The organism is Janthinobacterium sp. MP5059B (genome assembly GCF_001758645.1).
GTDB lineage: Bacteria > Pseudomonadota > Gammaproteobacteria > Burkholderiales > Burkholderiaceae_D > Janthinobacterium > Janthinobacterium lividum.
In genome coordinates, this window is sequence record NZ_LRHX01000009.1 from 1 (window position 1) to 57,671 (window position 57,671).

The 57,671-nt window shown below is 58.8% G+C and carries 50 protein-coding genes and 1 rRNA gene (1 of these 51 running past the window's edge); 28 read left to right on the forward strand and 23 right to left on the reverse strand.

Going from position 1 to position 57,671, the window contains the following annotated elements:
* From JAB1_RS11945 to JAB1_RS11970, 6 genes are all read right to left on the reverse strand, one after another.
* Positions 1-105: ribosomal RNA gene (locus JAB1_RS11945) — 16S ribosomal RNA — on the reverse strand; the annotation flags it as partial.
* Positions 106-507: 402 nt separating this feature from the next.
* Positions 508-1,236: a DUF2135 domain-containing protein gene (locus tag JAB1_RS11950; RefSeq protein ID WP_070253868.1), complete on the reverse strand. Its 729-nt coding sequence runs from the start codon at positions 1,234-1,236 to the stop codon at positions 508-510.
* Positions 1,237-1,265: 29 nt separating this feature from the next.
* Positions 1,266-2,969, reverse strand: a complete 1,704-nt coding sequence (locus JAB1_RS11955; RefSeq protein WP_071653341.1) for a DUF2300 domain-containing protein — start codon at positions 2,967-2,969, stop codon at positions 1,266-1,268.
* Complete coding sequence (locus tag JAB1_RS11960) at positions 2,969-7,519, reverse strand: alpha-2-macroglobulin (protein WP_083299696.1); 4,551 nt, start codon at positions 7,517-7,519, stop codon at positions 2,969-2,971. The genes JAB1_RS11955 and JAB1_RS11960 overlap by 1 nt, the downstream gene beginning before the upstream one ends.
* On the reverse strand, positions 7,516-8,187 hold the full coding sequence (locus JAB1_RS11965; RefSeq protein ID WP_070280080.1) for a DUF1175 family protein: 672 nt from the start codon (positions 8,185-8,187) through the stop codon (positions 7,516-7,518). The genes JAB1_RS11960 and JAB1_RS11965 overlap by 4 nt, the downstream gene beginning before the upstream one ends.
* The gene (locus JAB1_RS11970) at positions 8,184-9,785 is read right to left on the reverse strand and encodes a DUF2138 family protein (protein WP_175445053.1); all 1,602 of its coding nucleotides are present in this window, start codon (positions 9,783-9,785) and stop codon (positions 8,184-8,186) included. The genes JAB1_RS11965 and JAB1_RS11970 overlap by 4 nt, the downstream gene beginning before the upstream one ends.
* A 164-nt stretch (positions 9,786-9,949) precedes the next feature.
* Here JAB1_RS11970 and JAB1_RS11975 point away from each other — a divergent pair, with 164 nt between their 5' ends.
* From JAB1_RS11975 to JAB1_RS12015, 9 genes are all read left to right on the forward strand, one after another.
* A complete protein-coding gene (locus tag JAB1_RS11975) occupies positions 9,950-11,470 on the forward strand; it encodes a radical SAM protein (protein ID WP_070280082.1) in 1,521 nt (506 codons plus the stop codon).
* 57 nt (positions 11,471-11,527) lie between these two features.
* On the forward strand, positions 11,528-12,661 hold the full coding sequence (locus JAB1_RS11980) for an ABC transporter permease (protein WP_034781349.1): 1,134 nt from the start codon (positions 11,528-11,530) through the stop codon (positions 12,659-12,661).
* On the forward strand, positions 12,661-13,560 hold the full coding sequence (locus tag JAB1_RS11985; protein WP_070253863.1) for an ATP-binding cassette domain-containing protein: 900 nt from the start codon (positions 12,661-12,663) through the stop codon (positions 13,558-13,560). The genes JAB1_RS11980 and JAB1_RS11985 overlap by 1 nt, the downstream gene beginning before the upstream one ends.
* A complete protein-coding gene (locus JAB1_RS11990) occupies positions 13,560-14,519 on the forward strand; it encodes an MlaD family protein (RefSeq protein WP_034781344.1) in 960 nt (319 codons plus the stop codon). The genes JAB1_RS11985 and JAB1_RS11990 overlap by 1 nt, the downstream gene beginning before the upstream one ends.
* A 12-nt stretch (positions 14,520-14,531) precedes the next feature.
* Positions 14,532-15,146, forward strand: a complete 615-nt coding sequence (locus JAB1_RS11995; RefSeq protein ID WP_070280083.1) for an ABC-type transport auxiliary lipoprotein family protein — start codon at positions 14,532-14,534, stop codon at positions 15,144-15,146.
* Complete coding sequence (locus JAB1_RS12000; RefSeq protein WP_070280084.1) at positions 15,143-16,330, forward strand: VanZ family protein; 1,188 nt, start codon at positions 15,143-15,145, stop codon at positions 16,328-16,330. The genes JAB1_RS11995 and JAB1_RS12000 overlap by 4 nt, the downstream gene beginning before the upstream one ends.
* 40 nt (positions 16,331-16,370) lie before the next feature.
* A complete protein-coding gene (locus JAB1_RS12005; RefSeq protein WP_070280085.1) occupies positions 16,371-16,688 on the forward strand; it encodes a ferredoxin in 318 nt (105 codons plus the stop codon).
* Positions 16,689-16,723: 35 nt separating this feature from the next.
* A complete protein-coding gene (locus JAB1_RS12010; RefSeq protein ID WP_070280179.1) occupies positions 16,724-17,377 on the forward strand; it encodes an alpha/beta hydrolase in 654 nt (217 codons plus the stop codon).
* Between the two features lie 114 nt (positions 17,378-17,491).
* Positions 17,492-18,637: a D-alanyl-D-alanine carboxypeptidase family protein gene (locus JAB1_RS12015; RefSeq protein WP_034754313.1), complete on the forward strand. Its 1,146-nt coding sequence runs from the start codon at positions 17,492-17,494 to the stop codon at positions 18,635-18,637.
* A gap of 63 nt (positions 18,638-18,700) precedes the next feature.
* Here JAB1_RS12015 and JAB1_RS12020 read toward each other — a convergent pair whose 3' ends face one another.
* Genes JAB1_RS12020 through JAB1_RS12030 form a run of 3 tightly spaced genes read right to left on the reverse strand, consistent with a single transcriptional unit; the run spans position 18,701 to position 22,640 of the window.
* The gene (locus JAB1_RS12020; RefSeq protein ID WP_070280180.1) at positions 18,701-20,107 is read right to left on the reverse strand and encodes a cytochrome c; all 1,407 of its coding nucleotides are present in this window, start codon (positions 20,105-20,107) and stop codon (positions 18,701-18,703) included.
* Between the two features lie 14 nt (positions 20,108-20,121).
* Positions 20,122-21,909, reverse strand: a complete 1,788-nt coding sequence (locus JAB1_RS12025) for a GMC family oxidoreductase (protein ID WP_052140055.1) — start codon at positions 21,907-21,909, stop codon at positions 20,122-20,124.
* Positions 21,910-21,947: 38 nt separating this feature from the next.
* Positions 21,948-22,640, reverse strand: coding sequence for a gluconate 2-dehydrogenase subunit 3 family protein (locus JAB1_RS12030; protein WP_070258739.1), 693 nt, complete (start codon positions 22,638-22,640; stop codon positions 21,948-21,950).
* 251 nt (positions 22,641-22,891) lie between these two features.
* Between JAB1_RS12030 and JAB1_RS12035 the strand changes: the two genes are divergently transcribed.
* Complete coding sequence (locus tag JAB1_RS12035) at positions 22,892-23,434, forward strand: TetR/AcrR family transcriptional regulator (RefSeq protein ID WP_217494295.1); 543 nt, start codon at positions 22,892-22,894, stop codon at positions 23,432-23,434.
* 53 nt (positions 23,435-23,487) lie between these two features.
* A complete protein-coding gene (locus JAB1_RS12040; protein WP_034781323.1) occupies positions 23,488-24,414 on the forward strand; it encodes an aldo/keto reductase in 927 nt (308 codons plus the stop codon).
* Between the two features lie 3 nt (positions 24,415-24,417).
* On the opposite strand, the gene pssA is transcribed toward JAB1_RS12040, so the two are convergent.
* Complete coding sequence (pssA, locus tag JAB1_RS12045; protein ID WP_225243950.1) at positions 24,418-25,158, reverse strand: CDP-diacylglycerol--serine O-phosphatidyltransferase; 741 nt, start codon at positions 25,156-25,158, stop codon at positions 24,418-24,420.
* Positions 25,159-25,426: 268 nt separating this feature from the next.
* On the opposite strand from pssA, the gene JAB1_RS12050 reads away from it, so the two are divergent.
* Together JAB1_RS12050 and JAB1_RS12055 are read left to right on the forward strand one after the other, a co-directional pair.
* Complete coding sequence (locus JAB1_RS12050; protein WP_343215990.1) at positions 25,427-26,377, forward strand: CAP domain-containing protein; 951 nt, start codon at positions 25,427-25,429, stop codon at positions 26,375-26,377.
* 105 nt (positions 26,378-26,482) lie between these two features.
* The gene (locus tag JAB1_RS12055; RefSeq protein ID WP_034781319.1) at positions 26,483-27,118 is read left to right on the forward strand and encodes an Hpt domain-containing protein; all 636 of its coding nucleotides are present in this window, start codon (positions 26,483-26,485) and stop codon (positions 27,116-27,118) included.
* A 9-nt stretch (positions 27,119-27,127) separates the two neighbouring features.
* Here the strand turns inward: JAB1_RS12055 and JAB1_RS12060 are convergent, their stop codons facing one another.
* Positions 27,128-27,325: a hypothetical protein gene (locus tag JAB1_RS12060; RefSeq protein WP_034781317.1), complete on the reverse strand. Its 198-nt coding sequence runs from the start codon at positions 27,323-27,325 to the stop codon at positions 27,128-27,130.
* Between the two features lie 179 nt (positions 27,326-27,504).
* Here JAB1_RS12060 and JAB1_RS12065 point away from each other — a divergent pair, with 179 nt between their 5' ends.
* The gene (locus JAB1_RS12065; RefSeq protein ID WP_070280087.1) at positions 27,505-29,202 is read left to right on the forward strand and encodes a M1 family metallopeptidase; all 1,698 of its coding nucleotides are present in this window, start codon (positions 27,505-27,507) and stop codon (positions 29,200-29,202) included.
* A 23-nt stretch (positions 29,203-29,225) separates the two neighbouring features.
* Here JAB1_RS12065 and JAB1_RS12070 read toward each other — a convergent pair whose 3' ends face one another.
* The 6 genes from JAB1_RS12070 to rpmH form a co-directional block, all read right to left on the reverse strand.
* Positions 29,226-29,525, reverse strand: coding sequence for a hypothetical protein (locus tag JAB1_RS12070; RefSeq protein WP_070280088.1), 300 nt, complete (start codon positions 29,523-29,525; stop codon positions 29,226-29,228).
* A 9-nt stretch (positions 29,526-29,534) separates the two neighbouring features.
* Entirely contained in the window at positions 29,535-30,914 is a 1,380-nt protein-coding gene (gene mnmE, locus JAB1_RS12075) for a tRNA uridine-5-carboxymethylaminomethyl(34) synthesis GTPase MnmE (RefSeq protein ID WP_070280089.1), read from the reverse strand.
* 185 nt (positions 30,915-31,099) lie between these two features.
* A complete protein-coding gene (yidC, locus tag JAB1_RS12080) occupies positions 31,100-32,830 on the reverse strand; it encodes a membrane protein insertase YidC (RefSeq protein ID WP_070258727.1) in 1,731 nt (576 codons plus the stop codon).
* An 11-nt stretch (positions 32,831-32,841) separates the two neighbouring features.
* The gene (gene yidD, locus JAB1_RS12085) at positions 32,842-33,102 is read right to left on the reverse strand and encodes a membrane protein insertion efficiency factor YidD (protein ID WP_034754335.1); all 261 of its coding nucleotides are present in this window, start codon (positions 33,100-33,102) and stop codon (positions 32,842-32,844) included.
* Positions 33,099-33,536 (reverse strand): ribonuclease P protein component, encoded by a 438-nt coding sequence (rnpA, locus tag JAB1_RS12090; protein WP_071653349.1) that lies wholly within the window; start codon positions 33,534-33,536, stop codon positions 33,099-33,101. The genes yidD and rnpA overlap by 4 nt, the downstream gene beginning before the upstream one ends.
* Before the next feature lie 23 nt (positions 33,537-33,559).
* Positions 33,560-33,694, reverse strand: a complete 135-nt coding sequence (gene rpmH / locus JAB1_RS28760; RefSeq protein ID WP_010401996.1) for a 50S ribosomal protein L34 — start codon at positions 33,692-33,694, stop codon at positions 33,560-33,562.
* Positions 33,695-34,207: 513 nt separating this feature from the next.
* Between rpmH and dnaA the strand changes: the two genes are divergently transcribed.
* From dnaA to JAB1_RS12120, 6 genes are all read left to right on the forward strand, one after another.
* Complete coding sequence (dnaA, locus tag JAB1_RS12095) at positions 34,208-35,602, forward strand: chromosomal replication initiator protein DnaA (protein WP_034781304.1); 1,395 nt, start codon at positions 34,208-34,210, stop codon at positions 35,600-35,602.
* A 150-nt stretch (positions 35,603-35,752) separates the two neighbouring features.
* Complete coding sequence (gene dnaN / locus JAB1_RS12100) at positions 35,753-36,859, forward strand: DNA polymerase III subunit beta (RefSeq protein ID WP_034754341.1); 1,107 nt, start codon at positions 35,753-35,755, stop codon at positions 36,857-36,859.
* 153 nt (positions 36,860-37,012) lie between these two features.
* The gene (gene gyrB / locus JAB1_RS12105; RefSeq protein WP_070280090.1) at positions 37,013-39,511 is read left to right on the forward strand and encodes a DNA topoisomerase (ATP-hydrolyzing) subunit B; all 2,499 of its coding nucleotides are present in this window, start codon (positions 37,013-37,015) and stop codon (positions 39,509-39,511) included.
* 605 nt (positions 39,512-40,116) lie between these two features.
* Positions 40,117-41,163, forward strand: a complete 1,047-nt coding sequence (locus JAB1_RS12110) for an adenosine deaminase (RefSeq protein WP_254672069.1) — start codon at positions 40,117-40,119, stop codon at positions 41,161-41,163.
* Positions 41,160-41,720, forward strand: a complete 561-nt coding sequence (locus JAB1_RS12115) for a non-canonical purine NTP pyrophosphatase (RefSeq protein ID WP_070280091.1) — start codon at positions 41,160-41,162, stop codon at positions 41,718-41,720. Before JAB1_RS12110 ends, JAB1_RS12115 begins: the two co-directional genes overlap by 4 nt.
* Positions 41,717-42,511, forward strand: a complete 795-nt coding sequence (locus JAB1_RS12120; RefSeq protein ID WP_070280092.1) for an SIR2 family protein — start codon at positions 41,717-41,719, stop codon at positions 42,509-42,511. Before JAB1_RS12115 ends, JAB1_RS12120 begins: the two co-directional genes overlap by 4 nt.
* A 304-nt stretch (positions 42,512-42,815) precedes the next feature.
* Here the strand turns inward: JAB1_RS12120 and JAB1_RS29550 are convergent, their stop codons facing one another.
* The 4 genes from JAB1_RS29550 to JAB1_RS12135 form a co-directional block, all read right to left on the reverse strand.
* Positions 42,816-43,430: a hypothetical protein gene (locus tag JAB1_RS29550; RefSeq protein WP_139144533.1), complete on the reverse strand. Its 615-nt coding sequence runs from the start codon at positions 43,428-43,430 to the stop codon at positions 42,816-42,818.
* Positions 43,431-43,631: 201 nt separating this feature from the next.
* Positions 43,632-44,564, reverse strand: coding sequence for a 5'-nucleotidase (locus tag JAB1_RS12125; RefSeq protein ID WP_070280093.1), 933 nt, complete (start codon positions 44,562-44,564; stop codon positions 43,632-43,634).
* Positions 44,565-44,642: 78 nt separating this feature from the next.
* A complete protein-coding gene (locus tag JAB1_RS12130) occupies positions 44,643-45,506 on the reverse strand; it encodes an ImmA/IrrE family metallo-endopeptidase (protein ID WP_070280094.1) in 864 nt (287 codons plus the stop codon).
* Positions 45,503-45,823 (reverse strand): helix-turn-helix transcriptional regulator, encoded by a 321-nt coding sequence (locus JAB1_RS12135; protein ID WP_070280095.1) that lies wholly within the window; start codon positions 45,821-45,823, stop codon positions 45,503-45,505. Before JAB1_RS12135 ends, JAB1_RS12130 begins: the two co-directional genes overlap by 4 nt.
* 195 nt (positions 45,824-46,018) lie before the next feature.
* On the opposite strand from JAB1_RS12135, the gene JAB1_RS12140 reads away from it, so the two are divergent.
* From JAB1_RS12140 to JAB1_RS29555, 3 genes are all read left to right on the forward strand, one after another.
* Positions 46,019-46,270 (forward strand): multiubiquitin domain-containing protein, encoded by a 252-nt coding sequence (locus JAB1_RS12140; protein WP_070280096.1) that lies wholly within the window; start codon positions 46,019-46,021, stop codon positions 46,268-46,270.
* Entirely contained in the window at positions 46,245-47,444 is a 1,200-nt protein-coding gene (locus JAB1_RS12145) for a ThiF family adenylyltransferase (protein WP_070280097.1), read from the forward strand. The genes JAB1_RS12140 and JAB1_RS12145 overlap by 26 nt, the downstream gene beginning before the upstream one ends.
* Before the next feature lie 515 nt (positions 47,445-47,959).
* Entirely contained in the window at positions 47,960-48,859 is a 900-nt protein-coding gene (locus tag JAB1_RS29555) for a hypothetical protein (protein ID WP_139144534.1), read from the forward strand.
* Between the two features lie 566 nt (positions 48,860-49,425).
* Here JAB1_RS29555 and JAB1_RS28770 read toward each other — a convergent pair.
* Together JAB1_RS28770 and JAB1_RS28775 are read right to left on the reverse strand one after the other, a co-directional pair.
* Positions 49,426-50,022, reverse strand: a complete 597-nt coding sequence (locus JAB1_RS28770) for a 7-cyano-7-deazaguanine synthase (protein ID WP_071653343.1) — start codon at positions 50,020-50,022, stop codon at positions 49,426-49,428.
* Positions 50,019-51,233 carry a PfkB family carbohydrate kinase gene (locus tag JAB1_RS28775; protein ID WP_071653344.1) on the reverse strand — a complete coding sequence of 405 codons (1,215 nt, stop codon included), beginning with the start codon at positions 51,231-51,233 and terminating at the stop codon, positions 50,019-50,021. The genes JAB1_RS28770 and JAB1_RS28775 overlap by 4 nt, the downstream gene beginning before the upstream one ends.
* Before the next feature lie 472 nt (positions 51,234-51,705).
* Between JAB1_RS28775 and JAB1_RS12160 the strand changes: the two genes are divergently transcribed.
* The 5 genes from JAB1_RS12160 to JAB1_RS12180 all read left to right on the forward strand — a co-directional run.
* Positions 51,706-52,863, forward strand: a complete 1,158-nt coding sequence (locus JAB1_RS12160; RefSeq protein WP_139144535.1) for a hypothetical protein — start codon at positions 51,706-51,708, stop codon at positions 52,861-52,863.
* Between the two features lie 107 nt (positions 52,864-52,970).
* Positions 52,971-53,648 (forward strand): DNA adenine methylase, encoded by a 678-nt coding sequence (locus tag JAB1_RS12165; protein ID WP_070280101.1) that lies wholly within the window; start codon positions 52,971-52,973, stop codon positions 53,646-53,648.
* The gene (locus JAB1_RS12170; RefSeq protein WP_070280102.1) at positions 53,645-54,493 is read left to right on the forward strand and encodes an 8-oxoguanine DNA glycosylase; all 849 of its coding nucleotides are present in this window, start codon (positions 53,645-53,647) and stop codon (positions 54,491-54,493) included. The genes JAB1_RS12165 and JAB1_RS12170 overlap by 4 nt, the downstream gene beginning before the upstream one ends.
* A 1,533-nt stretch (positions 54,494-56,026) precedes the next feature.
* The gene (locus JAB1_RS12175; protein WP_070280103.1) at positions 56,027-56,947 is read left to right on the forward strand and encodes a helix-turn-helix domain-containing GNAT family N-acetyltransferase; all 921 of its coding nucleotides are present in this window, start codon (positions 56,027-56,029) and stop codon (positions 56,945-56,947) included.
* A gap of 201 nt (positions 56,948-57,148) precedes the next feature.
* A protein-coding gene (locus JAB1_RS12180; RefSeq protein WP_070280104.1) for a GGDEF domain-containing protein crosses the window boundary here: on the forward strand, positions 57,149-57,671 show its beginning. It continues 539 nt past the right edge of the window; only the first 523 of its 1,062 coding nucleotides appear in the window; its start codon is at positions 57,149-57,151; its stop codon lies off the right edge, out of view.

Consider the following 57,671-nt stretch of genomic DNA (forward strand, 5'->3'; position numbering starts at 1 on the left):
CGTTCGCCACTCGCCACCAGAGCAAGCTCCGTGCTGCCGTTCGACTTGCATGTGTAAGGCATGCCGCCAGCGTTCAATCTGAGCCAGGATCAAACTCTTCAGTTTAATCTCTGTTACTTTGCCCTTTTACAGGCACCATCATTTCTGATGGGTCGCTCACTCAAAAAACTGACAGGCTACTTCCGAAGAAGTATCCTATTTCATTATTTCTTGTGAACATTTGATATTTTAAGTTAGACGCCAATCCGAAGATTGACGCTGCACTTACATCAAATGCCCACACTTATCGACTGTTAATTGTTAAAGAACTGTATTCGGTTACTGCTTTCGCGCTATCGACAAAGCGTTGTGTTTGTCAGCTGCGAAGAAGGAAGAGTATGAAGCATTTCGCTAAATCCGTCAACTCCTTCTTTTTTCTCACTTTACGCTGCATTTGCATGCGTCGTTCAGCGAGGGGGCGAATTATAGCCATAGTGCTGCGGCTCCGCAAGAGCCATTTTCGACCAGTTATGGCAAGACGAACGATTTCACCAGGGTCAGCTCGCCAGCAGCCCGCATCGGTACCTGGAAGCTCTGCAGCTTTTCACGCGGCGTGCCTTCGTTGGTGATGACCGATATGCGGGCGACGGTCAGCATGGCGGTGTTTTCGCCGCTGCCGTAGTAATTGACATAGACGTGATAATTGCCCTTCAGGGGTGCCGCGCTGGAAAAGATCTCCGGACCATAGCCGGTGGTCACGTCCACATCCAGCGCGCCGCCATCTTTCAAGACGCGATTGCCGTACCAGGCGTGGCCACCGTCCGGCGTGACCACATGCATATCGAGGTCCGTGCCGGCGCTGTCCCAGGACAGCACGATACGCAGGCGCGCCTGCGTCTTGCCCTGGTAACTGTCGACAAACTGGGTGCGCGCGCGGCTCCTGCCATCCGGCGAACGCACTTCCACGCTGTTCGAGCCGCTGCCGAATCCATACGGACGGCCATAGCTGCCATCCTCGCCCACTTCCATCGGCATCGCCACGCCATTGACCACCAAAGTAGCGGGCTTGCCCTTGACGGCGCCCGCGATGCGTCCCCTTATCTGCGCCGTCTCGGCCTGGCCCGGCTGCAGGTTGACGGACGCGGCGGGGTAATTCACCGCTTGCGTATAGTCCTCGCGCGCGCCGGCCGAATTGCGCCAGCCGCCCTTCGGTGCATCGATGGTGACCTGGGCCTGCGCCCAGAGTGGCAATAGCATCAGGGGAATCGAGCAACGGATATAAAAACTCACAGGGCCTCCAGGTTAAGGTCGACGAGCCGGCGGGCCAGCCGCTCGACATATTCTTCGTCCTGGCCGCGCGGATGACGGCGCAGGCCAAGATGCAGGTATTCATGGGCCAGGGTGATGCGGTCTTCGCGCGTGGCCAGCGGCCGCATGAAGATACGGTTGCGCGACTGCTCCGAATACGGCGCGCCACTCTGCAAGGCGCAGACTAGCGGCGCTTGTGGTGGCGCCTCGTAGCCGGCCTCGCGCAGCAGCACGCGCTGCCAGCGCGGCACGGACCGCGCCAGCCAATCCTCGTTCTGCGCCAGGCGCTGGCAACGCGCGCCGGTATTGCCAAAGGTACTCAACGCGCCGCCGGGATAGGCTGCCGCCAGCAATTCATCATAGTGCTTGCCCTGTTTGGCCTGGCGCACCGCCTCGCTCCATGCCATGGTGCCCTCGGACGGCAAGTTCGTGTGATAGCGCACGGTGACGCCATCGACGATCAACTGGTCGGTCCAGCGCGCAATCGCCAGCGCCGCCGGCGTGGCGGGGCTGGGGCTGACGCGCTGGGTCGCACTGCTGTCGGCGATCTGCTGGCAGCCTGCCACGGTCACGGCGTTCTGCTGCAGATACGTGCGCGCGGCAATCGCCAGCGCCTTGGCCGCTTCCGGCTCGCCGGCATTCGCTTCGCGGTCGAGCACGCGCGCCACATATTCATTTACGCCGAAGCGGCCGCGCAATTGCAGGCGGCCGCCCTTCTCCTGCAGCAGCATCAACTCGCCGGTGCTGCGCAGGGCCAGGTTCTGGCCATTTTCGAATTGCACATGGTAGCGGCCATTGAGCGGGCCAGGTGCAGCCACGCCACGCTCGCCGCGCACGGCACGGATCGGATAGCGCTTGAAGTAATCGACCACCACGCAGCCGCCATCGTCGGCCGCGCCCACTGGCGGCAAGCTGGCGGCCAGTCTGGGCGCCCACTGTGCAAAGACATTGCTGCTGCCGCCCGCGCCGCCAAACCAGATCGGCGTGCCGTCGGCCAGCCAGCCGGCCGCGCCGCCGATACGCTCTTCTGCCCGGCGCTGCTCGTGCCAGGAATACGTCTTCACGCGCAGCTGGCTGCCGAACCAGCGCGCCGCACCAAAGCCGCGCCCATCGAGCACCACGCGCAGCAGCGCCGCTTCGGCATCCGCGCGGCTGGCAGCCGGGATGCTGCCCAGCGCGCGCAGCAGGCTGTCCAGGCGCACCATGCGCGCCGGCGCCAGCTGCGCGGGGTCGGACAGCCAGGCAAAATCGCCTGTGGGTGCGCTACCCAGGCGGCCCGTCCAGTACTGGCGCCATGAAGCCGGCGCGATCATCAGACGCCTTGGCGAGAAAAACAGGCCGCAGGACTGCGCCAGCGCCGCGTCGTGGCCGATGCTCTGGCCCGCATCGCAGCAATACACTTCTTCCGGATCGCGGCCGCCGCAGCGGTAGTCCGGCATCGCCACCTTGTTATCGGCCGCGTATACATAGACAAACAGCTTCCACAGGCTGGCCAGCGGCACTTGCCGCGCGCCGTCGAAGGGCGGCGAAGGCGGCAGCGTGGCACCGCCCTGGCGCAGCTGCCGCACTTCGATCTTGCCATCGCGCCACCAGGCCACATCCAGCGATTTTGCCGATGGCTGCGCCCAGGCAGGAGCGGCCAGCAGCAGGGTCGCCATCAATGCAGGAATTACCACACGCATCACTCGACCTTCAACACGCGCGTGGTCTTGCCGCCGCCCTCGAAGGCTTTCTGCTCCGGCTGGTACATGCGGTAAAAGCGCGCTGGCGGCAGCACATAACTGCCCTTCTGTGCAAAGCGGATCAAATGGCGTACGGTCACGTCGCCGGCCAAAGGCTCGATCGGCACCGCATAACCGTCGCGGCGCTCGGCATGACGCGCGCGTTCCAGCGCGGCCGGCTTGTCGCCCGCCATGACCATGCCCCAGGTGGTCGATTCGACCATGGCGCCCGGCGGCAGCGCCACTTCCAGCAAGCCAAAGCGGTGCTTCGCGCCGGCCGCCGCTTTCAAGGTGATTTCATCGAGGTACAGCGCGTCCGTGCTGAGCGCCTCGCCCGGCTTGACCAGCTCCGTCGTGTAGCCGCCCTTGCCCGTCTTCATGCGCAGGATGCGCCGTTCGACGGTGACCGGCAAGGTCTGCGTTTCGGCAGCGTGGCTGTCGTACTGCAGCACAGCCACCGTGCCGGCCGGCGCCGGGGTCGATGCAGCGAGACGCAGTTTGTCAGGCAGGCCCTTGGCATCGCTCCAACGCCAGAGCGGCTGGCCGCCGCGGCTGTCGCGTTTTTGCCATGCGCCGTCCGGCGCGACGGCCGGCCCCTTGCCAAACGATGCCCCGCCCAGCTTTTTTTGCACCCACAACAAGGTCATTGCGCGGTCCAGGGTCGGCATCTCGGCGCGCACGCTGGCCAGCACCGCCTCGGCCTGGGTAGCCGGCACTTCGCCAGCCAGCATCAGCAGGGCCTGCGCCACCGGCGCTTTCGATTCGCGCAGCACCTGCCACGCGCTGGGCACTTGCAGCTGCAGAGAATGCGGCAGGGCGATGCCGTTCTGGGCGGCAACCAGCGCCACCAGACCCAACGACATCGCTTGCGCTTCGCGGTCAAGGGTTCCGCCCAGCAGCAGGCTGCTACTGTCGCCCGCCTGGCGCGGCTTGCCGCCCAGGACGGCGATAGCGCTGTCGTCCACCAGGCCCGCCGCCAGCGTCTGCGTGGGCAGGCCCATCTCGCGCGCCATCCACAGCACCAGCGCACGGTCGCCCATCGAGTCCTTCAAGCCATGTTCGCTGTAGACGGCCAGCAGCTTGTTCCAGTGTTCGGGCGGCAGCTCGATGCGCAGCGCGCGCGCCGCGTACCAGTCGGCGTAATAGGCATAGGCCGTCATCAAGGCATTGCCGGCCGTGGCATTGCCCCACCAGCCGAAGACGGCATTCGGACCGGCCATGGACACAAGGCGCAGGCGCTGCGCAGTCAGCAGCGTTTGCAGGCGTTCGCTTGCCGCACCGGCATCCGCTCCCAGGCTTTGCGTGGCCAGCGCCAGCGGAATCAGGCGGCTCGCCGTTTGCTCCACGCAGCCATATGGATAGTCGATCAGATCGTCGGCAATGCGCGCGAAGTGGCTGGCGGCTCCTTGCGCGAACGAGAGGCGGATATTGCGCGCATCCGCCGGCAGCTTGAGGGGAATCTCACCAGCGGCACCATCGAGCGGCAGCACCAGCGTGCGCGGGCTGCTCCAGGCGGCGGGCAGCGTCTGCATAGCGGTATCCAGCGCATCGACCAGTTTACCGTTCTGTTTTACTTCCAGGCGCAGCGGCCCGGCAGCGCCGGCAGCGAGCGGAAATTCGACGTAATTGACGCCCGGCTTGGCGGTCAGTTTTTCCGTCTTCGCTTGCATGCCGCCTGCACCGCCGGAAAGCACCACGTCAAGCGCCTGCTCCTTGCCCGTCTGGTTGAACACGGCCACCGAAGCGCGCGGCGCATCGCCGGCGCGCATCCAGTCCGGTGCGGTCCACTTGGCATAGTAATTCTTGTCCGAACGCAGATAGGCGGTGCGCTGGCCGACCCGTCCCTGCTCATCCATCGCGCGGCCCGTGATCCTCCAGCGTGTCAGCGCGTCGGGCATGATGAAGCTCACGCGCGCATTGCCATTGGCATCGGTCTTCAGCGATGGCGACCAGTACGCGGTATCGATATTGTCGCGGCGCGGACGTTCGAGTACCTTGACGCCCCGCTCGTTGTAATTGTGGCGCGCCGGTGCGCCCGCTGTGCGCCCCTGGGCCATGTCGTAGCTGATGAAAGACAGGCTGGCCGTGGTGCGCACGTTGTTGCGGCGCGGATGATAGAAGAAGTCGCCGATGTCCGGCGCGATTTCCGGCTGCAGCACATAGATCATTTCATCGACCACGCCCAGCGCCACCAGGGTGCTCAGGGGCTTGCCGTCCAGGGTCGCCTTGACGTCCAGGGTGACCTTCTCGCCAGGCTGGTAGACCTCCTTGTCGCTCTTGAACTGCAGCGCGATGCGCGGCTCGATCACTTGCAGGCCGGCGTTCTCGAAGACGAAATCGCCATTGCGGGTATAGGCTACCGAGAACGTCATGTTCGGCCCATGCTCCTCCTTGACGGGAATGCGCACGCGCCACTGCCGCGGCGCCACGCGCTTCGCCTGGTACCAATCAGCGGCGCCGGCCATCAAGCCATGGTGCTCCACCTTGTCGCGCTCGAGCGTGAACAGCGCCTGGTCGACCTTGTCGGAGAAAGTGATCAAGGCTTCGGCGGTGTCGCCCGGACGATAGCGGGCGCGGTCCAGCACGATCTCGATGCTGCCCGGCGTCGCCTGCACGCCGTCACCCGACACCCAGTGGCTGGCGGCGGCCAGCAAATTGCCGCGCTCGTCGCGCAGCGCCAGCTGATACGAGCCCGATGCGGGGAATGTCACATCCCAGCCCTTGGCGGCAGGATCAAATGCACCCTCGGTCTTGCTCTGTTTTTCCAGCTGCACCATCTCCCAGCGCACGGGCTTGGCCGCGCTTTGGCCATCGGCCACCAGGTCGAAATGCACGTTTTGTCCCGGATCGGAAAACTGGCGCACGGCCTTCAGCTGGTAGCTGCTGCTCGAACGTTCTATCATCAGCTCGCGCGTCGTCTTGACGCGGTAGGCTGCGCCATCGGTCGCCAGCACGGTCAGGATGTAGCGCGACGGATCGGCGGCGGGCGGCAAGGTGAAGTCCACATTGCCGCTGCCATCGCTCGTCACTTCCTCGGTTTTCAAGGCCACGGGGAACAGGCCGCTGTAACGCAGTTCGCCTTCGACCATGGTGTTTTGCTGGCTGCGCAGCGACAAGGTCATCTTCGCGTTTTTCACCGGTTTGCCATCGGGGTAGCGCAGCGCGATGCTGCCCTTGACCGCCTCGCCCGTCTTGAATTCCGGTTTCGATGGCTGGACGTTGATTTCAAAATGCGGCTTGACATATTCGGCCACGCGGAAGGCCGCGCCATATGCGCCATCCTTGTAATTGAAACGCAGCTCATAGCCGCCGGCGGTGGCTTCCGTCGGCAGGCGGAAGCGCGTGTCGGCGCCCGTGTCGCCGGACAGCTGGAGCGTTTGCGTCAGCAGCGGCGTGCCGTTCGGATTGAGCACGGTCAGGCTCAGCGGCGCGCTGGCCGCCGCCTGCGATGCGCGCGCCGAAGTGAATTCTCGTCCCAGGAACTTGACATTGACTTCGTCGCCGGGCCGGTACAGGGGCCGGTCGGTTACCGCATAAATCTTGGTGTTATAGATTTCGCTGTCATAGTAAAAATTCTCGGACACGAACACGCCGCCGTCGCGGTCCTGGCCCAGCACATACGTATGTTCCGGGCTGCCGCGCTCGAGCGAGGCGACGCCATCTGCACCCGTAGTGGCCGACTGCAGCACGCCAGTGCCGTCCGTCCACGCCACGCTGGCGCCAGCCACGGCGGCGCTGTTGTCGCGCCGCGCCGTCCACACCAGCATCTGGCCAGACGATACCTTGGTGACGGCCACCGTGTCCGACACGAACACCAGGGTGGTGGCGCGGTGTTCGCCGATGATCGCTTCGATCAGGTACAAGCCCGGCTTGCGTTTGCCCAGCGGTATCATCACGTTGCCGGCGCCGGCGACGATGAAGTCGCTGCTCGATCCATCGAGCTTGACGCCTTTCGGCGGCGCGATGGCCTTGGCTTGCCAGATCGGATAGCGGAAGCTGTCGACCAGCTCCATGCCCTTGATCGGCTTGTATTGCGGATGGTTGGCGAACACGGTCGGTTTGCGGATCGCGTCATTCGTCGCCAGTTGCGGCTGCTCTTTCGTGACCGCGCGGCGCGCGTCGCCGGAAAACAGCTTGCGCCAGGCCAGGCGCGACTGCTTCCACCAGCTATCCCACAAAAAGCTCAAGGTGTTGGCCAGGCCCTCGCCCTGGTAATTGCCTTCAACCTGGATGCGGTGCAGATTGCGCTGTTTCTTCAGGAATTCCATCGGCTCGGGCACGCGGTAGACGACGATGTCGGCGCCCGAATACGCTTCCAGGTTCATGCGTCCCATGTCGCGACCCGGCACTTCCAGCCGCACGCGCGCTTCATCAAGACTGCCGTAGCTGGCGTCCGACAGCAGGAAGAAGGGCTCGCCCTTGAAGGTGCTGTAGTTGCTCGGTTCGCGCTGCTGCGCGGAGGCACCGCCTATGAGCACCAGCGCCAGCAGGCCGGCAAATAACAGCTTCATGATAAAAACGCCAGCCGGAACACACCGGCGAAATTCGGATTGTTGACCACAGGTTGCCACCGCGTGTCCTTCCAGCTCGTAAGTTCTTTGATATCGACGGTCCGCAGACCATTGTCGTCGGGGGTGACGGTGCCGGTGTGGTAGGCGATGCGCGCCCCCATCCAGACCATCAGGTGCTGTTCGTCGCCCTGGTCGAAAAACAGCAGGTCGCCGGGCAGCGCCTGGCTGATTTCGCGGGCGATGAAACGGCTGTTGTGCTGCACCAGCGCCAGCGCCGTGACGAAGTGGCCGACGCTGCCGCCCGTCTGCACCCAGCGGTTGCGCAGGGCCGCCTGGGCCCCGTTCAGTTCCAGCTCGGGCGGCAGGCGCCGGTCGCTGGCGATGCCGTTCGCATGCAGCCACTTCGCGTCATGCACGGTCAAGGCTTCGTTGACGGCAAAGCGCACCAGGCCGGCGCAATCGCGGTGCGTCCAGCGCGGCGACGGCCCGCGTTCGATCTGCGCATTGACGATGCGCAGCATCCAGGCCTGGAAGGCGCGGCTCTGGGCCTGCGACAGCTGCACTTGCGGTTCAGCGGCCGCGCGCAAGGCCCACGCGGGCATTGCCACGGTGGCGGCGCAGGCCGCCAGCAATCGCAAGGCGGCACGGCGCGCATGCCGCACCGTCATCGCGCAGTCTCCTGCCATTCCAGCGTTTCCCATGACGTGCCGCTGGCTGGCTGCCGCTTGAGCACCATGCGCAGCGGCGGGTATTTTTTCAAGGCGTTCAGGCGCGGCACCAGGTGTTCATTGGCGGCCGCGCGCAGTACCGGTTCGTTATTCGCCGGCAGGGTGTCGAAGGCTTCCAGCTGGATCAGGCGGGCCAGCGACGCCGGCGCGATCAGGCCAATGGTGCGCGCGCCATCGGGCAGCAGGTCGCTGGCGGCCGGCGCCTGCTTGCGGCGCACGGCCAGCACCTGGTCCACCAGCTTGCCGTCAGCGGAAAAGACCACCGTATTACCGGCCACGGCCAGCGCCGGCGCGGACTGGCCCAGGGCCGTGGCGACGCTGCGCTCCCAACGAACGGCGCCATCCTTGCCAGTGGTCTTGCGCACGGGGTCCTTGCCGCCGATGGCCGCCTCGAACAGACTGCCATATACAGCGTCATCACCGGCCTGCGCACTGCGGGTGGCGACAAAGACGGGCGTATGCAGGCGCGAAGTACCGTACCAGCATGCGGCGGCCGGCCCTTGCAAGTGTTCGGCCAGCGGCACCACCGGCGCCGATGTCTTGTCGCCCAGGCGCTTGAGCACGGGCTGCAGCGCGGTCCAGTCCACCGGCACGCTGAAACAGGCGCTCGGGTTGTGCGGCAGCACGGGCCACAAGGCGCTGCTGTCGTAGCCGCCCTTGCCACTCTTGTTCAATTTGTCGGCATTGAGCAGCACCTTGGACTGCCAGGCGCCCTTGCTGAAATCGAAGCGCAGCGCTTCAAGCGCGCCAAAGAAGGGCTGGTAACCGAATGACAGGAAGTCCGCCTTGACGGCGATGCTGTGGCCCTCGGGCGCGGCGCTGTCGAGATGGAACTGCGGATGAAAGACATTCTGTTTGGCCGGCTCCGGCGCCAGCAGGCTGGCCACGGTTTTCTCGGCCGTGCCATCGCCATTCTTGCCATCGCTGCCGCCATACAGCATGCCGGGATGGGACAGGATGACGAGGCGCTGGCCGTGCGCGGCAAACAGCAAGGTGCGCTGGTAGGCGTAATTGAGCGCATACACCGGCACCTGGCCGCCATCGACGCGCAAGCTGCCTGCCACGCGCATTTGCGTATCCTTCAAGGCGATCTTGCCCGCTTCCTCGAGCAGGCGCGTCAACTGGCCACGCGACACGGCGATGGCAAAGTGCTTGAGCGAGCCGTCGGCGTCGCGCCACAAGGCCACTTCCGCAGGCTGGTCCAGCACCATGCGCAGCAGCTGGTCGCCCCATCCCAGCTCATGTTCGTAGGCGATGCGGCGCAAGCTGCCCTTCAGGCCCAGCCGGTCTTCGCTCTGCTCGTAATAGAAGAGGAAATCCTCGCGCAGCACGTCGCGCGCCAGCGGCACCGTCAGCAGGTCGCGCGGCAAGGTCGACAGGCTTTTCGTCCGGACCAGCGCGTCGGGCCGGGATAAATCCAGCTTCAGGCCGTTGACCGGTCCCATCGCACCCCAGCCGAAGACGCGGTAGCCGACCAGCGCGGCCGCCACCAGCGCCACCCCGGCAAGTGCCCCGACCAGGACTTTTTTATTAAGCACTTTTTTATCTTGTACTTTTTTCGCCAGCACCGTGTATTCCTTTACCCTGCCGTAGCATTGACAAGTTAGTAATTATTGACAAATGGTAACATGGCATTTCTGGCCGCAGCGCACCGGTGACGCGACAGCGTAAAATAGCGGTTTCGCCGTTTCCATCGCCTCCCATGACCATCCTGCTCTCCACCCTGAACGCCCGCTACACCCACGCCTCGCTGGGATTGCGCTATTTGCTGGCCAATATGGGGCCGTTGCAGGCGCAGACGCGGCTGCAGGAATTCGTCATCGGCACGAAAACCACGGAACTGGTCGAGCGCATCCTCGTCAACAAGCCGCGCATCATCGGTTTTGGCGTGTACATATGGAACGTCGAGGAAACAACGAAGCTGGTGGCCATGCTCAAGCGCGTGGCGCCCGAGGTCATCATCGTGCTGGGCGGGCCGGAAGTGTCGCATGAGGCGGGCGAGCAAGAGATCGTCAAACTGGCCGACTACCTGATCACGGGCTGGGGCGACGTCACCTTCCCCAAGCTGTGCGGCGAGATCCTCAACGGGCCGAAGCCGCTGATGAAGATCCATGCCGGCGTGCAAGCCCCGCTGGCGGAACTGCAACTGCCCTACTCCTTGTATACAGATGACGATATCCGCCACCGCACGATTTACGTGGAAGCATCGCGCGGCTGTCCGTTCAAGTGCGAATTCTGCCTGTCGGCGCTGGACAAGACGGCCTGGCCCTTCGCCCTGGAAAATTTCCTGGCCGAGATGGAATCCCTGCATGCGCGCGGCGCCCGCCTGTTCAAGTTCGTCGACCGCACCTTCAACCTGAACATCAAGACCAGCTTGAAGATCATGCAGTTCTTTCTGGACAAGATCGAGGCGAACCCGGACGATCCCATCTATGCCCACTTCGAACTGGTGCCCGACCACTTGCCCGATGCCTTGAAAGAAGGCATCAGCAAGTTCCCGCCCGGCGCGCTGCAGTTCGAGATCGGCATCCAGAGCTTCAATCCGGACGTGCAATCGCTGGTCAGCCGCAAGCAGGACAATGAAAAGGCGGCCGACAACATCCGCTGGCTGTGCGAGGAATCGAACGCCCACCTGCACGTGGACTTGATCGCCGGCTTGCCGGGTGAGGATGAAGCGAGTTTCGCGGCCGGCTTCAACAAGCTGGTGGCCTTGAAACCGCATGAAATCCAGTTCGGCATATTAAAGCGGCTGCGCGGCACGCCCATCATCCGCCATACGGAAAACTATGGCATGGTGTTCGATCCGCACCCGCCCTACACCATCCTGGCGAATAAACAGCTCGATTTCATGAGCATGCAGCGCCTCGTGCGCTTCGCCCGCTACTGGGACCTGGTGGCCAACTCGGGCCGCTTCGCCAATACGGTGCAATGGATGCTCGGTGATGCGCCTTTTGAAAACTTCATGGATTTTTCGAACTGGCTGTACGCCCACACGGATGCCACCCACCGCATCGCCATGGAGCGCCTGGCCAAGCTGGTGGCGCAATGGCTGCAGACGCGCGGCATGAGCGCGGTCGAGGCCAATGCCCTGCTGGCCAGCGACTATGCGGGCGGCGCGCAGGCGGCCGCGCATGGCAAGCCAAGCGAAGTGAGTACTAGCGGCGCCAAGGTGCGCCCGGACGTGGCCCTGCCGCAGCGGCAGGCACGCCATCTGGCTTCCTGACAGGCTGGCGATTGAACAGCGGTGGCGGTCTGCGCCATTCTCCCTTAAACTGGCACGATGCCGACTGTACAATCGCCGAAACTGACCCTCTCCCAGACCAGCTCCCAACAGGGAGCCCTTGTCACTGCCAGCGGCACCTGGCAGGTGCACGCGCTGGCGCATGACAATGCCATCAAGGCCATCGATGCCCAGCTCAAGCCCTTGCAGGGCGATACCAAGGCGCAATGGGACCTGTCGGCCATCGACAGCATGGACCATATCGGCGCCCAGCTGTTCTGGAATGCCTGGGGCAAGCAGCGTCCGGCGCAGCTGACCCTGGCGCCGTCGCAGGAAGAGTTTTTCAGGCGCATCGAAGAAACGGGGCCGTTAGAAACGCCGCCCTCGCGCGCCAACCGCCTCACGCCCGTGATGAAACTGGGCATGGCCATCCTGCTGTTTTTCGAACATTTGAAGGGTTTTATTGCCCTCGTGGGCCAGGTGACGCAGGATATCGGCCGCTTCGCGCGCCATCCGATGCGCGGGCCATGGCGTGAAATTTCCGCCAATATCTTCCATGCGGGCTTCCAGGCGCTGGGCATCACGGCCCTCGTCGGCTTTCTGATCGGCGTGGTGCTGTCCTATCTGTCCGCGCAGCAGCTGCGCGCCTTTGGCGGCGACATCTACCTGGTCAACCTGCTGGGCATGAGCGTCATCCGCGAACTCGGGCCGCTGCTCGCCGCCATCCTCGTCGCGGGCCGCTCGGGCTCGTCCATCACGGCCCAGCTGGGCGTCATGCGCGTCACGGAAGAGCTCGACGCCATGCTGGTGATGGGCATTTCGCACGGATTCCGCCTGATCATGCCGAAAGTGCTGGCCCTGGCCATTTCCATGCCCCTGCTCGTCATCTGGACGGATACGGCCGCGCTGATCGGCGGCATGGTGGCGGCCAAGGTGGAACTGAACCTGTCGGCGCGCTACTTCATCCAGAAGCTGCCCGACGCCGTGCCGCTGGCCAACTACATGATCGGCCTGGGCAAGGGCGTCATCTTCGGCATGCTGATCGCGCTGGTCTCGTGCCACTTCGGCCTGCGCATCAAGGCCAACACGGAAAGCCTGGGGCGCGGCACCACCACCGCCGTCGTCACGGCCATCACGGTCGTGATCCTGGCCGACGCCGTGTTCGCCATCGTCTTCAATGGAGTGGGCTACTGATGGCGGACGACACCAATATCGCTTGCGGCACCGGCAAGGAAGGCCAGTTCAACCTGCACGGCGACGCGCCCGTGGTGGACATCACCAATCTGTGGACCAAGTTCGGCCGCACCGTCGTGCACCAGGATTTGAACCTGGAAATCGAACGGGGCGAGATCCTGTCCATCGTGGGCGGCTCCGGCACGGGCAAGACGGTGCTGCTGCGCCAGATGCTGGGCCTGGAACATCCGGCGCGGGGATGCGTCAAGGTCTTTGGCGAAGATATCAACCAGGCAAGTTCCGACCAGCTGCAACAGTTGCGCAACCACTGGGGCATGCTGTTCCAGCAAGGCGCCCTGTATTCGGCCCTGACCGTGTTCGACAATGTGGCCCAGCCCATGCGTGAATTGCGCGTGCTGCCCGAAGCCCTGGTGCACGACGCGGTACTATTAAAGATGAACATGGTGGGCCTGGGCCCGGAACATGCGCTGAAAATGCCCTCGGACTTGTCGGGCGGCATGATCAAGCGCGTGGCGCTGGCGCGCGCCCTGGCGCTGGAACCGAAATTATTATTCCTCGACGAACCCACGGCGGGCCTGGACCCGGACCTGTCGGAAAGTTTTGTCGCCCTGATCCAGTCGCTGCACCGCGAACTGGGCTTGACAGTGGTGATGGTCACGCATGACCTCGACACTTTGTTCGCCCTGTCCACGCGCATCGCCGTGCTGGCGGAAAAACACGTGATCGCCATCGGCCCCACGCGCGAGGTGATCGAAGTCGACCACCCGTTCATCAAGCAATTTTTCCTCGGCGACCGCGGCAAGCGCGCGCTGGCCGTCCTCGATGAGAAACAGGCGGCGGCGGGCAATGCGGCGCAGCCAGGCGACGATGCCGGCACAGACAAGAAAGCGGAGAAGTAATGGAAAACAGATCACATGCCCTGATGACGGGATTTTTTACACTCACCCTGCTGGTGGCCGCCATCCTGTTCGGCGTCTGGTTCAACCGCGACCGCGTGGAACGGGTGCCTTACCTGCTCGCCACCACCCTGTCCGTGCCGGGCCTGAACCCGCAGGCGACCGTGCGCTACCGGGGCCTGGAAGTGGGCAAGGTCGACGCCATCGACTTCGACACGCAAAAGGCGGGGCAAATCCTCGTGCACATCAGCGTCGCGCCCGATACCCCCGTCACCAACACCACCTTTGCCACCCTCGGCTACCAGGGCGTGACGGGTATCGCCTACATCCAGCTCGACGATGAACAGGTGGGCTCGAAACTGCTGGGCACCAGCAAGGACAAGCCGTCGCTGATTCCCCTGCGCGCGGGCTTGCTCGACCAGCTGGAAAAGCGCGGCAAACGCATCCTCGACCAGGCCGAACAGATCACCAACAAGGTCAACAACCTGCTCAGCCCCGAGAACCAGGCGGCCATGCTGGGCGCCTTCAATGAAGTGGGCAAGGCGGCCAAGGCCTTTGGCGCCATTCCGCAGCAGCTCGAGCCGACCCTGACGCAATTGCCGCAACTGACGGAACAGACGCGGCAAACCCTGACGGCCGTCAGCACGGCCGGCAAGAACGTGTCGGACTTGACGGCCACGTGGAAAAAGCTGGGCAACGATATCCAGGCGCCCGGCGGCGTGCTCGACAAGGTCAATGGCACGGTCGACCGGGTCGGCAACTCGGTGGAAACGGTGGCCAATGGCGTATCGCTGGAAGTCTTGCCGCAGGTAATCGAGCTGAGCGGCGAGGCGCGCTCCTCGATGCGCGCCCTGAAAACCACCATGAGCACGCTCAATGAACAGCCGCAGAGCATCTTGTTCGGCGCCCCAGACATCCCGCCCGGCCCGGGCGAGCCCGGTTTTTCGGCACCGGGCAAATAAGGAGAACACCGCATGCCTATCCCACGCAATATCAGCGCACTCGTCCTGGCCGCCGCATTCCTGCTGGGCGGTTGCGCCAGCCGCGGCCCCGTCCCCACGTTTTATGATTTCGGACCGGCCGCGCCGCTGGCCGCCGCGCAGCCGGCTACGCCAGCCGTGCCCGTGCTGGTGATCGCCGACGCCAACGGTCCATCCTGGCTGGACAGCCAGCGCATGTATTACCGCTTGCTGTACGCCGATGCGCAGCAATCGCGCCCGTACGCCTACAACCGCTGGAACACGCCGCCGCTGCAACTGCTGAGCCAGCGCCTGAAAACCCGCGTGGCGCAAAGCGGCGTGAAAGTGCTGTCGACCACGGACGCGGCCGCCGGCATGCCCCTGCTGCGCATCGACGTCGATGATTTTTCGCAAGCTTTCGATACGCAGACGCGCAGCAGCGGCCATGTATCGCTGCGCGCCTCGCTGTTCCGCGGCCACCGACTGATCGACCAGAAAACCTTCAGCCGCAGCGGCCCGGCCAGCAGCGCCGACGCGCAAGGGGGCGCGCAGGCGCTGGCGGCGGCCTCGGACGCCATCGCCGCCGACCTGCTGACCTGGCTGGGCACGCTGACCATCCCGAAAGAATGACGGCGCCAGCCTCCCCCGCCAGTCCGGCGGCGCCACTGCCGCCCGTCCGCTCCTCGCCCGTGTCGCGCGCGACCCTGCTCGCCTACGTCTTCCTGATCGTGTACGCCAGCTGGTTTCCATTCACGGGTTGGCACAGCAATGGCCTGTCGCCGCTGACGTTCCTGGAAAACACGCGCATGCCCCGCTACTGGACGGGCTTTGACGTGGGCATCAATGTCGTCGGCTACATCCCGCTGGGCGCCTTGATCGTGTATTCACTGTTTCCACGCATCACGGGTTTCTTTGCCGTCATCGTCGCCAGCCTGTGCGGCATGTTGATTTCCGGCAGCATGGAAGCCGTACAAACCTATTTGCCCAGCCGCGTATCGTCGAATCTGGACTTTTATACGAATTCGGCCGGCTGCTGCATCGGTTCCATCATCGGCGCCCTGACGGCGCGCAAGCTGCTCGACCATAGCCATTTGTACCGCTTGCGCCAGCGCTGGTTTGCCCAGCATGCCAGCCAGGGTCTGGTGCTGGTGGCCCTGTGGCCGCTGGCGCAGATCTATCCGCAAGGCTATCTGTTCGGCTTGGGCCAGCTGCTGCCCATCCTGTCGGACTGGCTGTCGCGCCTGGCGGGCATGGAGATCGACCTGGCCACATATCTGCGTCCCGACGTGATATTAACCGTCGAGCAATATTGGCTTTCGGAAACCATCATCACGGCGTGCGGCATGACGGGCGCCGTGCTTACCTTGCTGTGCCTGCTGCGCCGCGCGGCGCCCCGCACCGTGTTGATGCTGATCCTCATTGCCGCCGCCCTGACCGTGCGCTCGATGGCCAGCGCGCTGCTGTTTTCGCCCGAAAACGCCTTCGTCTGGATCACGCCGGGCGCCCAGGGCGGTTTCCTGATCGGCCTGATCATGCTGGGCGGCCTGGCGTTCGCGCCGCACGTGGCGCAGCGCCGCATCGCGGCCGCCACCTTGCTGCTGAGCCTGGTGATGGTGAATACGACGCCGATCAACCCGTACTTCATGTCAACCTTGCAAGGCTGGGTGCAAGGCAAGTTCCTGAACTTCAATGGCGCGGCGCAATTCCTCGCCTTGCTGTGGCCGTTCATGGCCCTGTGGTTCCTGTGCCTGCCCTCGCACCGCCTGAACCGGCAGGAGGACGCGCAGCGCCAGCGTCGCGAAGACCACCCATAAGCGTTATCATGGCGCATTGATGAATCAGCAGGAGAATAGTATGAGCGACGCACCGTATTTTGAACGCCACGTTTTTTTCTGCATGAATAAACGTGATGACGGCCGCAACAGCTGTGGCGACCATGGCGCGGAAGCGGCGCAAAAGCATTGCAAGCGCCGCATCAAGGAACTCGACATGAATGGCGCGGGCAAGATCCGCATCAACCAGGCCGGCTGCATGGACCGCTGCGAAGAAGGCCCGCTGCTGGTGATCTACCCGGAAGCGACCTGGTACACCTATGTCGACACCAGCGATATCGATGAAATCATCGATACGCACCTGGTGGGCGGCAAAATTGTCGAACGCCTCAAGATTTAATGCCAATTTAAGAGATACCCACCAGTATGAGCATCATGAACAGAAACTCGGAAAAATTCACCCTCGCCGGCCATGCAGGCAGCATGGAAGGCTTGCTCGATTTCCCGGCAGACACTCCGCGCGGCATCGCCCTCGTTGCCCATCCGCACCCGCTGTACGGCGGCACGATGGATAACAAGGTCACGCAAACCTTGGCGCGCGCGTTTGTCGCCCTCGGTTACGTGGTGGCACGCATCAACTTCCGCGGCGTGGGTGCTTCCGAAGGCGTGCACGACCATGGCGCGGGAGAGACGGACGACATGCAATTGCTGTATGAACACATGCGCGGCCTGTACCCCGGCTTGCCCGTGGCCTTGTCCGGTTTCTCGTTCGGCACCTTCGTGCAATCGAAACTGCAGGAGCGCCTGGCTGCCGCCGGCACACCCGCCGAGCGCCTGGCGCTGATCGGCAGCGCGGCCGGCAAGTGGGCCATGGCCGATATTCCCGCCGACACCATCTTGATCCACGGCGAACTGGACGACACGATTCCCCTGTCCGCCGTCTTCGACTGGGCCCGTCCACAAGACATTCCCGTGATCGTGATCCCCGGCGCCGACCACTTTTTCCACCGCAAGCTCAACCACATTAAGAACCTCGTGATTGCCCTGTGGCATGGTGACAAACCCGCAATCGCAGCAGATGATCATTGAAGTGTGGGCTTACTAGCGCCTGCACGGCTATAATTGATCCGTTTTTTCCACGCGGCCATGCAGGTAGCAACAGCATGGCCCTCAGCCTTCATCTTTTTCTCGCAGACCAGCCCCATGAAAAAACTTTTAGCGGCACTGGCCTCCAGTGTATTTTTCTTTTCCGCCGCCTACGCCCAGAGCGTTCCAGCCCCGACCATCGCCGCCAAGTCCTGGCTGTTGCTTGACGCCACCAGTGGCCAGATCATTGCGTCGCAAGATCCGGACGCGCGCATCGAGCCGGCATCGTTGACCAAGATCATGACGGCTTACCTGACGTTTGCCGCCATCCGCGAAAAGAAACTGGCGCTGGACCAAAAAGTGAACGTGTCCGTGCGTGCCTGGAAAGTCGATTCGAGCAGCTCGAAGATGTTCATCGACCCGGCTACCCCCGTCTCGATCGACGATTTGCTGCACGGCTTGATGATTCAATCGGGTAACGACGCCGCCGTGGCGCTGGCTGAAGCCGTTGCCGGCGATGAAGGCACGTTCGTCGTGCTGATGAACCGCGAAGCACAACGCATGGGCTTGAAAAACACGCGTTTTGCCAATCCGCATGGCTTGCCTAGCCCCGATAACTATTCCACGGCGCAAGACCTGTCCGTGCTGGCCAAGCGCGTGATCGCCGACTACCCGGAATTCTACAAAATCGATTCCATCAAGAGTTTTACGTACAACAAGATCACCCAGCCTAACCGCAACCGCCTGCTGTGGCTGGACCCAACCGTCGATGGCATGAAGACGGGCCACACGGAAGCGGCCGGCTATTGCATGATCGCGTCGGCCCGCCGTCCAGGCGGCACGGGTGAGCGCCGCCTGATCTCCGTGGTGCTGGGCACCTCGTCGGACCAGGCCCGCACGCAGGAAAGCCAGAAGCTGCTGAACTGGGGCTTCCAGAACTTCGATACGGTCAAGCTGTACTCGAAGGGCCAGGCCGTGGCCACGCCGGAAGTGTGGAAGGGCTCGAAAGGCACCGTGAAAATCGGTTTCGCCCGCGATGTGCTCGTCACCGTACCCAAAGGCACGGCTGCCAAGATGAAACCGGTGCTGGAACGCAAGGACCCGCTGGTCGCGCCATTGGCTGAAAACGCCCCTGTCGGCAAACTGAAAATGATGGTCGACGACAAGGTCCTGCTGGAACTGCCTGTCGTGGCGCTGGAAACCATCAACCAGGCCACGATCTTCGGCCGCGCCTGGGATTCGATGCGCCTGTGGATGAAATAAGCAGTTAGCCCCCCCATAAAAAATGCCCGCAGATGCTGCGGGCATTTTTTTCGTCCGTAGACTTTACTTCGCCGGCGCATCCTTCAGGTGCGGCTTGCGCGCCACGGGGGGGAAGGTGCCGTGGCGGCCTGCCGCAAACGTCGCTTCCGTCTGCGACGCTGCCACCGGCACGGACACCTTGCGCACCTTGGCCACCTGCGCCGCCGTCACCGGTGTGCCGCGGTTGCCCCAGCTGGTCTGGATGAAGGTCACCACCTGGGCAGTCTGCTCGTCATTAAAAATGTCGGCATACGGCGCCATCGTCAGCGCCGACGGCGCCGTGCGCGTGGCCGGCACGGCGCCACCCGACAGCACGATATTGATGGCCGACGTGGGATCGTTCGTCTGCAGCACGGCATTGCCGGCCAGCGCAGGGAAGGCCTTGTCGTAGCCCTTGCCGTCGGAGCGGTGGCAGCCGGCGCAGCGGTCCAGGTACAGCTGCGCGCCCTTGGAATTGACGATACCGCTGAACAATTGCTTGCCCAGCTTGTCATCGGCCACGAAGGCCGGCGTGGCCGGATTCGACGGCGGCAGCGACTTCAGGTATTTCGCCATCGCCGCCAGGTCGCCATCCGTCATGTGCTGCATGGAATGGGCCACCACATCGTTCATGGCGCCGAACGATGCCGTATGGCTGTTGCGGCCCGTTTTGAGGAATTCGGCGATCTCCGCCGCGCTCCAGCGCGCCAGGCCGCCGCCATGCTCATTGCGCAGCGAGGGCACGGACCAGCCGTCGATGACGCCGCCGCCGGCCAGGAACGTCGTGTTGCCTTCGTCCGTCAGCGATTTTTCCTGCATGCCCACGCCGCGCGCCGTGTGGCAAGCGCCGCAGTGGCCCAGGCCCTGCACCAGGTAGGCGCCGCGCAGCAATTGCGCGTCGCCCGTGGCTGGCGCCTTGTAGGGCTGCGGCGTCGGCGCGAAGGCCCAGCGCCAGATGGTCAAGGGGAAACGCATCGACAGCGGCCATGGAATATCGGCCGCCTTGTTCGGCGTCGGGTCCGCCTTCACGCCATGCATGAAGTAGGCGTACAGGGCCTGCATATCCGCCTCGCTCAAACGCGAGTACGACGGGTAGGGCATGGCCGGATACACGGTGTAGCCGCGCTTGGTCACGCCAGTGCGCATCAGCTTGTCGAAATCGGCAAAGCTCCAGTCGCCTATGCCGGCCTTTTTATCCGGCGTGATATTCGTGGAATACACCTTGCCGATCGGCGTTTCCATGCCCAGGCCGCCGGCGAACGGCTGGCCTTTCGTGCCGGCCGTATGGCAGGCGATGCAGTCGCCGGCGCGGGCCAGGTATTCGCCCTGGCGTATCAGCTGGGCGTTCGGGACGGTGGCGCTGGCTGCGCTGGCGGACCAGGCGATGCCGGGGGTATTGGAGGCGAGTGCCAGCAACAGTGCGCCCACTGTTTGGGTGAATGTGTTGTTCATCTTCTTGTTCTTTATCAAGCGACCAGGGGACGGGGATCTTTCAGGTATTGCTCGCGGATGGCCTTGGCCGACCAGTAGGTCAGCGCGCAAGCGAGGCCCGTCGGGTTGTAGCCGATGCCGACCGGGAACACGCTGGAACCGACGGCAAACACGTTGTGCACATCCCAGCTCTGCAGATAGCGATTGACGACGCTGGTCTTGCGATCCGCGCCCATGGCCGTGCCGCCCGCCCAGTGGGTGGTCTGGTAGTTGCGCAAGTCGAGGTGGTCGCCCACGCTCTTGACGGACACCTTGATCGCTTCCGGATTCATGGCCTCGGCCACCTTCATCATCTTGTCCGTGACGAAACGGCTCATCTTGATGTCGTTTTCCTTCCAGTCGAAGGTAAAGCGCAGCAATTGCTGGCCATATTTGTCCGTGTAGGTGGGGTCGAGGTCGACGTAGCAGTCGCGATACGTCATGTTGGCACCGTGACAGTCGAACGAGACCGTATTCAGGTAGCTCTTCTTGACGGCCTTTTTCCAGGCCGAACCCCAGGCGGGCGTGCCATCCGGCGTGGCGATGCCCGAGATGGGCTTCGAGCCGGCCGGGTTGCACCAGGCGGGCGAGCCGCCGACAAAGCCCAGCGGGCCATGGTCGAAGTTGTCGCCATTCCAGTCATCGAGCGCGACGCCGGTGCCGCCGGCGCCGATGAAGGGGTTGGTGTTCGTGTCTTCCTTGAAGAAGGTCTGGATGGTCGACATCATCTGGTAGGCGATGTTGCGCCCCACCACGCCTTCATTGCTGACGGGATCGTACGGCTTGCCGATGCCGGAGAGCAAAAACAGGTGCGCATTGTTGTAGGCAAAGGCGCTGGCGATGACCAGGTCGGCCGGCTGCTCGACGGCCTTGCCGTCCGCATTGATGTAGGTCACGCCGGTAGCGCGTTTCTTGCTGCCGTCGAGATTGATGCGCACGACATTGCAATTGGCGCGTAATTCAAAATTGGAGACCATGCGCAGGGCCGGCATGATGTTGACGTTGGGCGACGCCTTGGAATAGTTGTAGCAAGCGTAACCGGAGCAGAAACCGCAGAAATTGCACGGTCCCATCTGGCAGCCATACGGGTTCGTGTACGGACCGGACGCGTTCGACGAAGCGTTGACGAACGGGTGATAACCGACGGCCTTGGCCGCGCGGCGGAACAGTTCAGCCGTGTACGGCACTTTTTGCGGCGCCAGCGCGTAATTGTCGGAGCGGTCGCCCTCGAACACATTGCCGTCGCCGACGACGATGCCGTTGACCTTATACGCCTGGCCCGAGGTGCCGAAGACTTTTTCCACGAAATCGAAGTGCGGCTCCAGCTCGGCGTAGGTCACGCCAAAGTCCTGGATCGTCATGCCTTCGGGGATGAATTTCTTGCCGTAGCGGCGTTCGTAGTGGCTGCGGATCTGCAGCTCTTCCGGCAAGACGCGCCAGTGCATGCCCGACCAGTGCAGACCTGCACCGCCCACGCCCGTGCCGGGCTTGAAGGCGCCGATCTGGCGGTACGGCACGGCCACGCCCGTGATACTGTGGCGGAAGGTGAACGTGCTCTTCGACATATCCTGGAACAGCTTGCTGCGCTGGATATAGGTCAGCTCGTCGAGGGTCTTCGGATAGGCGCCGTCGGGATAGGTGTCGCGGTACTCGCCGCGTTCCAGCGCGACCACGTTCAGGCCCGCTTCCGTCATTTCCTTGGCCATGATGGCGCCGGTCCAGCCAAAGCCGACAATCACGGCATCGACAGGCTTCATTTTTACATCTGGTTTGATATCACTCATGATGGTTTTTCTTTTTCTTTGATCTGCTACAAAAAGTCTTATGCGATAGAAACAGGGGGTAGCGGGTATTTCTTGCCATACTGCTCCACCCAATCCATGTAATCGGCGCGCGCGCCGGGGAAACCCACCATCTTCCAGGCCAGCATGTCCTTGTTGCCGCCGTGGACGGGGTCGCAAAAGTAGCCTTCGCGCGTGTTTTGCAGCAACTGGTTGAAGAAGACCTTGGCCGGCACTGCGCCGATGTCCAGGCTTCCCTTTTGCAATTGCGTGATGACGGCATCGCGCTCGGCCGCGTTCAGCTGCACGAAAGGCTTGCCGGACTGTTTATTGACGGCTGCATTGACGCCGGCCAGGGCGCTCTTGTACAGCTCGCGCGGCGCCATGTGGAACTGGTAGCCGAACTGTTCGATCGAGGGCACGAACGGCCCCTGCATGTACCACAGCGCGCCATACGCGTACGGCGTGTTCATCTGCAAGTCGATGAATTCATGCGCGCCCGACTCCAGCGCGCCCGGCCCTTCGCCATCGGCCGGGATCAGCCGGTCGACCAGTGCGCACAATGTGGCCCATTCGGTGGCGTCGAAAAAGCGCGGTTTGTAGGCAGGCTGGTCCTTGGAGACGGCCATGGCCAGGCCGCCACCGGCGCCGGCCAGCAAGGCCACGGCAGGCGCGGCGCCGACGGCCTTGCGCAGGAAGTTACGCCGGTGGGGCGAAATCCCGATGATTTTCATAGGTTTTCCTCAGGCGGCACGAGCCGCCACAGTGATGGATGTGGGAGTCAGAAAGAAAATGCGGGCAAGCGCCGCTGAGATTGCAGATTTCACGTAGAGATGACTGGAGTATCGCGGCGCGCTGCTTCAACCTGCCGGTTAATTGACCAACATGATTGACAAGCAGTTGCTTTGCATTTACGGTGCGCATCGTACCATAATTAAAAGAAACATTCAGAGACAGGTTCGACGTGATTAAAAAAGAGGCAGCGGTGCGTGGCCGCCCGCGCAAGGCGGGCGTGGAAGATGCGGTACTGGAAGCCATCGTCATGCTGGTGCGCCAGCATGGGCTCGACGCCGTGACGATACAGATGGTGGCCGACGTGGCTGGCGTGGGGCGTCAGACGATCTACCGGCGCTGGCCGCGCCGCGAAGACATGCTGCTTGACGCGCTCGTCAAGCGCACGGCGGAAAAGCTGCAGCGCGCGCTCGACATGCCGGACGGCCAGGAAATCGAGGCGATCTGCGCGCGTATCTTCGACAACCTGAACGCCGATGGCCGCTTCACCTGCGATCTCCTGGTGCTGATCCACAATGATGCGGCGGCGCAGCTGCGCTTTCGCGAGCAGATCGTCGCGCCGTGGATCACCCTGGTGGTGCAGCGCCTGGTCAACATCGGCGTGCGCGCCGACCTCGACCTGCGCCTGTTTGCCTTCATGCTGCAATCAGCGCTGGTGTACCAGATGCAACTGGGCGGCCAGCTCGACTCTTCCCTGCAGGAACGTTGCTGCCGCTTTATCCGCAGCATGCTGTAGCACTGGATATAATCGGGGCATCACCTTCTTCGCCACCATCAGAAAGCCAGCCCATGAGCCATGTATTTCCCGCCAGCCTGCAAGCGCCGCGCAGCCGTTTAAGCAGCAACGGTCCCGAACTGTCGCGCATCGTCGCCGGCATGTGGCGCATCGGCGAGTGGAATATGTCGGCGCAGCAGCGCCTGGCCTTCATCGAGCAATGCCTGGCGCTGGGCGTGACCAGTTTCGACCATGCCGATATCTATGGCGATTACAGCGCCGAAGGCCTGTTCGGCGAAGCGCTGGCCCTGCAGCCGGGCTTGCGCGACAAGATGGAACTGGTCAGCAAATGCGGCATCAAGCTGCTGTCGCCGCACCGGCCCGGCCACGCCATCCAGCATTACGACACGAGCGCGGCGCACATCACCAGTTCCGTGGAACACACCTTGCGCCAGTTGCACACGGACCGCCTGGACTTGCTGCTGATCCATCGTCCCGACCCCCTGATGGATTTTGACGAGATCGCAGGCGCCTTCACCCAGCTGCAGCAGGCGGGCAAGGTCTTGCACTTTGGCGTGTCGAATTTCAGCCGCCACCAGTTCGAGTGCCTGCACCGGCGCTTCCCGCTGGTGACGAACCAGGTGGAATTTTCGCCGCTGCACGTGACACCGCTGTTCGATGAAACCTTCGACGGCTTGCAGGATGTGGGGGTGGCGCCGATGATCTGGTCGCCGCTGGCCGGTGGCCGCCTGTTCCAGGGCGGCGACGCGAATGTGGAGAATTTGCGCAATGTCATCAAGCAGATCGCCGACCAGCTGCAGCGTCCATTTGCCAGCGTGGTGTTTGCCTGGATCATGCAACTGCCATGCCGTCCCCTGCCGCTGACGGGCACGGGCCGCATCGAAGCCGTGGGCGTGGCCGTGGAAGGCACGCAGTTCACACTCAGCCGCAGCGACTGGTTCGCCATCCTGCGTGCCGCGCGCGGGCACGAGGTGGCTTAGAATTTAATCGATCTCGTCGGGGTCGTTGAATACTTGCGGCAGCGCAATACCGCGCCAGCCCAGGTACCACGCCAGGTTGAGCAGCAGGGTGGCGGCGATGTAGACGGCGAAGAACAGCGCAAAGAAGCTGGTCTTCAGCCACACCAGCAGGGCGATGGCGACGATCAGCACCAGCAGCGCGGCCAGGCTTTTCTTTTGCTTGGAGCTGGGGAAGCGCAAGGTCGACACCATCAGGCTACCCACGCCCACCAGCAGCAGCATCAGCAGATAGCTGTGCAGCATGGAATCGATGGGCGCCGGCCACGCCACCACCACGGCCGCCACGCAAGCGGCCCCAGCCGTGATCGGCATGCCGACGAAATACAGGGGATCGGTACGCCCCACGTTCACATTGAAACGCGCCAGGCGCATGGCGCCGCACGCGACAAAGAAGAAGCTGGCCATGCCGCCAAAGCGCAGCAGCAGCGGATCGTGCACGCCCATCTGCACAAAACCATAGCAGTACAACAGGACGGCCGGGGCGCAGCCGAAATTCATCACGTCGGCGATGGAATCGAGCTGCACGCCAAACTGCGAACTGGTGTTCGTCAGGCGCGCGACATAGCCGTCGAGCGCATCGAACACGCCGGCCAGCACCAGCAAGGCGGCGGCCAGGCGGTAGGCATCCGCGTCGCCGACAGTCGCGTTATCGACGGAAATGACGATGCTGGCAAAACCGCAGGCTATCGAAAGCAAAGTCACCATGCTGGGCAAGGCGTACTTGGCGCGCTGCAGGCGCGACTTGGGCAATGTGTTCAAATTTGTGGGCAATCAAAGAAATCGGTAATGAGGCTACGCAGCGGCAAACGCTGCACTATGCTCATTCTACCCTGCGCAGCTGCGGCACCGTCCGCGCACGAGCGCGCGACATATCTTGTCATGGATGCTCTACGGCATATAAAAATGCCTTAGAATCGTTTTACAGGGCAGCATGTTGGCTTACCGCTGTCCGCCTACCTATACAGGAGTCAACTTGATTGTCTCGTCACTGCGTTGGAAATACTGGATACCCGCCCTGCTGAGCGCAGCCCTGCTGAGCGCCTGTGGCGGCGGCGATAGCGGCGACAAGACGTCGCTGAGCACCTCGACCCCGGCCGGGCAGCTGACACAGGAGCCCGGTGCTCCCGTCCTCAGCAACAATATTGCCACCGATGGCTTCAACTGGTTCAACTACCGGCGCAGCCAGATCGGCCTGTCGCCAATGGTGCGCAATGGCTTGATCGACAGCGCGGCCCTGGGCCATTCCAACTACTTGAATCTCAACAATACAGTGGCGCACGAGCAAGTGCAGGGCAAGCCCGGCTTTACCGGCGTCAAACTGGGCGACCGCCTGGCCAAGGCCGGCTACGTCGTCACGTCGCTGCAGGGCGAAGTCATCGCCGGCGCCAGCAACACGTCCGGCTTTTACCTGGCAGAGGAACTGGTCACGGCCATTTATCACCGCTTCGTCATTTTCGAGCCCCTCTTCAAGGAAGGGGGCGCGGGCGCGGCCGTCAGTGGCGCCGGCTATGCGTATTTCACCACCGACCTGGCCGGTAACCGCAGCTATGGCTCCGGGCTGGCAGCAGGGAAAATCGTCACCTACCCATTCGGCGGCCAGCAAAAGGTAGCCGTCAGTTTTTCCAGCGATAACGAAGCACCCGATCCCGTGCCGAACCAGGACGTGGTCGGCTACCCGATCAGCGTGCATGCCAACTACGGCACGACCGTCAGCGTGACCACGTTCAGCGTGCGCCAGCGCGGTGCCGCCGCGGACTTGACGGTGCGCCTGCTCACCAGCGGCAATGATGCACATACGCCAGTCTCGGCCGCGTCCATCATCCCGCTGGCGCCGCTGCTGGCGAACACGGCCTATGACGTGAGTTTCATCGGCAAAGTCAATGGTACGGACGTCACGCAGAGCTGGTCATTCACGACACGCTAGCGATTTTGCCGACTGCCAAGCGGGCGCAGCGTCGGGTACGACTGGATGTAGAATAGCTGTTCCTGCTTTACGGCAATTGACAAGTTTTCGGGCGCTCTGCACAGCATGCTGAAACCACACGCCACTTGCGATGATGATGCCGCCGTTGCGGCATCCGACATGGTCCGCATTCTCGATGTCGAGAACGGACTGGGCCGCATCATGGGCGACCGCATCCTGTACCTGAAAATCCTGCGCCGCTTCCTGCATGACCACGGCACCACGCCGTGCCAGATCCGCGCCGAATTCGACACGGGCAACTATGCCTCCGCGCGCCTGAAGGCGCATACCTTGAAGGGCGCCGCCGGCATGATCGGTGCGCGCCACGTGCATGGCCTGGCCGAAACGCTGGAGTCGGCACTGCGTGCGCAAGCGCCCGACCTGGCCCGGCAAATGCTGCAGCTGGAACTGGCGCAAGATCAATTGCTGGGCGCGGTCAGCAGCATGCTGGGCACGCCGGAGGCAACCCACACGGCGGCGCAGGACGTGGCGCCCGATCCGGCCGCGCCCGCCATCCAGCTGCTGCTGGCGCGCCTGGCCAGCCATCTGCGCGAAGGCGACGGGGCGGCCATCGACATCCTGGAAAACTCGGCCAGCCTGCTGGCGGCCAGCCTGGGCGTCAACGTCTACCAAGAAGTGGCAGCCGCCGCGCACGAGTTCGATTTCGACGGCGCGCTGGCGGCACTGCTGCGGCGCCGCTAGTTTCCACGCTCAACGGTGGTATTGCGCCTCTTCCGCGTAAGCCATGCCGCAACTCTTGCCGCAAAAGCGGCGCACGGCGTCGAGCGGCTTGTCGCAGTACCAGCACGCGCCTTTTGGCGGCAAGGTAGCGATCAATTCCGGCATGGCGGGCAATGCCGCCAGCACCTCTCCCTCGCGTTCCACGACGTCCGGCTGTTTGCTGTCCATGGCGCTTCCTTTCCTCGCGGCACTTCAAGGCCGCTCAGCAAGATTACGTCAGCACAGTTTGAAGCCCATGACATTTCTCAACGGCGGCCACGCTTGCCCCATCGGCACTTTGAAATTTCCAAACGACAACGTTGCCACTTCACACTACAATCAGTGTTCCGTTCACTTGCGCGCTCGCCATGAAACACATCCCTCTGCTGCTCTCCTGCCTGCTGCTCAGCGCCTGCGCCACGCGCGCGCCCACTGTCTACACCCTCAATTCGGGCGCCGAACGCACGCCGGAGCAATTGGCGGTGGTGTTCGAACACGCCGACCTGACCTTGCGCATCGACCCGGCCAGCCGCAGCATCGCCGGCGACGCGCGCCTGACCTTCCTGGCCACGCAGCCGATCTCGCTTTTCTCGCTGGACCTGGACCGCAACCTGCCGGTCGATGCCATCGAAATCGACGGCAAGCCGCTGCGGCCGCAAGACTATGCCAACCCGGACGGGCGCCTGAGCATGACCTTGCCGGCCACCCTCGCGGCAGGCGCGCGCACCACCATCCGCATCGTCTACCATGGCGTGCCGCACGTCGCCGTGAAAGCGCCGTGGGATGGCGGCATGGTGTGGTCGAGCACGGCCGATGGCGCGCCGTGGATCGCCAGCGCCGTGCAGGGCGAGGGCTGCGACCTGTTCTGGCCCTGCATCGACCATCCAATGGGCAAGGCCCAGCTGATCGACCAGCATATCCAGGTACCGGCGCCGCTGGTGGCGGCCGGCAACGGCATCGCGCTTGGCATGGATGAGGCCGACGGCTGGCGCACCTGGCACTGGCGCGCCAAACACCCGAGCACGTATGGCATCGCCCTCAACGTGGCGCCCTACCGCAGCCTGCAGGGCGAGTATGCGAGCCGCTACGGCAACCGCATCCCCCTGCAGTTCTGGTACTTGCCGGAAAGCGAAGCCAAGGCAGGCGCCCTGTTCGCAGAATTGCCGCCCATGCTAGATTTTTTTGAAAGCGTCATCGGCCCCTACCCGTTTGGCGATGAGAAAGTCGGTATCGCCGAAACGCCGCACAAGGGCATGGAACACCAGACCATCAATGCCTATGGCAACAAATTCGCCAAGACCAGCTATGGCTACGATGAGCTGCTGCAACATGAATTCGCCCATGAATGGTTCGGCAACCAGCTCACCAACAGCAACTGGGACGACATGTGGCTGCACGAAGGTTTCGGCACGTATATGCAGCCGCTGTACATGCAGTATCTGCGGGGAGAACAGGAGTATTTTGCTTCGTTGCAGCAAATGCGCGCCGGCATCGTCAACAAGGCTCCCATGGTCTCGGGCAAGCCGAAAAGCGAGGAAGAAGTCTACGACCTGAAGAAGGGCGGGCCGGGCGGCGACATCTATGTGAAAGGGGCGCTGGTGCTGCACACCTTGCGCGGCCTGATCGGCGACGACGCGTTCTTCCGCGCCGTGCGCCTGCTCGTCTACGGCACGGAACAGCCGCAGCCGGGCCAGTTCCAGCCGCGCTATGGCAGCACGACGGAGTTCATGGCCATCGTCAACAAAGTCACGGGCAGCAATTACGACTGGTTCTTCCAGGCCTATCTGTACCAGGCCGCGCTGCCGGAACTGTCCGCCGTGCGTGACGGCGACACCCTGCGCCTGCTATGGAAGACACCTGCCGACATCGCATTCCCGATGCCGGTGGAAGTGCGTATCGGCAAGGAAATCCATACCGTTTCCATGTCGCTGGGCTTTGGCGAACTGCCCCTGCCGGCTGGCGCCACGTACACGCTCGACCCGCACTCGCGCGTGCTGCGCCGCGCAGAGCATATCGAAACGTTCCAGGAATTCAAGGAGGAGCAGGCCAAGCACAAGAAGAGCTGAGCTGCCACAAGTCAGGGCAGCCGCTATTTCCGGAAACTGCGCACCGCGTCATTGGCATTATCGGCAATGATTTTTTGCAGCGTCGGCTGCCCTGCATACTTGGCGGACAGCCGTTTCCACTGCCGCTGCGCCTTCCCGCACGAGTCGGCCACGGCTTGCGTGATCTCGCGCTGACGCGCCTTGTCGTTGTCATCCCATTCGCCGGCAAAATGCTCGCACATTTGCGCATGCTCAATGAACTGCGCCACGTCGCGCGGCAGCTTTTCCTCTGCTTGAGCCAGCAAGAGCAGACAGCACAGTGCGGCAGCGATCAACATTTTCATCGCTTCCCCTTACTTGCCGATACAGAAACGGCTGAAGATCACGCCCAGCAGATCGTCAGGCGAAAACTCGCCCGTGATGCTCGACAACTGCACCTGCGCCAGGCGCAGTTCTTCGGCGAACAGGTCCAGCGACTGGTCGTCCTGCGCCGCGTGCTCGGCGGCGATGTCCAGATGCTTGCCGGCCGATTTCAAGGCGATCAAATGGCGTTCGCGCGCCAGGTACAGCGATTCGCCCGTCTGCTGCCAGCCGGCGATGCGCAAGAGCTCGGCGCGCAAGAGGTCAATGCCGATGTGCTCGTGCGCCGACAGATACACGTGCGTGGCGTCAGGCAGGTTGTCGACGCTGGGCTTGTGGCCCGACAGGTCGATCTTGTTCCACACGCGCACCACGGGCACCCCTTCGGGGAAGGCGGCAACGATGGTTTCATCGGCCAGGGTGGGGCCATGGTCGGCATCCAACAGGTGCAGGATCACGTCGGCCTTGCCGATCTCTCCCCACGTGCGTTCGATGCCGATGCGCTCGACGGCGTCGATGGTGTCGCCCGCGCTGCGGATGCCGGCCGTATCGATGATGTTGAGCGGAATGCCCTCGATCTGGATGGTTTCGCTGACCTTGTCGCGCGTGGTGCCGGCGATCGGCGTAACGATCGCCACGTCGGCGCCAGCCAGCGCGTTCAGCAGCGACGACTTGCCCACGTTGGGCTGGCCCGCCAGCACGACATTGAGGCCTTCGCGCAGCAGCGCGCCCTGCGCCGCCTGCGCAAACACTTTATTCAGCGCTTCGATGACGGCCTTCAATTGACCGCGCGCATTCGATTTTTCCAGGAAATCGATTTCTTCTTCCGGGAAGTCCAGGGTCGCCTCGACCAGCATGCGCAATCCCGTCACCTGCTCCACCAGCGCGTGGATGGTGTTGGAAAACGCGCCCGACAGCGATTGCGAGGCGGACTTGGCGGCCGCCTCCGTGGAGGCATCGATCAGGTCGGCCACGGCTTCGGCTTGCGCCAGATCAAGCTTGTCATTCAAAAACGCGCGGCGCGTGAATTCGCCCGGTTCGGCCAGGCGCAAGCCGCTGTCACGGCCCGCTTCCAGCACGCGCGCCAGCAGCAGCTGCAGCACCACGGGGCCGCCATGGCCCTGCAATTCCAGCACGTCTTCGCCCGTGTACGAATGCGGACCCTTGAAGTGGATGGCGATGCCCTGGTCGATGATGGCGCCGTCGCTTTCCGTGAATGGCAGATAGGTGGCGTGGCGCGGTTTCAGTTGCTGCGCGCCGAATAGGGCGGCCATCAAAGGGGCGAGATTTTTGCCGGAGGCGCGTACCACGCCGATGCCGCCGCGTCCGGGAGCGGTGGCGATGGCGGCGATAGGGGAAGAGTCGAGTTTCATGGGGATATTGTAATAGGTACGGCAAGGGAAGGTGCAGCAACGTAGGTCGGCTTAGCGCGCAGCGCGTAAGCCGACGCAGCACACGCTGGCGATAGTGTCGGATTACGCGTGGCCTTGCCACGCTAATCCGACCTACAAGAATTAAAAAGCCCGCACTAGGCGGGCTTTCTGTTCGCTGGCCGGACTTACTTGACGGCAGGCGCGTATTTCTTGGTGATCACCCATTGCTGGCCGATCGACAGGACGTTGTTGACGACCCAGTAGAGTACCAAACCCGACGGGAAGAAGAAGAACATCACCGAGAATGCCAGTGGCATGAACAGCATCATCTTCGCTTGCATCGGATCGGCCGGAGCCGGGTTCAGCTTGGTCGTGATGAACATCGAGATCGCGTACAGCACGGGCAGGATGCACCATGGGTCATGCTGGGCCAGGTCGGTGATCCAGCCGATCCATGGCGCGCCGCGGATTTCCACGGACGCGTTCAAGACCCAGTACAGGGCGATAAAGACGGGCATCTGGATCAAAATCGGCAGGCAGCCGCCCAGCGGATTGATCTTTTCCGTCTTGTACAGCTCCATCGTGGCCTGGTTCATCTTTTGTGGATCGCCCTTGAAGCGTTCGCGGATGGCTTGCATCTTCGGCGTGACCAGTTTCATCTTGGCCATGCTGCGGTAGCCGGCGGCCGACAGCGGGAAGAACAGCAGCTTGATCAGGATCGTGAAGGCGATGATGGTCCATCCCCAGTTGCCCAGCACGCTGTGGATCTGTTCCATGACCCAGAACATCGGCTTGGCGATGATGGTCAGCCAGCCATAGTCCTTGACCAGTTCCAGGCCAGGCGAGACGTTTTCCAGCAGGTGCGCGATTTGCGGACCCGAGTACAGCTTGCTGTCCATGCTGGCCGAGGCGCCTGGCGCCAGGGTAGGCAGGGGCAGCACGTTGCCGATGGCGTACAGGTTGGGGCCGACCTTCTTCGTGAAGATGTCGCGCTTGGCGTTCTCAGGCGGAACGAAAGCGGACACGAAGAAGTGTTGCGAAATCGCAAACCAGCCGCCATTCGCCGTCGCCGGGTGCAAGCCCTTCATGGCATTGTCGTTGCCCTTCTTCTCGTCTTCTGCGGCCGCTTTTTCGATTTTCTCGAACGTCAGCTTCTGGTACTTGTCCTGTGGCGTGTACAGGGTAGGACCGGTGAAGCTGCTGTTGAAGAACGAGTCGCCGACCGGCTTGTTGCCGTCATGCGTCAGTTGCAGATACAGCTGCGGCGTGACAGGCGCCGCGCCCACGTTGGACACGTCGTGGCGCACGTCGATGACGTAGTCGCCGCGCTTGAAGGTAAACGTCTTGGTCAGCTTGACGCCGCCTTCGACCGCTTCCATCACCAGTTGGATCTGCTTGCCGTCGGCCAGGGTACGTACGCCAGGCTGCACGGTGAAGCCGCTCGCGTGGGTAGGGAACGGACCGCCGACCAGGCCCGATTGCGCCAGGTAAGTGTGGTTCGCGCCTTCGTCGAACAGCACTTCGTTTTGCTTGCCGTCGTCAGGCTGGCACCATTTGAACAGGCCGAAGCAACCGCCAAACCAGCCCGGATTGCCCGCGCCCTTGAATTTCAGCAATTCCAGACGCTTGACCTGGCCGCCCAGGGTGTCGATATCGACCTTGATGACGTCGGTGGTGATGGTAATCACTTCGCGCTTGAACGCGGCGGGATCGACAGCCTCGCCCGGCAGGGCAGGCACGCCTGCCGCAGCTGGCAGGGCAGCCGTCTTGGCAGGGGTCGCAGGCGCCTTGGCGGTTTGTTCCGTGTTCGCGGAGAACATCGACGGCTTGCCGTTCGAGATCATCCATTCGTTCCAGAGAATTACCAGCGAGACGGAAAACACGATCCACAGGATGGTACGTTTATTGATATCCATTAGGGTATTTGTCAGGAGTGGTTGCAACCGCAAGCGGTCGTTGAAGATTGTTTGCCATCGGCCGGCGGCACCGGGTCGACGCCCCCTTCATTCCAGGGGTGGCAACGGCACAGGCGCTTGGCAGCCAGCAGGCTGCCCTTGGCCGTGCCGTGCACGCGCAGCGCTTCCATCGCGTAATGCGAACAGCTCGGATAGAAACGGCAATTCTGTCCCAGCATGGGGCTGATCAGCAACTGATAAGCGCGCAGCAGGAACAGCAGCAGGGTTTTCATGGCGCGGATGGTGGTGGCGCAGCAACAGAACGGGCCTGGGCGGCGATTTGCGCCGCGAACAGGCGGCTCAATTCCTCACGCAGCTCGGCTTTGAGCCGGGTCGTGGTGGCCGGGCCATCCTTGCTGTTGACGGCGCGCGACAAACGCACCACGCAATCGACCGGCGGCATCGCGCTGTTGCGAAACAGCTCGCGCGTGACGCGCTTGATCGTGTTGCGGGTCGCCGCGCGCGGCGCGAAACGCTTGGCCACAACGACGCCCAGCCGCGCATGCGGCAATTGATTGTGTCGGGTGTACAGCACAAAATGCGCTGTTTTTTGCGAAGGGCGCAAACGAAAAACGGATGAAAATTCATCCGTTTTAACGATACGCCGAACGCGCGCGAAGTCGTGTGAACCTTCGCGTTGATTGCCGACTGGAGTACAGCTAGCCACGCGATCAGCTGTCAACGACAAGCCTAGACGGCCAGACGTTTGCGGCCCTTTGCGCGACGTGCGTTGAGCACATCACGGCCACCACGGGTAGCCATACGAGCGCGGAAGCCGTGCGTACGCTTGCGGCGAACGACGGAAGGTTGGTAAGTACGTTTCATGTTGGTCTCGCTAAAAACAAAAAAAATGCAAAATCGGGTCTGACGTCCCGTCAGTTTTTGGTGCCAATGACAATCGCGCACTTATGCCAAGGCACAAGCTGGCCAATCTCATCGCCCGCTTAATCCACGCTTAGTCCATATTGTCGTTCCAAATGAATAAACACGGAATACGGGCGGGGAACCCTGAATTATTCAGCATATGCCCCCCTCTTGTCAAGGATTGCCGTGATCGCCTGGAAATTTGCGCGCCGCCCCCGATCTGCCGGCAAGGCCCCGCCACAGGCCGCGCCAGCACTGCCTGTAACGGGATAACCGGGGGATAAGTCGCCTCTTATGCACACGGCGCCCCACCCCGCCACACAAAAATAACAGCCGTGCCTGTGGATAACTTTCGCAGTCGGGAGTAGAATAGCGCGTTACGTGTGGCGAGCCCTCGCGCGACGCCGGCCTTGCAACACGGTGAACGCAGGGCAGAATCGATACGCCCTCCCACACCTTTTCACATAGACATACATGGATAATTTCTGGCAGGCCTGTTCCGCGCAGTTGGAACTGGAGCTGACACCGCAACAATTCAGTGCGTGGATCAAACCGCTTATCCCTCTCGATTACGAAGAGGGCAAGCTGCGCATTGCTGCGCCCAATCGCTTCAAGCTCGATTGGGTCAAGACCCAGTTCGCCAGCCGCATCACTGCCCTGGCCATTCAGTACTTCGAAGCGCCGACGGAAGTGCAGTTCGTGCTCGACCCGCGCCTGGCCCTGCCGAAGAAACCCGTCACCGCCAGCACCCCGGCCAGCGATCCGAATGGCGGCGCGCCCAGCGCGCGCGCCGCGGAGCCGCAGCCCAGCGTGCCGGAACTGAGCATTGGCGCGGCGCCGCGCCGCGAGCAGAGCCGCATCAACACCGACCTGACCTTCGACAGCTTCGTGACGGGTAAAGCCAACCAGCTGGCGCGCGCCGCCGCCATCCAGGTGGCGAACAATCCGGGCGTGTCGTACAACCCGCTGTTCTTCTACGGCGGCGTCGGCCTGGGTAAGACCCACTTGATCCACGCCATCGGCAACCAGGTGATGGCCGACAATCCGGGCGCGAAGATCCGCTACATCCACGCGGAACAGTACGTTCGCGACGTAGTGACCGCTTACCAGCGCAAGGGTTTCGACGACTTCAAGCATTACTATCACTCGCTCGACATGCTGCTGATCGATGATATCCAGTTCTTTGGCGGCAAGAGCCGCACGCAGGAAGAGTTTTTCTATGCGTTCGAGGCATTAATTGCCGCAAAGAAACAGATCATCATCACCTCGGATACCTATCCGAAGGAAATCACGGGCATGGACGACCGCCTGATCTCGCGCTTCGACTCGGGCCTGACAGTGGCCATCGAACCGCCGGAACTGGAAATGCGCGTGGCGATTCTGCTGAAAAAAGCCAAGCAGGAAGGCGTGACTTTCTCTGACGACGTGGCCTTCTTTGTCGCCAAGCACTTGCGCTCGAACGTGCGCGAGCTGGAAGGCGCGCTGCGCAAAATTTTGGCGTATTCGCGTTTCCATGGCAAAGACATCACCATCGATATCGTCAAGGAAGCCTTGAAGGACTTGCTGTCGGTGCAGAACCGCCAGATTTCCGTGGAAAACATCCAGAAAACGGTGGCAGACTTCTTCAATATCAAGGTTGCCGACATGTATTCGAAGCGCCGGCCCGCGAATATCGCCCGGCCGCGCCAGATCGCCATGTACCTGGCCAAGGAATTGACACAGAAGAGCCTGCCGGAAATCGGCGAGCTGTTCGGCGGCCGCGACCACACCACGGTGCTGCATGCCGTGCGCAAGATCGCGCTGGACCGTACCAAGAACCCGGAATGCAACCACGAGTTGCATGTGCTGGAGCAAACGTTGAAGGGCTAAGCACGGCTTTGGCAAGACTGGCTCAAAACGTGCTTTACCCTTATTATCTGGGAGGGCACCGCAGCCGGTCTGTCGGGGCTTCCCATGGCAACAATTGTTAAATTAATACGTTAAACGTCGTACTGTTCAACCTATACATTGAGGATAAATATGCAATTGGTCAAAACCACCCGAGATACCCTTCTCCGGCCACTGCAGATCGTGAGCGGTATTGTCGAGCGTCGGCACACTATGCCGATTCTGGCCAATATCCTCATCCGCAAAGACGGTGAAAATGTCTCCTTCCTGTCGACCGACACCGAAGTGCAGATCACCACGCACGCGGAAATCGGTTCCGGCGCGGATGTCACCGGCACCACCGTGGCCGCGCGCAAGCTGCTGGACATCCTGCGCGCCCTGCCCGAATCGGGCGACGTCACGATGACCCTGCTGAACAAGCGCCTGACCGTGCAAACGGGCAAGTCGCGCTTCGCCCTGCAAACCCTGGCGGCGGAAGAGTTTCCGACCGTGCAACAGGCGGAAAGCTACAACGCGTCCGTCACCCTGCCCCAGAAAACGCTGAAGCACCTGTTCAACATGGTGCATTTCTCGATGGCGCAGCAAGACATCCGCTACTACCTGAACGGCTTGCTGCTGGTTCTGGATGGCAATAATGTCATCGCCGTGGCCACCGACGGCCACCGCCTGGCGTTTTGCCAGGTCGCCACCGAGCAGACGTTCGCGCGCCAGGAAGTGATTATTCCGCGCAAGACCATCATCGAGCTGCAGCGCCTGCTGGAAGAGAACGATGAGCCGGTGCAGCTGGACATCGCCGCCAACCAGGTGAAACTGACCTTTGCCGACATCGAGCTAATCTCGAAGCTGGTGGAAGGCAAGTTCCCCGACTACACGCGCGTGATTCCAAAAGGCTACAAAAACGACTTCACCATCGGCCGCGATGAATTGCTGCGCTCGCTGCAACGTGCCGCCATCATGACCAGCGACAAGTTCAAGGGCGTGCGCTGCATCATCACCCCGGGCAGCATGAAGATCAGCTCGACCAATGCGGACCAGGAAGAAGCCGTCGAAGAGCTGGAAATCGACTACGGCGGCGACTCCGTCGACATCGGCTTCAACGTGACGTATCTGCTGGACGTGCTGAACAACCTGAAATGCGAATACGTCAACATCGCGCTGGGCGACTCGAACTCGTCCGCCCTGATCTCCATCCCGGACAATGCCGACTTCAAGTATGTCGTCATGCCGATGCGCATCTAAAGACCACAGCAGTGACGTAGGTCGGATTAGCGCAGCGTAATCCGACATGCTGAATCGCCGTCTGTCGGGTTACGCCGTTCCGGCCAACCCGACAGACGGTCATCAGCCAGCAGCCCCGAATCAATCAGCAATCGTTATTTGAGAAAGCAGTCCATGTCCGAGAATCCACAAGACACCCCGATCCAGGCCAAAACGGAAGAATACGGCGCCGCCTCCATCCAGATCCTGGAAGGCCTGGAAGCCGTACGCAAACGCCCGGGCATGTACATTGGCGACACCTCGGACGGCACCGGCTTGCACCATCTGGTATTCGAAGTACTGGACAACTCGATCGACGAATCGCTGGCCGGCCACTGCACGGAAATCCACGTCACCATCCACAGCGACAACTCGATCTCGATCACCGATAATGGCCGCGGCGTGCCGACCGGCCTGAAAATGGACGACAAGCACGATCCGAAGCGTTCGGCGGCGGAAATCGTCATGACCGAGCTGCACGCGGGCGGCAAGTTCGACCAGAACTCGTACAAAGTCTCGGGCGGTTTGCATGGCGTGGGCGTGTCTTGCGTGAATGGCCTGTCGAAACTGCTGAAACTGACCATCCGCCGCGACGGCAAAGTGCATCACATGGAATTCGTGCGCGGCGTGCCGCAAGACCGCCAGATCGTCATGGTCGGCGACATCGCCACCTCGCCGATCAAGGTCATCGGCGACACGGACAAGCGCGGCACGGACGTGCATTTCTGGGCCGATGAAGAGATTTTCACGCACGTGGAATTCCACTACGAAATCCTGGCCAAGCGCATCCGCGAACTGTCCTTCCTGAACAATGGCGTCAACATCAAGTTGTCCGACCAGCGCACGGGCAAGGAAGAAATCTTCGCCTTCGAAGGCGGCACGCGCGGCTTCGTCGAATACATCAACAAGGCCAAATCGGTCTTGCACCCGACCATTTTCCAAGCCACGGGCGAACGCCTGTCGGACCAGGGCACGAACATCTCGGTCGACGTGTCGATGCAGTGGAACGATGCCTACAACGAACAGGTGCTGTGCTTCACGAACAACATCCCGCAGCGCGACGGCGGTACCCACCTGACGGGCTTGCGCGCGGCCATGACGCGCGTGATCAACAAATACATCGATGAACACGAGTTCGCCAAGAAGGCGAAAGTGGAAATCAGCGGCGACGACATGCGCGAAGGCCTGACCTGCGTCTTGTCGGTGAAAGTGCCGGAACCGAAATTCTCGTCGCAGACGAAAGACAAGCTGGTGTCGAGCGAAGTGCGCGGTCCCGTCGAAGAGATCGTCGCCAAGACCCTGGCCGACTACCTGCAGGAAAAACCGAACGACGCCAAGATCATTTGCGGCAAGATCGTCGAAGCGGCGCGCGCGCGCGAAGCGGCCCGCAAGGCCCGCGACTTGACGCGCCGCAAAGGCATCATGGATGGCCTGGGCCTGTCGGCCAAGCTGGCCGACTGCCAGGAAAAAGACCCCGCCCTGTGCGAACTGTACATCGTCGAGGGTGACTCGGCAGGTGGCTCGGCAAAACAAGGGCGCGACCGCAAGTTCCAGGCGATCCTGCCGCTGCGCGGTAAAGTCTTGAACGTGGAAAAAGCCCGTTTCGAGAAAATGCTGTCGTCGGAGCAGATCACCACCCTGATCGCCACGCTCGGCACATCGATCGGACCGGACGAATTCAACGTCGAGAAACTGCGCTACCACCGCATCATCATCATGACCGATGCGGACGTCGACGGCGCCCACATCCGCACCCTGCTGCTGACCCTGTTCTACCGCCAGATGCCGCAACTGGTCGAGCGCGGCCACATCTACATCGCGCAACCACCGCTGTACAAGGTGAAATCGGGCCGCGACGAGCGCTACCTGAAAGATGACGCCGAAGAAGCGAGCTACATGATGACGGTAGCGCTGAACACGGCCGTGCTGGTGCCGCGCACAGGCGCGGAAGGCATTTCCGGCGAAACCCTGACGGAACTGGTGCGCAAGTTCAACCTGTCGAACACCATCATGACCCGTCTGACGCGCGTCATCGACCGCGCCGCCCTGACAGCCATCATGACGGGCGTGCAGCTGGACCTGTCGACCCTGGACCTGGCGGAAACCTCCGCCCTGGCCCTGCAGACGGCCATCAACGACAGCGCCGTGCGCGTGCACGTGCGTTCCGACGACTTGTCGGAAAAACACATGCTGCGCATCGAGCGCATGCACCACGGCAACGTGAAAGTCAGCGCCATCGACGCCGACTTCGTGCAAGGCCCCGACTACGCCGTACTGAGCAGCGGCGCCGCCACCTTCGAAGGCTTGATCGGCGAAGGCGCATTCGTGCGCCGCGGCGAAGGCGAGCGCATCAAGGAAATCGCCGTGGTCGACTTCCACCAGGCCATGCAATGGCTGCGCGACGAAGCCGAACGCACCGTCTCGAAACAGCGCTACAAAGGTCTGGGCGAAATGAACCCGGACCAGCTGTGGGAAACGACGATGGACCCGACCGTGCGCCGCTTGTTGAAGGTACAGATCGAAGACGCCATTGCCGCGGATCAGATCTTCACGACCTTGATGGGCGACGACGTGGAACCACGCCGCGCCTTCATCGAAAATAATGCGTTGCGTGCGGGGAATATTGACGTGTAAGCCAACGTCTCTGTAGGATCTCAAAATAATTGAAATAAATCTCAATATTTGAAATGATGGCGGCCCTGACAAAGGGCCGCTTTTTATTTGACGCCATAAGCAAAATTCAATTTGAGAAGTTGGCTTTGGCCACGCCCCCAAAAGAAAAGTCGGCTCCTCAAATTGCCTATCCGGGCAAATAAACGGAAAAATCTAGCGCTGCGCCACAACGTCGCAATGCAAAGGCCCCCGCGTTGGCCCATCTCAGGTTGGGTTGATGTGTACTAGAACAGCACTTGGGAGATAACAATCACCTGATGCACGTGTCTTGATTAACGTAGTTGGGGCTTGGGTCTCAAGCAATCTGCATGATGCGGCAGAATTTACATCCAAAAAAATTTACCGATTGCAGTAGTAGAACTGTTCGTAACTAGGCCGATGACCGTCAGGGCTCTGGTACGCCCTCAGTTGCTCTCAGCAGCCAAGGGAACTTCAACGAAAGCCGTGCTAGCCATACCGTGAGCTGCTGTTGCCCACAATTCCATAGGGGAATGTTATAATCTTGACACCTTCAAAAATACTCAAGAATAGGCGAAGTGTTAGGCCGGACTAGAAAGGAACCACGATTGGATCAGCAGCAACTTGATCTGCCAGGGATGCTGAACAATGCCAGCACCGGCGAGGTCGAAGCCGGAAGTGGGCTCGAGGCGGAAGTTCTGGATCGTGGCGAACTGCATGTACACATAAACGGCGCGATCCCGGCAGCGACGATTCGAGAAATCTTTGTCGACGAAGGGACACTACTGCCAGCTGGCTTTGATTTTGAGCGTGACTTGGTTCGCACAACACCGTGCCAGTCCCTCGCGGAATACCTGACTCCGTGGCAGGTCCTTCGCCTATTTCCCAAGAAACCCGAAAACCTTGATCGCATCACGCTCTCGGTCGCTGCCAGCTTAGCGGAAAACAACGTACGATTTGTTGAATTACGCAGCAGTGTGCTGTATCTATCAACGCTTCACAAGTGCTCCCCAGCACAGGCGCTAGAACGCTTGATTATATCAACCCGGGAAGCCTCGGACCGGCACGGTATCCGTAGCGGTTTAATTCTCACCGTGACACGCGGCGACTACAGCGTGGTCAACCTGTCTACCCTTTTGCTGGCCTACCAAGACTTGGGACGGCCGACCGACGTGGTTGGACTTGACTTAGCCGGGGATGAGGAAATGGCGTATCCGGCGGAACTGCCATCGCGCTTTAGAGATGCCAAAGACCGTTTCGGGCTTGGAGTGACGATCCATGCAGGTGAAACCGGCCGCGTTGGCAATGTGCGGGACGCCGTGGAGCTATTTGGAGCTGATCGCATTGGCCACGGGACCGCCGCTCCCCAAGACCCCGAACTGCTGGAGCTCCTTTCTGCTAGAGGGATATGCGTTGAGGTTTGTCCGATCAGCAACCGCCTCACCGGCGCAGTTCCTCCGAACGAAGCGCATCCGCTGCAACAGTTCCGGCAATTTGGAGTTCCATTTGTCATTTGTTCGGATAATCCCGCCATCCATATGCGTAATCTTGCCGACGACCAGCGTGCAGCGATGGCCGAAGGCCTGTCAATGAACGATATTCGGCAGCAATACGACACCGCTAAGCGCTATTCCTTTATAAAGGGCTTACTTTGAAACTGCGATTCCTGTCTGGTAACAAGCACAAGATCACCGAAGTGCAGCGTATTTTCACGCCCGTAGGGGTGGACATCGTACCGGTGTCGATGAAAATTGAAGAGCTCCAGACCGAAGACGTCGAGAGCTTAGTGCGTGACAAGCTGATCAAGGCGTTTGAGGCCATTGGACGCCCGCTGTTCGTCGAGCACACTGGCCTGTACTTAAGTGGCCTGAACGGGCTTCCTGCAGGTTTGACGCAAATCTTCTGGGACAGGCTACAGGCAGATCGATTTGCTGACCTGGTTGCAGGCCTCGGCGATGCCAAGATGACGGCTAAGACGATCCTCGGTTATTGCGATGGGCGCCAAATCCATATCTTCGAAGGTTCGATCGATGGAACTGTGCCGCGTAAGCCTGCGGGGCCCACTGATTTCCAATGGGATTGTGTCTTCGTCCCGGACGGGAGCATGCAGACGTTCGCTGAGATGGGGGCGAAGAAAGATGACATCTCCATGCGCCGTAAAGCTCTTGATCTCTTCGCGGCACATCTCAAAACTACTAGGAGCACAAGATGAATGACGAACTGTTTGATGCACACCGGACGGGAAAGCTGATGCTATTTGTGGGTGCTGGAGTGTCTGCCAATCTTGGCCTACCCAATTGGGGGGCCTTGATATCACACGTCGCGGAGGAGCTTGGCTATGACTCGAGGATTTTTTCCACTTACGGCTCTCCTCTCGCCTTGGCAGAATTCTACAAAAAGAAAAAGGGGGGGCTCGGTTCGTTGCGCAGTTGGATGGACCGTGAATGGCATAAACCAACAACGGATATCTCCAAGTCCGAGATCCACCGCTTGATCACCGAGGGTAATTTCTCCCGCATCTACACCACCAATTACGATCGTTGGCTGGAATACGCACACGATAAGTTTGGCGTAGAGTACGACAAGATTGCCCGGGTGGCAGATCTTGCAACCACCACCAATAATCGCCGACAGATCATCAAATTCCATGGTGACTTCGACGCCGACGATTCCCTCGTCCTTGACGAGACCAGCTACTTCCAGCGCTTGGACTTCGAAACGCCGTTGGACATCAAGTTGCGTAACGATGTATTGGGTAGCTCGGTTCTCTTCATCGGCTATAGCCTCACCGACCTAAACATCCGCTTACTGTTCTATCGGCTGACCGAAATGTGGGGGCGCACTACCCTTTCGTCCGCGAGACCCAAATCCTACATCTTTACGAATCGCCCCAATCCCGTGGCCCAGGAAGTCCTGAGCCATTGGGGAATCCAGATGATCGTCTCCGAAGAAGATGATCCCAAGAAAGCGTTGACCGATTTTCTTCAGGAACTGGTAACCTGAGTTTGTATGTCTGGTGAATAGCGCGAGGAAAGGCTAAGGAAGCGCTGATTTAATCGGTTTTCGGCCCAAATGCGGGTTGCAAGTCCTTGATTTTTCAGAGAGTGGATTTTCAGAAAACGAATAAATCAACACTTCCCTAACAATTTTATCAAGCGGACGTCTAACAACCACGATGTTGATTTACTGAGATGGACTCGACACCGATCGAATCGGATCAAACTAACGTTTCGTCCAATTTATGCGTGGAGGTCTGCCATGAATATCGATATACTGTCAGTAAAGACAGAGATCTTAAGCTCGCGATCTAAGGTAAATTGATATTTTGCGACGATCTAAGTGTCGTCAGATAAACTGCTTCGAACGCCCCTCTATAGAAGTTCAATCCGAGCGCAGCGATAGCAACAGGATGTTCATCCTCGATTATATTACCTAAGTGCCGGCGCGGCGGTTCGTACCAAGTGCCACGGCAGCAAATTCGCTGAAGTTTTGGATCCGCGCATCCGGACTTTGCTGTCCAATCAAGTCCAATATCATAGCTATCTAGATCAATAACTAAAGTTTGCTCCTCCACGGATATCTTGACATTATTTAGATTGAACGGTCGACCAAATCGATCAGAAATAGAGATGAACTTATCCGACTCCACACTAGATGCTACCGCATGTGTTTCTGCGTTACGTGCTTGCTTTAAATATTGCAGTAAAGGATCAGCGCGACGCAATTTCGAGTTCGCAGATAGCCAAGACTGTGCTTCCTTTCCGGGAACAACCCGAATTGCTCGTTCTGCCCGCTCCCAGGCGCGCTCAATTCGAAATAAATATATTTCCCAAGCAGATTTTAGATCTTCAAGATTCGTTGTGGATGCCATCTCCTCGATAGCTGAGGCAGCCTCTCGAAGGTCGCGGTTTGTTTCTGACATAAATAGTAGACCTTAGACTCTAGTTTGGGGATCAAAAGATGTGCTCCGAGGGAGCAATATCTTGTATTTTTTTGTTCCCAAATTCTCTTTAATAGCTTACCGCCCCCCCCTCATCAAACATAAGAGCATTTACAACTCCTTGCCCCCATCCTATTCCGCCAATAGATTTTTTCGTTGCGGCAGCAGTAATGGCATGTTAACTCACGGACCCGCGTTAGTGATACCGAACGGAATATGAACCGATGGCGCAACGGAGCTCGCTGAGGCAAGATGACCAGCCTGATCGTCGAAGAAAATATGGGGCCGCAAAACTTCCAGGATTGTCCCCTTGGCAATACCTCCGAGGAAAAACGCGTCATTGACCATAACTCCCCAATTTTTCAGCGTATTCAAGGCACGCTCATGGGACGGTGCATTGCGCGCGGTAACAATGGACACCCGTAGCCTATTCTTATACGTCGAGTCCGTTTGTTTTTTTTCTTCCTCAGCCATCTGAATTTTAGAGACACGGAGTAAAAACTCCTTTAACGGTCCACCACCATGCGGTTCCATTACATTGGCAGTTTCATGTGCGTGAAAATGCTCAAGGTCTGAACTCTGCATTACACGCTCTGAAGTGTCATCCGCCAAGACACCATCAAAGTCAAATGCAATTCGTAAAGTTTGATCTTTTTCATCATCAATCTTCATGGAGTCCATTACGAAGCCAGCCGGCAGCCCTGACGCAATCGCCTCCAATACATCGCTTTTGTTTCCAGAAAGGAATAGTGAAATATTCAACGGACGGATGTATTCATACGGCGACTTCCCAGCTTGAAAAATCGCCCTGGTAATCCCTAGACCATAATGCTTGATGGTGTTCATCACACGCAAGCCAGTATCCGGGTCATTGCGGGAAAGCAGCATAACCTCAATTAGAGGTTCTCCGTCAACCGAAAGATCGTTCAATGACAGTAGGCGCTTGATGAAAGAATAGGACATCCCAACAGGCAGTGGATCGTTCAGATGCTCCTCTTGATATTTTCGATATGCGGCCTCTCCGTGACTACGAAAAACTTTGTCCGACTCACTGAGATCAAAGAGTGCACTTGACGCAACTCCAACAACCAACTTGTCCTGTAATGAATATGGCATGGATACTTTCGATGAAATTTAGGTTGCTAGCAATATTTACTTGTCCATGGATTCGCTTGCCCCGGCGCTTGTCTGCAATTATTGTCGAAATGGAGGCCAGTAGTCAGAGAGCTTTGGCAACACAAGCAAAGTTAAGGTTCGTTCGTATTGATCCATTGCAAGTTTCATTTCGCGTAGAGCGAGGCCCGGATCTGCATGCTTAAACCAGGCAGACGCAGGGATTTCACGTCCAACTCGCTCCGCCCTGACGGTGTCGTCGGCAGCCAGTGTTCTCGCAGGTATTTCGACAAGTTCGCGTTTAGGCGCAAAAAATGCCCCAGCCTCATATGCAGGGGTGCTTGACCGAGCCCAATGTACGAAGCCGTCACTGGAAATAAGCATGACTGCTTTCTCATCAGTGAACTCAAGCCATTTGAGTACTGCAGCGGTTAGAGATACGCCGTATCGGTCGGCACAATGCCCCAGAAAATCCAAATTGACCGCGCCGTTTATCTGCTTCGCAAAGTCATTAATTGGCATCAGCAGGTATGACGCAAATTGGTCGGCTTGCGTTTCGATGTTTTGCTCATCGCCTCTTCCAGCCAACACTTCGCCTGAACCACACTCGAAGCGATCTCTTTGCATGCGATGAAGTACGTAATGCCCCAACTCATGAGCTTGGGTAAATCTCACCCTCCCAAGCGATGGCATAGCATCGTTGTATAGCAGCATCCATTCACTACGATCGTCATTAGGAAGTAAGGCGCCTTGAAATCCCTTAATATTGGCGGGCTGAACTTTTGTGATTGGATCGGCGTAACCGAATATCTGTGCCGCATCCTGCGCCACCATAGGAACGTCAAGCGGAAAACGGTCGAGGCCAAGGCTAGCACTCGTAGCGTCAACCAGCTTGACGATCTTGCTGGCGGCTTTGGGCGGGGTCCAGATTTGCGGTTGTGTCATTGCTTTTTGAAGGTTGAAAGAATCTTTCGAAGCTGCTCTTTAGCTGGTGCATCGAGCTGCTGGTAACCGCGGAAGAAAGCCTCATCGATATGTCGCTCTTCTGGTGCCCGCACGTCCTCTTCGATGAAATAGGACGCAGACACACCTAACGCATCGGCCAACGCTGTCAACTTCTCTGCAGACGGCCGCTGCGACTCCCGATTTTCCAACTCCCACAGATAACTTTTGCTTAGGCCGGCCTTTGTGGCCAGGGCATCCAAGGTCAGATTATGCGTTTTTCTTAGCTCATTTAGTTTTTGGCCAAGACGATTAGACATTGTTAATTATCTCCTGTGATTAGTTCACCAATGTTCAGGGCAGACAAACACCCTACCTTAGTATAGCCAAAAAAAGTTCGCTTTGCCGAACTTTTTATCTTGACTTCGCGTCAGATTGGATTAGGATGTAGCCATGTTCGGAATTCCGAACTTTTTATCAGGTTGTTTCGCAGCTCACGCTGAAGGAGTTTAACCATGGCACACCCGCAGAAACTGGTAACAATTGTGGTCGAAGGCATGCCACACGAATGGCCGAAGGACGACATCACCTATGCTCAAGTAGTCACCCTGGAGGTGCCAGACTACCCTCAGCACCCGGAAATCACCTACGCCGTCAGCTACAAGAAAGGCAACGGTAATAAGCCTGAAGGCATTCTGGCACCAGGCGCGTCGGTTAAGGTTAAAGAAGGGATGGTCTTCTATGTTTCCGAAACTGGTCAGTCTTAACGATGATCTGCGCCGGCTGGTCGAAAAAGGCTATGCCGTCGCCTTCGACAGTGGCTACCTGATAGTTCGCGATATCCCGTACCTGGGCCAAGGTGGCCAACTGCAGATTGGGGCTTTTGTGACCAAGCTAGAGTTTGTAGACCAGCATTGCGTGCAACAGCAGGACCACCAGGTCTTTTTCGCCGGCGGCGTTCCCCACCAACTTGACGGTAGCCCCATTGCCAATCTGGGCGGCGGCCTAACTACCCTGTCGCTCAGCGAGCGCTGCAAGGACGTAGTCGTTCAGCGCTCATTTTCGAACAAACCTAAACCGGCTGACCGCTTTACTGACTTCTTCGCAAAAATCGAGAGCTACACAGCGATCATTGCCGGCCCAGCTATTGAGCGTCATGGCCAAACGCCTTATACATTCCGTGTCGACACGGGGGAAACTGCAGACGCTATTTTTAAGCTCCCAGACTCCCTTAGCAGCCGTGCCGAGATTGTCGACCTGTCCGCGCTGTTCGCGAACGAGATCGTCGCAATCATCGGCCTAGGAGGAACAGGAGCCTACATTCTTGACTACATGGTTAAAACGCCGGTCCTAGAAATCCGTGCGTTCGACCCGGACTCATTCTATGTGCACAACGCGTACCGCTCGCCTGGGCGCCTGCAAACCGAAGAACTGGGCAAACCGAAGGCGGACGTCTATGACAATCGCTATGGAAATTTCCGTCATGGACTGCGCTTCGAAGCCAAACATATCGACACTTGTTCTGCCGAAGACTTTGATGGTGTGACGTTCGCTTTCGTTTGCGTTGACAAAGGAAGTTCTCGAGCCGGCATCTTCGATCTGCTTATCGCAAATAGCATTCCATTCATTGATGTGGGAATGGGGCTTAAGCGCAAAGCTGGTGGCCTTGCGGGCCAAACACGCGTAACCTATTTTCCGCCGGCACAAGCTACGCAATTACGCGACTTGCAGCTGGCCGAGCTGCATGACGGCCCCGACGATCTTTATCGCGCCAATATTCAGATCGGAGAACTCAACGCCCTGAACGCAGCCTTGGCAGTGATACGTTATAAGCAGCTGCGCGGCTTCTACCACGCCGATGAAGGCCTTCTGCAAATGCTATTTCGCGTATCAGACATGAACATCATCGGGGAGGCTTCGTTCAATGAAGTTCAAACTTGAAAAAGTCCACTACATGCCTAAGCAGCTTGCGCCTGGCATCCTGTATGTGTCCCGTGAATTCGGTACAGCGGCCCACCTCTGCGCATGCGGCTGTGGCGCAAAAATACGTACCCCACTTGGGCCAGCGGAATGGTCCATCGAGGAACACGCAGCAGGACCAAGCTTGTGGCCATCTGTAGGAAATTGGCAGCAGCCATGTAAGTCTCACTACGTTATCGCTCAAGGTGAGATCGTTTGGGCACCACGCTGGGGCGAATCACAGGTTCAGTCTGGGCGCACCCATGAGCAACGCCGCCGCGAGGCCTATTTCGCGGGTTTACGACGCAAGCGTAAAGGCCGATGGGGCAATTTTGTGGAATGGGTCAAAGGCTTAGTCAGCTAAAGCTCGCCGCGATCCGAGGGCAACTGCTCCAAAATCGAACTTGAGATTGGGCAGTTTCGGATAGCCTGTAAGAAAGACTCCACTCCATCAGTTGTGCATATGACCAGATAAATAACAGAGAAGGCTTCACCTTATGATTAAAGACAGCGCAAAACAACACCACCGCACACTTAATGAAATACTCACTCACTACGAAGATGCGAAAGCTTGGCTTGAATCTCTAGGCATCAACGTCAACCCCACTCGCTTCCGCAATTACAAAAGAATTATTGAACAATCAGGTAAAGAATATTCTGAAAATTACGATTACAAGCAGGACTGGAATATGCTGTGGGCACTTTCTGAACTCGACGATCTTTTAAGTATTCATAGAGATTTGAAAGCTCAACAAGACATGCGGATGGTTGATAGTTTACGCAAAATAACGACTGGTCCAATTCTTCTGGACGACGAAAAAAACGATGGTGGCAGTATTCAAGGACGCAACTTTACTTTTGAACTTTATGCTGCAGCTCGTATTGCACGGGCAGGATTTTCGGTAAATTTCAATACAATCGCTGACGCTAATTTCTTGGTAGGCGAAAGACAAATTCACATGGAATGCAAAAGGGTCGTTAGCGAAGATAACATGGAAGGTTTGGTAATTTCCGCTTGCAAACAAATTGCTAAACGCTGCAACGATTCCCCCTCCGATCGCGGCATCGCAGCCATATCAATCAGTAAACTGGTCTGGAAAGCCTTTGAGGGGGCGGCAAAAGGTGTTCACGCAGACGTTGATACGATTAGGCTCGCGATGATTGCCAATTTGGACAAATGGGGACCCGAAATTACTAAACGGTTTGAGCGCTTCAACAAGCATACATCCGGTATTCTCTTGCATTACAAAATGCCTTTTCGCCGTAACACTGACGGGGCCGCCACCGTATTGAACCGGTTTGCGCTCTATCCAATATGCGACGCCAGCGCCCCAGAAATGGCATCTATGAAAAATCTAAGCGAACAGCTTCTCAAATCCGCAGGCAATGAAGGCTGAGTCTGACGAGCACAATGAAACTAACACATTTCATTGTAGATCGGATTTTAGAAAATGATGTAAAATTTTCAAAATACAACCATGGGGCTAAATATGTTTCCCTTTCAACGTTTATCCCTCACAAGCGAAGTCGAAAAAATTATTCATGCCACGGTACGAAAATCCCAACCCACTAAGTATTATATTTTTCGATTAGCTGATTTCTTAGCCAAATCTGCATCAATATTCATGTTTGTAATTTTCATGGCTTACATGTCAGTTTGGACACTTTCCACTCATCTACAGAAGATGTCTCCATCCGACCTTGATGCACTTGCAAATCCATTTGCCATCGCATTCGTCGCGACCGGGATTATTGGTGTGTCTACTCACATTATTCAGGATGGACTTCGGCATCAATTAAAAGGTGCTGTGCGAGATGCATGCAAAAATATTTAATCAGCCAGTGCCGACGTATTACCGATCAAAGCAACATTAGCGTCGAATGACAAGCAGAACGAAGGCGCTCTGCCGGGCGCCAACAGCCCACCAGCAGCGCAAACACGTCGCGAACATCGCTAATAATTTCAATACGGTATTTCTCCGAGCTCATGCATGACATTTTTATGCTTCAAGCAACCGCGGCACTGTCCGCAGGCAAAGTTTGAACGATGACATGAGTGGGACCAGCACAAAAGATCCAAAGGAATTCCAGAGTGACGTATTAGCTCAGCAGAGGACATTCGAATGCCCGGAGCGCGCACATGCAACGCCCCCTCTTGCATGAAAAGCAACTGATCGATTGAGTCCACAAACCCTTGAGTCCCGTCCGTATGGCTGGCATCCGTCGACACCGTTCCGATCAAGAGTTCTTCTGCGCCATGCGCCAGTGCCGGCGTGGCCGCGAGAGTTATAACTAGTTGATTGCGATATGGCCACCATTCTGATGAAGGTGCCACTGCCAGCGCAGGCTTTCCACTCAAATCGCCCGAACCAATTTGTGAACAGTTGATAGAAACAATGACATGCTGCATACCAAGCTCTTTGCAAACCTGGGCTGAAGCTCGAATTTCAGCCTCTGCTGGACGCTGTCCATAGTCGACTGTGATCCCAATACTAGGTCGAAGCCAATACGCGATCGCTGTAGAGTCTTGCCCACCTGAGAGTAAAAGCGCTGATTTCATCGTTCTAGCGCTATCCAGATTGCTCTATAAATAGCAGTGTCCAAATCGGATTCGATCAAACATCCAGTTCCTGTAAGCATCGTCAAATCACTTTTGTTTTCTACCTGTGTAAAGGCAACCACCGGCTTCCGAGTGGCGATCGCATACCCTACCTCAAATATTGTGCCGGAATCCAACCCATCGCAGATGGCAAACAGAACATCACATTTATCGATACCAAGCAGGTCCTCTCGCGCAACCACATCGGGATCGCCTTCGCCAGCATCGTGGATTGGGGAAAATACATCAATATTCAATTTTAGGAATGTCTCGCGCAAGCTATCTACCAGCCACCGCTGCGACACCGTAAAGAAAGGACCTGCTAGATAAATTGTGCGCTTCTCGCCAGAACTAGTTGTCGGCACACAAGGAGGTGGCAGTGGGGCTTTATCAAAATCCACAGGAACCGGAAGATAAGCGCTATTGCAGTAGAAGGCGGTCGCCAAAGAAGCTCTATACGCGGCTTCATCTGCAGGCAGGCCCATGGCGCCCCAGAAATAAGTAAACGTCGCAGAAAATACATCGCCCGATCCAATAGACCAGACATTCTCTGTTTTATAGCAAGGTACGCGACGAACGTTTATTCCATCTGACACAAGTGCCCCATGAGGACCTTGTTTCAAAACAACCACTGCAGCGTTTTCACGTCTATGAATAGTGGATAGCTGCTGAGATGGATCATCTGAGCCTGTGAGCAGCTTTGCCTCGACCGAGTTAATAACGTAGGCAAGCCGCCTTGCCTTCGACCCGTTTTCAGTGAAGTATTTTGCATGTAGCGGGGCTTGAGGATCATATACAGCAACCTCCGCATCCACCACGGCACTACCTTCCACCATCCCGTACCGCAGTACCAAGTCACCCTTAACATCTAGCTTACCCGCCAAATCATCTATCCCTAACAAAGGCTCCTGCTGAGGACTTGCTAAACCGTGTAGCCAACGAAAAGAGATCAGGTGCTTACCTGGCGAGAGACACAATTCGAAGTTATAGTTGGCCAAGTTCAGCCTGACTTCGTTGGCGTGACTATCTGGTACGAATGCATGGAGCTGGACATCCACATCGAAATCATCCAAGGCAGCAGCAGCGCGACCGCCTGAGCCTAAAATTTCTCTTCGCTCGGGGAATTGACAGATTTCTCGGTAGATACCGCCGGCAATTTTGAGAGTTTTCATTTGCGCCTCACCTGCACCTCGACCCGGGCACCTGCCCTATTCAGCACTTCAGCTACATACTCATTGCCTTGAGCCATACATTCCAACAATCGCGCAAGTGCGTCGGATGTGATCGCGCCAGCCCGTTGACCGTCATGCATTGCGACCGCGACTTGGAATCCCCCAGACCGGGTCTCAGCAATGACGTCGAGCCTCATACTCGGCTGCAAAAGGACGACAACCTGCGGGACGGGCGAGTTAAGTACAGTTCGAAACGTCAGTCGGTCACAGTCGCTACGTGGTGGTTGCGGATCATATACGGTTCCGCCGGTTCCGGACATCGCGGTTTCCTTTGTAAAAAAACGATCGACGCTATTTAAATGATAGCTAACCTCCGGCATATCGCATATTCGCCAGCTTTTTTCATGTTAGCATTTCCGCCAGTAAATTGGTATTCTATGCATTATCTCAGCCACCCCCTTGGGCGCAAAGCATGCCAACTCATGATTTCATCAAGCAGGTTCAACATGGCTGGCGGCGCCGATTCGTTGCTTGGGGCGCCGCTCCTGTTTTGAATGGAATCGCCGCTGTCTTCTCCGTTCTCGCCGGCGCCCTTGCTTCTTTTTTTACTGGCTCAATACGTGCGTCTCTTGCCCTGCCAGCATCAGCAGATCAGGGAACCAATTTTTCCATAAGCAACTGGCATATCTCCGGAGAGGCCTTTGTATTCTGGTCCCTCGTAATTTTGGCCGCAGTCTTGTTCGCCTGGAGCAAATACTCCGACAGTGCAGTCGATAATGAACATAAAGTATATGTGGGCAAAGCCTTGCAGGGACTGGAGAGCATGCCGCCCAGCGCATTTTTATTGGCACTCGCTAAGGAATATGTCATCTCCCATGCGGAAGTTGCTCAGCTTCGGGCTTTAACACGTCAAACGATGACCACAATCGTACTTGATGACGTCGATAAGGCGATCAGGAACGTATTGACTTCGCTAGCCCGAACAGTGGAATCGTACGACGGCCACCGAAACCGCTCCTACCGGATCTCGTTGCTTTTATTCGTCCGAGCAGACTGGAACAAGGAGAAGCTCAAGAGGCTTGTCGACATCCGATTTATTTTGGAGTCAGAACAACAAGGAGTCTTAGAATCACTCTCCTCTTTATCAATAACGTATCCTGTGAATTCAACACTCGCCCCCCTGACTACAACCACCGAGTTTGCCTACCCAGTGCATCAGCCCCGCCGGGAGGGTGACGACAAGAACCTCCTCCCCGGTCCTCCCCGCGCATTTCACCGCAATGGAATGTTCGAGTGCCACTCCTTGGATCCTCAGCTATCCCAGTTGTCCGAACATATTGCAGACTCAAACCATAATGAAGTAATGAGGGAGTTTTACACTAAAGGCCCTGGTGTGAACGTAAAAAGTTTCGTGTCTATTGCAGTGCCATCGAACAAGTGGGACATGACCTTGGATACAGCAAACCTGGATTCAGCCGGTGTCGTCCATATCGAAGCAAGCGAGCTCAACGTAGTGAAAAGTGCATCTGGCTTTTTCTGGCCAGTAGCTCAGCCATACCTCCTACTCATCTCGGACATGTTAGCGATTCGGAGTTCGCTAACCCCGAAACCCTTAGCTCATACAAGTTAGCAGAGCTCAGTACTGAACTCCGAAGTAGTTCACGGTGACTCTGCTACATCACATCGCTTCATAGTATTTCGCTTGACATCATCGTCAGATTCGACGATGATCTGACGATGAAATATCCGGGCGGAAAAGGCAAGTGCTATCAACAGATCATCAATCTGATGCCACCTCACGAAATTTATATCGAATCGCATCTGGGTGGCGGAGCAGTGCTGCGAAACAAGAAACTTGCGGCGCGCAACATTGGTATCGAACTTGATAAAAAAGTCGTCGCGGCCTGGCAGACACAACTTCCAGAGACCTACGAGCTAGTACATGCTGACGCGTTAACGTACTTGCGTACCTTTCCATTTTCCGGAAGGGAGTTGATCTATGCTGATCCCCCCTACATTCCTTCAAGCCGGCGCAGGGCTCGCGTCTATACCTGCGATTACGTAGAAGAGGATCACGTGGCCCTGCTCGATCTCCTTACATCACTTCCATGTATGGTGATGATTTCGGGATATGACAACCCACTTTATGCAGCACGACTCGCCACATGGCGAAAGGAGAGTTTCGCCGTAATGACGCACACAGGCATGGCTACCGAGAGTGTTTGGATGAATTTCCCTGCCGCGACTACCCTCCATGACACCACTCACTTGGGCAAAAGCTTCCGCGAACGACAAACGATTAAGCGTCGCAATGAGCGTCTTCGAGAAAAAATTGCCCAGATGCCTGCTGTCGAAAGAACTGAATTGCTCCGCTGGATAAATAGCACTTATGCGAACCCAAGGGAGGTGCAATGATGCAAACAGGGACCATATTTCTTGATTCCGCTACGATCAGCATAGAGCTACCTCAACCTCACAACGAAGTTGTCGCAGGTGTTCCCTGGGGATCAATCGATGAATTTCCCAGCCCTGCATACTGGGCTTATCAGGTAATCGCGAGACGAATTGCAGGTCGCCAGCTTAACTACAAGCTTGGAAATACACTCCAAGAAGAAGTTGGAGCATGCATCTTAGGCGGACACGGTATTCCAGCCGAAGTCGGGCTCGCCGCATTTCGACGGCTGAAAGAGTATGGGGTTTTTTCATCGGGTTTCACAGATGAAATCACGATCCGTGAACTCCTCTTGAAACCGCTGGAGGTCAACAACAAACCCGTTAGATACCGATTTGCACAGCAGAAGGCAAAGTACCTAGCCTGCAGCTTGGCTCGAATCGATGAATCTACCGCTCCAGTGGAAACCGGTAAGCGTCTTAGAGACTGGCTTGTAGAACTGCCTGGCATCGGGTTTAAAACGGCGTCATGGATCGCTCGAAATTGGCTGTCTGCTGATGACGTCGCCATCCTAGACATCCATATCCTTCGCGCAGGGGCGCTAGCGGGATTCCTCGACAGTACACTTACTGTTGAACGTCATTACCTCGCCCTAGAGCAGCAGTTCCTCGCGTTCAGTAAAGGGCTTGGTGTGCGCGCATCAGAGCTTGATGCCGTAATGTGGCTGGAAATGATGTCTTCCCCAAGCGTGGTGCGCCGAACTATGGAACAATCGGGTCACGAACGCAAAGAGCCTCGTCGACAACCACTACAATCGCACTCCAAGCAAACCAACACCGACGCCGACCAAATGCCCATGCTCGTCTAACTTGCGCGCCCACTGTTCGCCGGTGATGCCCAGCTGGCAATAGCCAAGTGATAGCACCTCTGCAGCTAGTGCTATGAAGCCCTGAAGATTGCCGGCATCTCTCCAGATAAGACTACACGGATTTGCATATTTGGCTGCGGTCTTCCCAGGCTCGCCTACAAATAAAAGCATCGTTGCATCAGACGGTTCACAAACATCTCTCAACTGCATTCTCACTTCATCGGGGGAGAGTATTGACCGATCAAGGCATTGCATAGAATGATGGTCCGGTAAATAGCGCAACCAGTGTTCGTCGTCTGGCGAGCTGACCAACAAATGTATGGGATGTATCGCCCCTGCTGATGGAGCTGGCCTGAGTGTCGTGTAAAAACCGAGTGAGTTGCTACCCCACGATAGGGTTCTGCAAGAGAGACTCAATAGCGCTGACAGATCTTTCATGCTGGCTTGGCTGAGTCGCCTATGCGACCTTCGCCGCATCAATATTGTAGCGGCATCAGCAGTCACCTGCTGGCCGGCGTCCTCCAGTTGCATCAGACCAGATGCTGGCCACTGAAAAGGTACGTACTGACGAGCGACGTCACGCGGTGTGGGTTCGCCTAACCCGATCCATTCAGTGAAATTTCCGGACATTGAGAATTCTCGCATCAAATTCTTACGAAGGTATGGGGACATTACACCAATAAGTCTGGCAGGTCGTCACTTCATTACTAGTATTCTCTTACATCTGTTTTGTTCACGCTCATCGCAATACCTTGCCCGGTGTCGAACTGGAAATCAGAAAAGCCACATCTTGCCGACCAGCAATAATGGAGCGCAACGAACGCCGCTCCGGAAATTTTTGAGCGGCGTTCGCTACTAGGGAACGTGCATCAATAAACAGGTATATTTTGCTAGGTGCGTTGACGAGAATTTAGTGCATCCAGCGTATTGCTGGCCTTGCCTTGCTGCTTCGCACAGCGCTCCGCGCCACTCAAATAGAGTGAACATATCTAACTGATTTTCTCAAACTTCTTTGCCAACAACACATTACGCTTTGCACGGCTCGTTGGAACGCTAATCCCCGTGCACTACAAGGCGATAGCAAGAGCACTCTGGCGTCTTTCCAACAGTGAACTTGCTGTCGAGGAATTCAGATTCAAAGGGCCCATCTTGTCATATGCTGACGCCCGACAGCAGCCGGGACATTTTGCGGTTCGGTTCAATCCAAAATTTGCGAACTTCTACTACCCAATACTGACCATATTTGGTTGATTGCTGACGCGTACTCACTTAGCTTTGGCGTCGGCGTAGGAAAATTTCATGTATTTTGAGACGCTCGTCGGCGAAATTCTCAAAATATTTGACTAACCAATTGATTTATAAGGATTAAATTTTCATTTATTTTGAGATCCTACAGTCTCTGGTTTCCGTTCAGCTAAGGCGGCCCTCTTCAGGGCCGCATTTTTTATGCACGCCAGAAACCTGACGCCAGATTGACATACTTGCTAAAAGCAAGCAATAATCTGCCATAAGCAAGTAAATGGGAGATAGCATATGCACGCGGATCAACTCGGCGAGCGCACGGAGATCGTGCGTCGTTTCAACCGTTTCTATACGCACCAGATTGGCGTGCTGCATGAACACTTGCTGGACAGCGCGTTTTCGCTGACGGAGGTGCGCATCCTGTATGAACTGGCGCATCGTGAGCAACTGACCAGCGCAGACTTGTGCCGCGAGCTGGGCTTGAATGCGGGCTATCTGAGCCGGGTCATTGCCGGGTTCGAAAAGCAGGGGCTGATCGCCAAGACGCGCTCGCCCACGGATGCGCGCGCGGCGCAATTGCAGCTGACCGAGCAGGGACAGCGCACCCTCGCCCCCCTGGTCGACGCCTCGCGGCGCGAAGTGGCCGCCATGCTGGAACGTTTGCCGCCGACGGCGCAGCAGGAGCTGGTCGCTGCCATGGAGCACATCCAGGGTTTGCTGGGGGAACCATCGCCCGCTTATATCCTGCGCAATCCGCAGCCGGGTGACATGGGCTGGATCATCCACCGGCAAGCCGTGCTGTATACGCAGGAATATGGCTGGAACAATGAATACGAGGCACTCGTCGCCGAGATCCTCGCCAAGTTCGTGCAGGAATTCGACCCGGCCCGTGAGCGCTGCTGGATCGCCGAGAAGGACGGCAAGGTGATCGGTTCGGTCTTCATCGTGCGCCAGGACGACACGACGGCCAAGCTGCGCTTGCTGTATGTCGATCCAAGCGCACGCGGCCTGGGCATCGGCAGCCGCCTGGTCGACGAGTGCCTGCGCTTCAGCCGCCAGGTCGGCTATACGAAAATGGTGTTGTGGACCAACAGCATCCTCACCGATGCGCGCCGCATCTACGACAAGGCCGGCTTCCAACTGGTCGAGGAAGAGGTGCATCACAGCTTTGGCAAGGACTTGATCGGCCAGGTGCTGGCGCGCGACCTGTGACGACCCGCGCTGCCACCGCCATATGCCACTGTAGCGGCGGCAGGACAGTGTCAGCCGTTTTCCTCGCCACTATCCCCACTGCCCCCAAGAAACCAGTACACTAGTTCCTGAGCGCAACTAATTTTGTGCGCGCGCCATGCCGCCTGCCGTTTCCGGGAGGCGCTCCTGCCGCAAGGCGTGTTGTCTGCCTGGACAAATGTCATGTTCACTTCGCGCAGCCTGTCTCCTGCCTTCTATTACCTGTTCTTTTCAGGAGAACGGGAGCAGCAGCAGCGCTTTTTCAAGGAACTGCATTTCATTTCGATAGCGATCCTGACGTTTGGCCTGGCTTGCTGGCTGGTCACGTTCAGCCTGACCTTGCCGCGCGCCACGTTCGACCATGCGCAGGCGGCGCTGGGCGTGACGGGCATGGTGGTCGGGCTGGTGCTGACCAGGTATGCGAAGTCGCTGCAAGCGATCATCGTCAGCGGCACCATCAGCGTGCTGTTCATCGCTTTCAGCTTTCGCGTGCTGATGCTGGGTACGGACGATCCCGCTTTCTGGGTATTGCCGCTGGGCGTGATGATCACCCTGACGACGGCGCCCATCTTCAGCGGCATCGCGTACTACCTGGGCGTGTCGCTGTGCGTGTGGGCCATCCTGGGGCTGGGGCAGTTTCCCGTGCATGCGGACCAGGCCGATCAGCATTGGCCCGTGCTGGCCGTCACCATCAGCGTGATCATCG

Excerpts from the sequence above, each read along its gene's own strand:
- JAB1_RS12165 (WP_070280101.1), top strand. The coding sequence starts at position 52,971 with ATGAAATATCCGGGCGGAAAAGGCAAGTGCTATCAACAGATCATCAAT.
- dnaN (WP_034754341.1), top strand. The coding sequence starts at position 35,753 with ATGCAATTGGTCAAAACCACCCGAGATACCCTTCTCCGGCCACTGCAG.
- JAB1_RS12160 (WP_139144535.1), top strand. The coding sequence starts at position 51,706 with ATGCCAACTCATGATTTCATCAAGCAGGTTCAACATGGCTGGCGGCGC.
- JAB1_RS28770 (WP_071653343.1), bottom strand. The coding sequence starts at position 50,022 with ATGAAATCAGCGCTTTTACTCTCAGGTGGGCAAGACTCTACAGCGATC.
- yidC (WP_070258727.1), bottom strand. The coding sequence starts at position 32,830 with ATGGATATCAATAAACGTACCATCCTGTGGATCGTGTTTTCCGTCTCG.
- pssA (WP_225243950.1), bottom strand. The coding sequence starts at position 25,158 with ATGGTGACTTTGCTTTCGATAGCCTGCGGTTTTGCCAGCATCGTCATT.
- JAB1_RS11950 (WP_070253868.1), bottom strand. The coding sequence starts at position 1,236 with ATGCTATTGCCACTCTGGGCGCAGGCCCAGGTCACCATCGATGCACCG.
- JAB1_RS29550 (WP_139144533.1), bottom strand. The coding sequence starts at position 43,430 with ATGTCAGAAACAAACCGCGACCTTCGAGAGGCTGCCTCAGCTATCGAG.
- JAB1_RS12030 (WP_070258739.1), bottom strand. The coding sequence starts at position 22,640 with ATGAAAATCATCGGGATTTCGCCCCACCGGCGTAACTTCCTGCGCAAG.
- JAB1_RS12015 (WP_034754313.1), top strand. The coding sequence starts at position 17,492 with ATGAAAAAACTTTTAGCGGCACTGGCCTCCAGTGTATTTTTCTTTTCC.
- JAB1_RS12020 (WP_070280180.1), bottom strand. The coding sequence starts at position 20,107 with ATGAACAACACATTCACCCAAACAGTGGGCGCACTGTTGCTGGCACTC.
- JAB1_RS12125 (WP_070280093.1), bottom strand. The coding sequence starts at position 44,564 with ATGCCATATTCATTACAGGACAAGTTGGTTGTTGGAGTTGCGTCAAGT.
- JAB1_RS11965 (WP_070280080.1), bottom strand. The coding sequence starts at position 8,187 with ATGACGGTGCGGCATGCGCGCCGTGCCGCCTTGCGATTGCTGGCGGCC.
- rpmH (WP_010401996.1), bottom strand. The coding sequence starts at position 33,694 with ATGAAACGTACTTACCAACCTTCCGTCGTTCGCCGCAAGCGTACGCAC.
- JAB1_RS12145 (WP_070280097.1), top strand. The coding sequence starts at position 46,245 with ATGTTTCCGAAACTGGTCAGTCTTAACGATGATCTGCGCCGGCTGGTC.
- JAB1_RS12005 (WP_070280085.1), top strand. The coding sequence starts at position 16,371 with ATGAGCGACGCACCGTATTTTGAACGCCACGTTTTTTTCTGCATGAAT.
- JAB1_RS11990 (WP_034781344.1), top strand. The coding sequence starts at position 13,560 with ATGGAAAACAGATCACATGCCCTGATGACGGGATTTTTTACACTCACC.
- JAB1_RS12070 (WP_070280088.1), bottom strand. The coding sequence starts at position 29,525 with ATGAAAATGTTGATCGCTGCCGCACTGTGCTGTCTGCTCTTGCTGGCT.
- JAB1_RS12175 (WP_070280103.1), top strand. The coding sequence starts at position 56,027 with ATGCACGCGGATCAACTCGGCGAGCGCACGGAGATCGTGCGTCGTTTC.
- JAB1_RS11955 (WP_071653341.1), bottom strand. The coding sequence starts at position 2,969 with ATGCGTGTGGTAATTCCTGCATTGATGGCGACCCTGCTGCTGGCCGCT.
- JAB1_RS12040 (WP_034781323.1), top strand. The coding sequence starts at position 23,488 with ATGAGCCATGTATTTCCCGCCAGCCTGCAAGCGCCGCGCAGCCGTTTA.
- JAB1_RS11975 (WP_070280082.1), top strand. The coding sequence starts at position 9,950 with ATGACCATCCTGCTCTCCACCCTGAACGCCCGCTACACCCACGCCTCG.
- JAB1_RS11985 (WP_070253863.1), top strand. The coding sequence starts at position 12,661 with ATGGCGGACGACACCAATATCGCTTGCGGCACCGGCAAGGAAGGCCAG.
- JAB1_RS12010 (WP_070280179.1), top strand. The coding sequence starts at position 16,724 with ATGAACAGAAACTCGGAAAAATTCACCCTCGCCGGCCATGCAGGCAGC.
- JAB1_RS12060 (WP_034781317.1), bottom strand. The coding sequence starts at position 27,325 with ATGGACAGCAAACAGCCGGACGTCGTGGAACGCGAGGGAGAGGTGCTG.
- JAB1_RS11995 (WP_070280083.1), top strand. The coding sequence starts at position 14,532 with ATGCCTATCCCACGCAATATCAGCGCACTCGTCCTGGCCGCCGCATTC.
- gyrB (WP_070280090.1), top strand. The coding sequence starts at position 37,013 with ATGTCCGAGAATCCACAAGACACCCCGATCCAGGCCAAAACGGAAGAA.
- JAB1_RS12055 (WP_034781319.1), top strand. The coding sequence starts at position 26,483 with ATGCTGAAACCACACGCCACTTGCGATGATGATGCCGCCGTTGCGGCA.
- JAB1_RS12025 (WP_052140055.1), bottom strand. The coding sequence starts at position 21,909 with ATGAGTGATATCAAACCAGATGTAAAAATGAAGCCTGTCGATGCCGTG.
- yidD (WP_034754335.1), bottom strand. The coding sequence starts at position 33,102 with ATGAAAACCCTGCTGCTGTTCCTGCTGCGCGCTTATCAGTTGCTGATC.
- JAB1_RS12135 (WP_070280095.1), bottom strand. The coding sequence starts at position 45,823 with ATGTCTAATCGTCTTGGCCAAAAACTAAATGAGCTAAGAAAAACGCAT.
- dnaA (WP_034781304.1), top strand. The coding sequence starts at position 34,208 with ATGGATAATTTCTGGCAGGCCTGTTCCGCGCAGTTGGAACTGGAGCTG.
- JAB1_RS12140 (WP_070280096.1), top strand. The coding sequence starts at position 46,019 with ATGGCACACCCGCAGAAACTGGTAACAATTGTGGTCGAAGGCATGCCA.
- mnmE (WP_070280089.1), bottom strand. The coding sequence starts at position 30,914 with ATGAAACTCGACTCTTCCCCTATCGCCGCCATCGCCACCGCTCCCGGA.
- JAB1_RS12065 (WP_070280087.1), top strand. The coding sequence starts at position 27,505 with ATGAAACACATCCCTCTGCTGCTCTCCTGCCTGCTGCTCAGCGCCTGC.
- JAB1_RS12000 (WP_070280084.1), top strand. The coding sequence starts at position 15,143 with ATGACGGCGCCAGCCTCCCCCGCCAGTCCGGCGGCGCCACTGCCGCCC.
- JAB1_RS12120 (WP_070280092.1), top strand. The coding sequence starts at position 41,717 with ATGAATGACGAACTGTTTGATGCACACCGGACGGGAAAGCTGATGCTA.
- JAB1_RS11980 (WP_034781349.1), top strand. The coding sequence starts at position 11,528 with ATGCCGACTGTACAATCGCCGAAACTGACCCTCTCCCAGACCAGCTCC.
- JAB1_RS29555 (WP_139144534.1), top strand. The coding sequence starts at position 47,960 with ATGATTAAAGACAGCGCAAAACAACACCACCGCACACTTAATGAAATA.
- JAB1_RS12130 (WP_070280094.1), bottom strand. The coding sequence starts at position 45,506 with ATGACACAACCGCAAATCTGGACCCCGCCCAAAGCCGCCAGCAAGATC.
- JAB1_RS28775 (WP_071653344.1), bottom strand. The coding sequence starts at position 51,233 with ATGAAAACTCTCAAAATTGCCGGCGGTATCTACCGAGAAATCTGTCAA.
- JAB1_RS11960 (WP_083299696.1), bottom strand. The coding sequence starts at position 7,519 with ATGAAGCTGTTATTTGCCGGCCTGCTGGCGCTGGTGCTCATAGGCGGT.
- JAB1_RS12170 (WP_070280102.1), top strand. The coding sequence starts at position 53,645 with ATGATGCAAACAGGGACCATATTTCTTGATTCCGCTACGATCAGCATA.